Genomic DNA, 57671 nt, shown 5'->3' on the forward strand with positions numbered 1-57671 from the left:
GACAAGAAAATGCCACAAAAAATTTGCGGCATTTTCATTGACGTAATCTTTTTTCAACACAGTGAGAAAAAGAACTGGCGATTGCCAGTTCTTTTTCTAATCAAGTAGGTGTTCGATTCTTTATTATTATTGTAATACCTGTTGCTTTAAGTAAAATAGTCCTCCATTAATTATTTCCACAAAAATCTTCGGCTCATATTGTTCTTTTAATGCTTCTTTTTCAAGAAAATAGGACTCGGGTTTTTCTTCTTGTTCTTCATAGAAATGGTCAAGCAATGCCAAGTCTTCCCTCCACCTGTCTCTTGCTAGGTTCGCCCACTCGTCTGATTCTGCATTTAACTCTTCTAATAAATAGTTTTGAATTCTTCCAATCCCACTTTTTGGCTTGATAATTGGAGCTAAAGTAAAACTGAAATCTGGTATTTTTGGAGTTAGCGACTTTTTCAGCAACTTATCATGAAAAGATTCATGAATGCTTCCATTAATCAAATTTAAGCCAATAGAACGGATCGAATCCTTTCTGCGATCACATTGATGAGATATTTTAATATTAAGACCGAGCCACGGGTGAAGGGCAGTTTGTTGTACTTCGTGACTAGCTCTTTCTTCATACAGTCGTATGTAGCCTGCTAAATTTTTTGTCGATTGGGATATTTGATGCAAACGGGGAGAGCCAAAGTGTATTTGTTCTCCTTTTATATCCTCAGGTGCTTTATCGCTATCTGTAATCAGCGATAATCTCATAGGGTTTGGAACTCCTCCAGTTTTTTCAAGGTAATGCCAGTAGAATGGTCTATTCATTAATTCTTTATCTAATTCAACCGTCAGCTGAACGTTTATATAACCATCACTAGAAGCTACAAGTTCACAGCCGTTTGCAGTAAAATAACGCTTAAGAAATTGATGTATTTCGTGTTGCTGCACGAGCTTGTTCCTCCTTTATGTTTTCCGCAAATTGAATCATAGATGTTAGATTTTCCATTTTTATTTTCATTTCTGCCTCTGTTTTAGAATTACCGACGATATCAACCATATGATCTTCCAAATCATTAAATTCGAGGCGAGTAAGGATTTCATCTAACTGACCAATGACTCTTTCAAACAAATTTATTTTTTCATAGAGAAGCTTTAAAACATGCTCTTCTACAGTGTTTTTTGTAGCAAAGTTATAAATATGTACGTCTTCAGTTTGTCCTAAACGATGAACACGTCCTATTCTTTGCTCAAGTCTCATCGGGTTCCACGGCAAGTCAAAATTAATAACGTGATGGCAAAACTGTAGGTTAATCCCTTCCCCACCGGCTTCTGTAGCGATTAATACCTTTGCATGATTTTTAAATAGTTCCCTCATCCAATCCTTTTTTCCACGTTTAAATCCACCACGAAATGGTACAGAAGTTATCCCGTGCTGCTTTAAAAACCATTGTAAATATAACTGTGTTGCTCGGTATTCCGTAAATATAATGACTTTATCATCAATCGAGCGGATTAATTCCAAGGCTTTTTCCGCTTTAGAATTTTTTCTAACATTCTCTACTTTTTTCATTAAAGAAGCGACGGTGTCTTGAAAAGTTTGAGATGGGTCTTCTTTTTTCTTTAGCATATTCTTAAGAGTGAAGAATACCGCTTCTCGGCTACTGCAAGCTTCCCGCTGTAGTGTAAGTAAAGAAAATGAGCTTGATACCCAATGGTCATATTTTCCCTTTAACGATTGGATGCTTTCATAAAGTTCTTTTTCCTCTTCGCTAAAATCAATTAATACCGTTTTGACATGACGCTTTGTCCATTCAATTCCTGTGTCTCCTCTACGATTACGTATCATTACTTTATTAATTAAATCACGTAAATGCTCATCTTCTTGTATAGAGCGGTCACCTTTTTTGAATCGCTCTGTAAAGCCGGACTCATTCCCGAGATGTCCAGGTTTTAAAAGTGATACTAAGTGAAAGATCTCCTCCACTTTGTTCTGAATAGGAGTAGCCGTCAGAAGTAAACAAAACTTTTTCTTTAAGTTTTGAATGAATTCATAGTTTTTTGTTTTATGATTTTTAAGTTTGTGAGCCTCGTCTATAATGACAAGGTCATAGTTTTGTTCATATACCTTTTCTCTGTGAGGACTTCTTTTAGCCGTGTCAATACTCGATACAACTACATCACATTGATCCCATACATAGCTTTTCTTCTGAGCTACTGCTGGAATGAAGAATTTGCTATTTAACTCATGGGCCCATTGAGAAACAAGCGAAGCAGGTACGAGAATTAATACCTTTTTAACGAGCCCGCGAATCATATATTCTTTTAAAATAAGGCCTGCTTCAATTGTTTTTCCTAGTCCTACCTCATCGGCAAGTATCGCTTTTCCATTCATTGTCTCTACAACTTGCCTTGCTGCTTCGAGTTGATGAGGAAGTGGTGTGACATTTGCTAAATGTTTTGGTGCTTGAAGTCCTTCAAAGTTCGGAATTGCGGTATGTTGTTCAAATTCAACTGCTAGTTTGTAAAGCTCCCAATTTCCCCAGGGACCATCGTTCTCTATTCGGGAATTTAATTCTTCTCCCCAGTCGTTATCAAACAAAACCTCCACATTCATACAAAAACATCTCCTTAATTATATAAAAATGATTGCCCAATTATTAGGTTTAATGGTAGGATGAAAATAGCTTTTAAAAGGTTTTGAAAGTTTCTAAAATCCGAACATTCATGGGTAGCATTTTCTGTATATTTCTAGTATAACCAATTGTTTCAAGGAATATTGGCGAATGATAGCAAGGGGAGAGACTGTATACACAGCGCCGAAGGAGCAAGCATAAGTACATGTGAATCTCTCAGGCAAAAAGACTCTTGCAGGACGCGGCTCTGGAGAGCGTTTCCATTGATGGAAACCACCAAAGAGGACAACCGTTATCGGTAAACTTTCAGGTGCAAGGACAGAGAAATCTCTTTTTTAAAAAAGGGATTTCTCTGTCCTTTTTTCATGAGCTAAACAAGGAAAATGCTTCACAATAGGAAGATAAGGGGGAAGTACTGTGTCAGAATTGAAAAGAACACCTTTATTTGATGTTTACAAAGAATATGGTGGAAAAACAATTGACTTTGGCGGCTGGGAGCTACCTGTTCAATTTTCAAGTATAAAAGAAGAACATGAAGCTGTCAGAACAAAAGCTGGTCTATTTGATGTTTCGCATATGGGAGAAATTGAGGTTAAAGGGGAGGATAGTTTACCCTACCTGCAAAAAATGTTAACAAATGATATTTCTAAGCTTAAAAACGGTGTGGCACAGTATACTGCGATGTGCTATGAAAACGGAGGTACAGTTGACGATCTTTTAGTTTATAAAATAAAAGAAAATGATTATCTACTTGTTATTAATGCTGCTAATATTGATAAAGACTTTCAGTGGTTAAAAGATCATGTGGAAGAAAATGTTACAGTAAATAATATTTCCGTACATATGGCTCAACTAGCACTTCAAGGACCTTTAGCAGAAAAAACGCTTCAAAAGCTTGCGGGAGATCAACGTTTAAACGAAATTGGATTTTTTAAATTTCAAACTGATGTAATGTTACATGGTAAAAAAGTGCTTGTATCAAGAACAGGTTATACAGGTGAAGATGGATTTGAAATATATTGCGATAGTAATGACGCGGCATCAATATGGCATGCCATATTAGAGGCGGGAAAAGAAGATGGTGTCGTTCCAGTAGGACTAGGTGCTCGTGATACCCTTCGTTTCGAAGCAAATCTTGCTCTCTATGGTCAAGAGCTTTCACCGGAGATTACACCGATTGAAGCCGGAATTGGATTTGCTGTAAAAGTGGATAAAGACACACCTTTCATTGGCCAAGACGTGTTGAAAAAACAAAAGCAAGAAGGAGCACCTCGTAAACTTGTAGGAATTGAGATGATTGATAGAGGAATACCTCGTCACGGCTATAAAGTGTTTAAAGGTGAAACGGAAGTTGGAGTAGTAACGACAGGAACGCAATCACCTACATTAAAAAAGAATATCGGGCTTGCTTTAGTAAATTCCGAATATAAAAGTCTTGATACAGAGCTTACTGTAGAAATTCGTGGCAAGAAAGTAAAAGCAAAAATTGTACCGACACCATTTTATAAAAGACCAAAGAACTAGGGGGAGGAATGACGGTCATGAAGCATCGTTATTTACCAATGACAGAACAAGATCAGAGAGAAATGCTTGAAGCAATCGGAGTAAAGGATGTTTCCGAACTTTTTGAAGATATTCCGGAGAGTGTGCGATTTAAAGGGGAATACAATATAAAAAAAGCAAAGCCAGAAACAGCATTAGTTAGTGAACTTGCTTCTCTAGCTGCTAAGAATGCCGATTTGAGAAGTAATCCATCATTTATTGGTGCAGGAGTATACGATCACTATATGCCTATTATTGTTGATCATGTTCTGTCTCGCTCGGAATTTTATACAGCTTATACACCATACCAGCCAGAAATTTCACAAGGTGAGCTACAGGCAATTTTTGAGTTCCAAACGATGATTTGTGAACTAACAGGTATGGAGATTGCTAACTCTTCCATGTATGACGGAGGGACAGCATTAGCAGAAGCAGCGATGTTAAGTGCAGGTCAGACGAAAAAAAAGAAAGTATTAGTTTCAAGTACTGTTCACCCTGAATCTATTGATGTTTTAAGAACATATGCAAATGGACAGTACATTGATGTAGTGGAGATCCCTCATAAAGCAGGGGTAACAGATATAGAAGCGATGAAAGAACTTATGTCTGATGAGATTGCTGCTGTTATTGTTCAGTATCCAAACTTTTTTGGAAGAATTGAACCATTAAAAGAAATGGAAGAGATTGTCCATAGTCAAAAAGCTATGTTCGTTGTGTCTTCCAATCCGTTGGCATTAGGTGCACTTACACCTCCTGGAAAATTTGGGGCGGATATTGTCATCGGTGACGCTCAAGTGTTTGGAATCCCAACAGCATTTGGTGGTCCGCATTGTGGATATTTCGCTGTTAATAAAAAATTAATGAGAAAAGTACCTGGACGTCTTGTCGGCCAAACGACAGATGAAGAAGGTAGAAGAGGGTTTGTTTTGACTCTTCAAGCTCGTGAACAACATATTCGTCGTGACAAAGCCACATCTAATATTTGTTCTAACCAGGCTTTAAATGCTTTAGCTGCTTCTGTAGCAATGACAGCGCTTGGAAAAAAAGGTGTAAAAGAAATGGCTGTTCAAAATATCCAAAAAGCAAATTACGCTAAAAATAAATTGAAAGAAAAAGGATTTACTCTTCGATTTGAAGGTCCTTCTTTCAACGAATTTGTTATCAAGCTGGATAAGCCAGTTGAAGAAGTAAATAAAAATCTTCTGCAAAAAGGAATTATCGGCGGATATGATTTAGGATTAAAAGACAGAACGTTAGAAAATCATATGCTTGTTGCGGTAACAGAACTTCGTACAAAAGAAGAAATTGATACATTTGTACAAGAATTGGGGGATAACCATGAATAAACAAGATCAACCTCTTATTTTTGAACTTTCTAGAGAAGACCGTATCGGATACAGTCTTCCAGAAATGGATATACCAGAAGTAGAGCTTTCTGATTTGATTCCTAATGAGTATTTACGAGAAGAAGAACCGGAACTGCCAGAAGTTTCTGAGCTTGACATTATGCGTCATTATACAGCACTATCTAAACGTAATCATGGTGTTGATTCAGGGTTTTATCCACTTGGTTCTTGTACAATGAAGTACAATCCTAAAGTAAATGAAAATGTTGCAAGATTAAATGGGTTTGCCCATATCCATCCCCTTCAACATACAGATGGTGTTCAAGGTTCTCTTGAATTAATGTATGATTTGCAGGAACACTTAAGAGAAATTACGGGTATGGATGAAGTGACTCTCCAACCAGCTGCTGGTGCCCATGGTGAGTGGACGGGCTTAATGATGATTCGTGCTTACCACGAGAAAAATGGTGATACGAAAAGAACGAAGGTAATTGTACCTGATTCTGCTCACGGTACGAACCCAGCATCTGCAACAGTCGCTGGCTTTGAAACGATAACAGTAAAATCAGATGAAAACGGTCTAGTTGATCTAGAAGATCTGAAGCGAGTTGTCGGAGAAGATACAGCAGCACTAATGCTGACTAATCCGAATACACTAGGATTATTTGAAGAAAATATTTTAGAAATGGCTGAAATTATTCATAGTGCAGGTGGTAAATTGTACTATGATGGTGCAAATTTAAATGCCGTTCTTTCAAAAGCACGCCCAGGAGATATGGGCTTTGATGTTGTTCACTTGAATCTTCATAAAACATTCACCGGTCCTCACGGAGGTGGCGGACCTGGAAGTGGTCCAGTCGGTGTAACAGAAGATCTTATACCATTCTTGCCGAAGCCTTTGCTGGTTAAGAACGGTGATAAATTTGAATGGGATTACAATCGCCCAGAATCTATCGGTAGGGTAAAACCATATTACGGAAACTTTGGTATTAATGTACGTGCATACACGTATATCCGCACAATGGGTCCAGATGGCTTGAAAGCAGTTACGGAAAATGCTGTATTGAATGCTAATTACATGATGCGACGTTTGGCACCATATTTTGAACTTCCGTATGATCGTCACTGTAAACATGAATTTGTTATAAGTGGAAAACGCCAGAAAAAACTTGGTGTGCGTACGTTAGATATAGCGAAGCGTCTGTTAGACTTTGGCTATCACCCACCAACTATTTACTTCCCGTTAAATGTAGAGGAAGGTATGATGATTGAGCCGACAGAAACCGAATCTAAAGAGACATTAGATTCTTTCATTGATGCAATGATTCAAATAGCAGGTGAAGTAGAAAATTCTCCTGAGATAGTTCAAGAAGCTCCTCATACAACTGTATTAAAGCGTCTAGATGAAACAACTGCGGCAAGAAAGCCTATTTTACGGTATAAAAAAGAAGCAGTTGCGACGCATTAAAACATGAAAAATGCCATTATAGGGTTTATACTCTGTAATGGCATTTTTTTCGTGAAAATAAAATATATAAAAGGCTAACCTTTATATTGCATGCAAAGGTCAGCCTTTTTGTTACTTTTTCTTCGTTTTAATTTTTCCTGTCCACTTTTTAAACCCGCCCTGAAGTTGGTGTAAATCACGGTACCCGTTACGGCGAAGCATTTGGGCTGCACGCCCGCTTCTTAACCCACTTTGGCAATATAGGTATACGGGTTGATCTTGGCGAATTTCTTTCTTTCTCATTTTTAATTGAGAAAGTGGAATGTTTCTTGCCCCTAAAATATGTCCGTTATCGAACTCGTTTGCTTCGCGAACGTCAATAAGCTGTGCTTTACGATATCCTGCACGGAATTCTTCCTCGTTCAATGTATTAACAATTCTTTTTTGATAGAAGAACGTAATAAGGGAATAAATGATAACTGCGCCAATTATGACTAGTAGAATATATAACCCTTCCATAATCAAAGCTCCTTTCTTCAATGCACTACATTCTATTATATTCGTGAAACAGGTTAGAATCAAAAGAAAAATGAATTTGGATTATTTATCAATCGCTTTTTCTTTGTTTTTTGTTCCTGATTTGATAGACTAGTAACGGATTATATAGGAAAACCGCCTATAGTAAAAGCAACTCCATCTAAAATGATATTGAATACATAAAAAGAGGGTATGCAGTATGAAAAAAGAAGTTTGGCGTTTTATCGATTCAGGAAGTTGTTCTCCATCTTTCAATATGGCATTGGATGAAGCATTGCTGGATTGGCATAGTGAAGGGAAAATCCCCCCAACTATTAGGTTCTATGGCTGGAGCCCGGCAACTCTTTCTGTTGGTTATTTTCAAAAAGTTGAAAAGGAAATAAATTTAGATGAAGTGAAAAAACAAGGACTTGGTTTTGTCAGAAGACCGACTGGGGGTAGAGGTGTTCTACATGATCAGGAACTGACCTACAGTGTTATTGTATCGGAAGAACATCCGGATATGCCGAAAACAGTAACGGAAGCGTATCGTGTCATTTCAGAAGGCATTTTAAAAGGATTCCAAAGTCTAGGGCTTGAAGCATATTTTGCTATCCCGAGAACGGATGAGGAAAGAAATAGTTTGAAGAACCCTCGATCATCTGTTTGTTTTGATGCACCAAGCTGGTATGAACTTGTTGTGGAAGGAAGAAAAGTAGCTGGTAGTGCTCAAACTAGACAAAAAGGTGTTATTCTCCAACATGGTTCGATTCTCTTAGACTTAGATGAAGATAAATTATTTAGCTTATTTAAATATCCTTCGGAAAGAGTGAAGGAAAGAATGCAAAGAGCTTTCAAAAATAAAGCAGTTGCGATTAATGAAATTAGTCCCCAAAAAATAACAATGGACATGGCTCGCGTGGCATTTAAAAAAGGGTTTGAGGATGGACTTCAGGTTGAACTAGAACCATATGAGCTGACACAGGAAGAGACACAATATGTAGAAGAAATTGCGAAAAGAAGGTATGAAAGTGACGAATGGAATTTTAAAAGATAATGAATTTTTTCGGGAGAAAAGCGATATCATGTCGCTTTTTTCTTGATTTATTAGGATTCAAGATAATTTATATTTAAGCAACCTTTAAAAAAGTAGATATCGGTGAATTATTCCTAGCTTTTCTATTAATATCTTAATTTTGCTTTAAAATCTAGCTTATTTAACGTTTGACAAAGTCAATTACATTTGACTGATAACACAATATATGGTGTGTGGTTTAAAAAACCAAACACCATATATTGTGTTTTAATAGTTGCTTTATTATCGTTCCTATGATAACGTAAATTGTGACAAACTATGAGACTAGACAAATAGAAATATTGAAACAAGGAGTTGTCGTTATGACTGTTGCGTCGAAACAAACTTTAACATTGGATAAGGAACGGTTAAACAAAGATATTAACTTGTTCCCACAAGTACATCCTATTACATCAGATATGAGCCTTACACACAAAGGGGTATCGCGTCTTGTGATGATTGACCGTTATTCTTTTAAAGACACAGAAAAAGTTACTCTCTCAGAGGGTGATTTTGTTGTGTTGACAGTCAAAGAAGACCCTAAGTTTCCTGCTCGTGGATTAGGGTACATCACGAAAATTGATTGGGAAAACAAAAAAGCGGATGTGTGGATTGAGGATGAGTACAGAAGCACGATTGATAAGCCAGAAGAGATGGAAACGGGAATTGTTACAAGAACACTTGATGTTATTGAAAAACCGTTAGAAGTTTTCTATGAGCAGATCGCAAAACGCAACGCAACAGGTTTAAGCCAAGTCGAAAAAACAGAAGAAAAAAGAAAAGAATGGTTTGAAAAGTTTTATCATGAATTGGTCAACTTGAACTTTGTTCCGGCTGGACGTGTTCTTTATGGAGCAGGGGCTGAAACGGAAGTAACATATTTTAATTGTTATGTTATGCCTTTCATTCAAGACTCAAGAGAAGGTATTTCCGAACACCGTAAACAAGTGATGGAAATAATGAGTCGTGGAGGCGGGGTAGGTACGAACGGATCGACGTTACGACCAAGAAATACGCTTGCTAGAGGTGTAAATGGTAAATCATCAGGATCTGTATCATGGCTTGATGATGTTGCGAAATTGACTCATTTGGTTGAGCAAGGTGGGTCCCGTTAATACCATGGCGGGATTAAAATCTCGTGAATTGCTGGAACACCCTTAGAGCCTTATTAACCACAACGTGACTAGCAATGGTGGGCGTGATGGTTTAAAAATAATAAGGATTGGGCAATCAGCAGCGAAGCTTCTTTAGAAATAAAGAGGAACGTTCAACGACTATTGAAACTTCCTAAAGTTTCCATATGGTGAAAGCCTCAAATTCAAAATTGGAGGAGTGAAAACCTAATGGAAGCAAAGGAAGGAGTAAACCATAGTAAGCGGCAACGTGGTTATGGGGCACGAGACAAAGAAGAGTATATTAAATCGATAATTGAACTCCATAATAAAGGTTACAGTCAAGTAGATATAGCAAAAATATTAAAAATCAGTCGTGGAACCATTAAACGTTGGAATGATGAACTGAATTTTATTGAGTCGAGAAAACCTGGAGAAGCTGGAAAACTAAAATCTAAAATTTATAGTTACAATGAAAATTATTTTGAGAAAATAAAAACTCCAAATCAGTCATATATAGTTGGTTACATTCTTGGTGACGGAACTATTCTTGATCGTAAAAAATCAAAAAGATTAGTACTTGTTACTGCTGAACAAGATAAGCAATTAATATATGACATAGCAAAAGAATTAAATATGCTTGACGCAATTAAGTTCAGGAAAAAGAATGTTGATAATGAGCAAAATAAAGTTGCCTTAGCCATTAATTCAACAAAAATGTGTAATGACCTAATATCCCTGGGGATTAAACCGAGAAAGACACAAAAAGAAAAATGGATTAATTTTGATAATGAAAAACTTCAATGGTCGTTTCTAAGAGGATTTTTCGACGCTGATGGTCATATACGGGTATATCAAAGGAATGGTTACCAAAAAGCCCGGTTAGGATTTACGGGAAGCTCAGAGATGTTATTATCAGTTCTTCACTTTTTCCAATTGAATGGTTTCGCAAAAAATGTTAACAAAATTACTAAAAAGCAAGGATGCTTTGATCTGCATCTAAGTAGTATTGTGGAATTAAAATTGATTTTTAATGAACTTTATAAATATGGAGATTTAAAGTTAAATCGTAAATATAATAAATTTTCTTCTTTGATGATATAGTCTGATCTTGTATGAAAGTGCAAGAGTGGGGCAGAAATGACCTCACCCCTCTAAAAAAGAGGAGTAACAATTGGCGTGGAGCTCAGATGATTATGTTAGCGGATTGGCACCCTGACATTATTGAATTCATCATTTCAAAAATGCAAAATCCAAGAATCCTTCGTTATCTATTAGAAAATACAGAAGATGAACAAATTAAAAAAGCTGCAGAAGATAAATTGAAATTCACTCCTCTTACAGAACAAGAAATTGCAATGTATCAAGGAATTATTAACTATAAGCAAATTCCAGGTTACGGTGGTTTTGATGAGAAAATTATCAAAAACGCAGAAGAAAAGTTACGAACAGGCGGTACTTACAGTGTTCACAATTCCGAGTTCTTAACAGGAGCGAACATTTCTGTTTGTTTGACTAGTGACTTTATGGAAGCAGTGGAAAATGATGAAGAGTATGCTTTACGTTTCCCTGATGTAGAAAGCTATAATGAAGAACAAATGAAATTCTACAACGAAGAATGGCACAATATCGGTGATGTCCGCGAATGGGAGAAGATGGGCAACAAAGTTAGAACGTACCGTAAACTACGTGCCAAAGAATTGTGGAATCTTATTAATGTGTGTGCAACTTATTCAGCAGAACCAGGAATTTTCTTCATCGACAACGCAAATGATATGACAAATGCAAAAGCATATGGTCAAAAAGTAGTTGCGACAAATCCATGTGGTAGAGTAGCATAGTTTGCCTCATGTAAAAAACTGCGGAATTAAGCGGGAACTCTGAGATGAGAACCCGAACCGAAGGCTTGAAAGAAAAAACAAGTCAGGGGCAGAGCATAGGTGGTGAACCTGCAATATGCAGAATATAATCCACCCAAGAGGCCGCAGCGATGGACTAAGCTAGTAAATAATTAGAGTCCGTTGAAAAGATATGCCGAGCTTACAGGAATAAAAACTGTAAGAACTAGAGGATAAAAAGCCTTTAGGATAACAAAAACTGGAACAGCCACTCGCGCCATATTCTGTGTGTAATTTGGCAGCTGTAAATCTAGCACAATTTGCTGATAAAGATAACAAAACAGTAGACTTTGAAAAATTGAAGCGTACGGTTGAAGTCGGAGTACGAATGCAAGATAACGTTATTGACGCAACACCATATTTCTTAGAAGAAAACAAAAAGCAAGCCCTCGGCGAACGACGTGTTGGTCTTGGTGTAATGGGACTTGCGGACCTACTCATTTATTGTGAAAAAGAGTACGGATCTGCCGAAGCAAATAAGCTTGTAGATGAAGTGTTTGAAGTAATCGCAACAACTGCTTACCGCGCTTCTGTTGAACTTGCAAAAGAAAAGGGAAGTTTCCCATTCTTAACGGGTGAGACACAAGAAGAAACAAACCGTTTACGACAAGCGTTCATTGAAACAGGATATATGAAAAAAATGCCGCAAGATGTGAGAGATGCTATTGTAGAAGATGGTATTCGTAACTCTCATCTACTGACTGTTGCTCCTACAGGAAGCACTGGGACCATGGTTGGCGTTTCAACCGGTTTAGAACCATACTTCTCCTTCACTTATTATCGTAGTGGACGTTTAGGGAAGTTTATCGAAGTGAAGGCAGATATCGTTCAGGAATATTTAGAGAGAAATCCTGAAGCAAGTGGAGATAATTTACCTGAATGGTTTGTATCTTCGATGAGTCTTGCTCCAGAAGCACATGCAGACGTACAATGTGTTATCCAAAATTGGATTGATAGCTCTATTTCTAAAACGGTAAACGCACCGCGTGGGTACACTGTAGAGCAAGTACAACATGTGTATGAGCGTTTATATAAAGGTGGAGCGAAAGGAGGTACGGTATACGTCGATGGAAGCCGTGACTCCCAAGTTCTAACATTAAAAGCGGAAGAAAACAGTTTTGATGAAGAAGAAACAAAACAAGAAATTCCAACTTCGGAGAAACCGGTTGTACTTGTAGATACAATTCAAGAAGTGCGTGCTACAAACGTAACTATCGGATCGGAAGTAGGAAACACTTGTCCTGTTTGCCGCAAAGGAACAGTGAAAGATATGGGTGGCTGTAATACTTGTACAAATTGTGGTGCACAGTTAAAATGCGGTTTGTAAAAGTGAAATAAAGTTACTAATTATTTTTTTACTTTATAAGAAAGTATAATTATATAAGACTTTTAAGAAGCTGGGGGCTCTACCTCAGCTTCTTTTTTAATGTTAAGGAAATTATAAAATACTCGCATGCGTATAACTAAAAATTTAAGTGGTTTGTCTAGTTTCAGCGGCTAACTCACTGTAAAAAAGATAATTCCCTTCTAAAGGCAAAAAGCACCCTTTAGGGGAAATCCCTATTTTCTTTGTGAATTGAGTAAGCCACTTCCGCTTTTGTTCATATTTGTTTTTCCCTTTCTTTTTTACCTACACACTCATCATCGAAAAAATTAGACTAGCCTTGAAAAACGGGAATATCGATTTTTATTCTAAAATCCTTCTTTGTGAATTAATAATGTAGTATACAATAATGAAGGAGTGGAGCCTATGGACATCGATGGTGTTTTTTCAGGTGGAGGAGTAAAAGGGCTCGCTTTAATTGGTGCTTACCAAGCAATAGAGGAAAAGGGATTAAAATTTAAGAGGCTTGCAGGAACAAGTGTAGGAGCTATTGTTGCAGCTTTAGTTGCGGCCGGGTATACAAGCAAGGAATTATTGAACATTATGGAAGAACTTGACTTAGATAGTATGTTAGACAAACCTTCTTTTTTAGACTCGCTTCCAGTTATTAAATGGCTTCGAGTTTATTGGAGGATGGGAATATATAAAGGGGATACACTTGAAAAGTGGGTAGCGACAAAATTAAAAGCAAGAGGCATTTATACTTTTGCGGATCTTCCTGAAAATTCTTTGCGTGTTATCGCTTCCGATTTATCGAATGGAAGATTGTTAGTGTTGCCGGATGATCTAGGGAAATACGGGATTGCTAAAGAAACTTTTCCTGTTGCAAGAGCTATTAGAATGAGTTCGAGCCTTCCTTATTTCTTTGAGCCTATTAAATTAAAATCATTAGAAGGGATTAGCGTAATAGTTGATGGGGGGGTTTTAAGTAATTTTCCAATGTGGCTTTTTGACAGGGAGAATATAAAAAAAGTCAGACCAGTCATCGGTATAAAATTAAGTCATAAAGGAATTGACAGACCGAAAAATAAAATAAAAAATGCAATAAATCTTTATGATGCACTTTTTCATACAATGAAAGATGCACACGACTCAAGGTATATTTCTAGAAAACATGAAAAAAATGTGATTTTTATTCCGACAGAAGGAAATTTGACAACAGAGTTTGAAATAGATGAAAAAGAAAAAGCTGCACTTATTTTATATGGAAAGCAACAAGCGGAAAAGTTTTTAATAAAATGGACTTATTAAAAAAATAATCGAGCTTAAAAAGAAGCTCGATTATTTTTTTTATTCTTTTTGCCTTCAATAACGGTTAGGTTAGCATTGGATTTTCTTCGAATCGGCCGCTTTTTGGCATGGTTAGCACTTTGTGTTGATTTCGTTACTTTTTTCTTAAATCTCTTTTTAGACTGTTTTGCTGCTTTTTGAAACGCCTTTTGTTCTTTATTTTTCGTCGGTTTTCCGCTAAGCCATTTACGGTAGATAAAGTAAATAATACCTATCGCAGCAGCCATAATGAAAATTTGACGTAATAAAGATAAAGGATTGCCGATAAGAACGGACCCTAAACCAATGATAGCTAACACAATTAAAGAGAGTACAAAAATGTTACGAGCCTTCATCAAAGCCACCTCCATACAAAACGAAATGAACAAAAATCGAACTAGCTTATAATAATAGTTTAGACTATTTACTCGTTTTTTAATCGTCATTCTGCTTTACTTTTCCATTTTATTAATTTATGGAATGAAGCAATTACTACTTTTACTTGATTGTCTTTAGAGTCTTTAGTTATAACCAGACTCGGAGGTAGAGACTTCTAGATTAGTTTAATTTAAGTATGTGGGCTTCCTGCTTCTATTTATAGCTACTCATATTTTTAAAAATAAGTTACTATCTATTTTACTAAAAACCCATCAAAATCACTAGGGGGTTCACTAATTTAATCCTTCTAATTAAAATATTTCCATTTTAGTCAGTTGCCTTTTGCCAGTCACTAGAGTATCAAGTTCTGAAAGTTAGAGGCTTGTGGTTTTTTTGATAGGCTGTTTTCGTAAAATTTGTTGCTTTTTAACGAAAAACTAAGTTTAGTCAACGGACTTAATTCATAAGTAAAAACAACAATCTGTGAGAAAAGAGCCTTTCGGTAAAACAGTTTGTCCGGGGTGTTTAAGGCAGACTGCACTTTTCTTCGCGAGCTGAATGAGCCGCTTGCACTTTTCTTGTAATTTGTGCAAGTGTTTGTAGGATTTGGACATACTACGAATGGAGGTGTTTGAAAATGGCAGAAGACAAGCAAAAAGAGCAAGGGAAATCCGACCCTCAATTAGAACAAAACCAATCTGAAAAACCATTATCCTTCCTAACTACTGTAGTGATTACCGGCTTTATTGGTGGTGTGCTTTGGAGTGGAATAGCATATATTTGTTATTTGTTTTCTTTTACCAAAATTGAACCTAATATCATCTTTGAACCATGGGCTGTAGGTAATTGGAAAGAAAAGTGGATAGGAATTTTACTTTCAATAGTTGCCTATGGAATCGTTTCTATTGGAGTAGCATTAGTGTACTATGTACTCTTAAGAAAATTAAAATCAATGTGGGTTGGGGTTGGGTATGGTATTGCATTATTTCTAGTTGTTTTTCTTATCCTTACACCATTGTTTCCGACTATTAAATCAATTACTTCTATTGATATTCACACACTTATTACAACTGCTTGTATTTATATTTTATATGGCGTCTTTATTGGCTATTCCATATCATATGAAGAGAATGAATTAAGACATCAGGAAGAAAAGGAAAAAACTAGTGGGGTAAATCAGTAACAAGATGTGTATTTTCAGATAATTTCCTAGTTAACCGTAATCTGTTATGTTAGAATGTTCATGTTGAACATTCTATTTTTTTAGGTGATTACATATGAAAAAAATAATGCTACTAAACGGTCCAAATTTGAACCGGTTAGGTAAAAGAGAACCGGAAGTTTATGGACAAACTACTCTTGATGAACTTGAGAAATCAATGGAAAGAGTGGCTGGAACTCAAGGATACGATCTTCTAACCTTGCAATCGAATATTGAAGGAGAGATCATTGATTTCCTTCATCGTGCAGAAGATGAAGGGGTAAGTGGGGTTATTCTAAATCCCGGAGCCTACACTCATTACAGTTATGGAATACGGGATGCAATAGCTTCTATTTCCGTACCAGTTATTGAAGTTCATATTTCCAATATCCATAAGCGCGAGCAGTTTCGACACCAATCAGTTACAGCACCAGAAACAATTGGTCAAATTGTCGGGTTGGGATTATACGGATATGAATTGGCATTACTTGCATTAGTAAATCAACTTAAGGGAGCGGAAAAGAAATGAAACTAGAAAAACTAAGAGAAAAGTTTTCAGAGAATGGAATTGACGGATTATTAATTACAAGTAGTTATAATCGTCGCTATGTGACAAATTTCACTGGTACTTCCGGTGTAGTACTTATCACGGAAGAAAAAGCGTTGTTTATAACCGATTTCCGCTACACAGAGCAAGCGGCAACGCAAGCGGTAGGTTTTGAAATTGTAGAACACAAAGGGCCAATTCACGAAGAGGTAGCAACACAAGTAAAAAAACTTGGGGTTAAAAACTTGGGCTTTGAAAAAGACTATATGACATACTCTTCTTTTGAGAGTTATCGTGAAAAAGTCGCTGCAGAATTAATTCCTGTATCAGGGTTAGTGGAAAAGTTACGCTTGATAAAGACACCGCAAGAGATTAAGATATTAAAGGATGCAGCGGATATTGCTGATGCTGCTTTTAAACACATATTAGATTTTATAAAACCGGGTGTAACAGAGTTAGAGGTTTCAAATGAGTTAGAATTCTTTATGCGTAAAGCAGGTGCAACATCTTCTTCTTTTGATATCATTGTTGCTTCAGGCGGGCGCTCTGCACTCCCACACGGGGTTGCTAGTGACAAGGTTATTGAAACTGGAGATTTTGTTACATTAGATTTTGGAGCTTATTATAAAGGCTACGCTTCTGACATGACTCGTACTGTATCGGTAGGGGAGCCAAATGATAAACTAAAAGAAATCTACAATGTTGTTTTAGAGTCTCAGCTACTTGCGATGGAGAAAATCAAACCTGGAATGACTGGTAAAGAAGCAGATGCAATTTCTCGAGATTACATAACAGAGAAGGGGTACGGAGATTACTTCGGTCACTCTTTAGGACATGGAATCGGGTTGGAAGTCCATGAAGGACCTGGCTTATCTTTCCGTTCAGATGTTGTATTAGAGCCGGGAATGGTTGTTACTGTTGAACCTGGTATTTACTTGCAGGGAGTCGGAGGGGTAAGAATCGAAGATGATACGATTATTACAGAAGACTCAAATGAAACAATTATACACTCACCAAAAGATCTAATTATTCTTTAATATGTTTACTAACAGGAGGAAATACAATGATTTCAGTAAATGACTTTCGTACAGGATTGACAATTGAAGTGGATAACGGAATTTGGCGCGTTATGGACTTTCAACATGTTAAACCCGGGAAAGGAGCTGCATTTGTACGTTCGAAGCTTCGTAACTTACGTACGGGTGCTGTTCAAGAAAAAACTTTCCGTGCTGGAGAGAAAGTTGCCAAAGCACAAATCGATAATCGAAAAATGCAATATTTATATGCTAACGGTGACATGCATGTTTTCATGGATAACCAAAGTTATGAACAAATTGAATTAGCTGCTTCAGCAATTGAGTACGAATTGAAGTTTCTAAAAGAAAATATGGAAGTTTCAATTATGATGTATCAAGGAGAAACTCTTGGGGTTGAACTTCCAAATACGGTAGACCTCGTTGTGACAGAAACAGAGCCTGGGATTAAAGGAGACACAGCATCAGGTGGATCTAAACCAGCGACAGTGGAAACGGGTCTTGTTGTTAATGTTCCTTTCTTTGTAAATGAAGGAGATAAACTTGTCATTAATACTTCTGATGGTTCATATGTTTCTCGTGCTTAATAAGTAAATATTATTTTTTTAAAAGACTAAGTTTAGGGTTGTTCTCCCTAAACTTAGTCTTTTTTAGGTTGTTTTCAACAACAGTTGAAAGTATAGAGTGGATTGAAGTGAAGGCACTTGAATCCTGTGGGATACAGAGGAAAAGTCGAGACCCTGCAGACGCTAGCTCCAACAGCTAGCTCGCTATGAAAAAGATAAAATTTCCAAAAGGCAAAGGAAGCCTTTCAAACAAAGCAATATAGTCAGATCTGTACATAAACTGAAAACTAAATAAATGATGAAACATACTTATTCTCTACAGTCATAATCTTTCCGTACTAGAATACATTTTAATATTGGGAGGCTTGTACGAAGGAGGTTGAATGATGAAAAAAATTTTAGCTATGTTACCAACTACTATATCTGAACAAATCTTTAAACTCCCTCCAGATGTTTTAGAACAGGTAGAAGAAATACGTGTCCGGACCAATCGCGTGTTGGAAGTGACGGCAAGGGGGAAACCGTATTTTCTTCGCTATATTGTGACACGTGAAGATAGCGACCAGTTGATAAACAAATTGTCAGGACACTCGTTTTATACATTAGAAGAGGAATTAAAAAGGGGTTATATCACTATTGAGGGTGGTCATCGAATAGGGTTGGCAGGTAAGGTCATTCTTGAAGGTGGAAATGTAAAAGGAATCCGTCATTTATCCTCTTTTAATATACGTATTGCCAAAGAGAAAACGGGTATTGCCCTTCCGTTGATTCCATATGTCTATAAGAAGAAGTGGTTGCATACGATGATTATAGGTTCGCCGCAAACAGGAAAAACGACACTGCTACGAGACCTAGCAAGACTTATTTCCACAGGAATTCCTGAACAGAATATCCCTCCACTTAAAGTAGGGATTGTAGATGAACGTTCTGAGATTGCAGGGTGTGTCCATGGGGTTCCACAGCTACAATTTGGTCCACGAGTAGATGTGCTTGATGCCTGTCCAAAAGCAGAAGGAATGATGATGCTCATTCGGTCTATGAGTCCTGATGTACTAATCGTCGATGAAATAGGCCGTAAAGAGGATGGTCAAGCCATTTTAGAAGCGGTAAATGCAGGTATTACGTTAATAATGACTACTCATGGAGCAAGCTTTGAGGAAATACGAAAAAGACCAATCCTTAAGGACATTATGTCACTTAATTCCATCAATCGCTTCGTAGAATTAAAAAGAGGGGATAGCCCAGGGGAAATTCACAATATTTTAGGTGAGAATGGACAATCTCTTTTGAGTAAAGTGAGTGTGACGTAAATGATCAAAATCGTCGGGGCTATTTTTATTTTGTTATCGACTTCATGGGCGGGTTTTGAAGCAGCTAAATATTTAACAGAACGTCCTAGGCAGCTGAGGTTATTAAAGGTAGCTTTACAATCCTTAGAAGCAGAAATAACTTATAGCCACACACCTCTGCATGAGGCAACAAGAAAAATATCTAAGCAATTACAAAAGCCTGTCTCATGGTTTTTTGAAAACTTTTCTAAGAAATTAACGGAGCAAGAAATATCAGTGAAGAAAGCCTGGGAAGACAGCTTAAATGATATTTGGAAGCTTACTGCATTTAAAAAGGGAGAATATGAAATTCTTAAACAATTTGGTGAAAACCTAGGTAAATATGATTTACTGACACAGCAGAAACATATTTTACTCGCATTAAAACATTTGGAAAGAGAAGAAGCCGAAGCGATTGAAAAACAAAAGAAGTATGAAAAAATGACGAAAAGTTTGGGGTTTTTATCCGGACTTCTTCTCATCATTTTACTGCTTTAGTAAACCAGGAGGGAAAATACATGGGTATCGACGTAGATATCATTTTTAAAATAGCTGGAGTGGGAATTGTAGTCGCCTTTCTCCATACTATACTTGACCAAGTAGGGAAAAAAGAATACGCACAGTGGGTGACTTTATTCGGTTTTATTTACATTTTGTTCATGGTTGCATCCATTGTAGATGATCTTTTTCAAAAGATTAAATCGGTCTTTTTATTTCAAGGATAGGGGGAGTCAACGATTGAAATTATCCAGATTGTTGGAATTGCCCTTGTTTCGACCTTCCTGGCACTAATTGTAAAAGAACAAAAGCCTAATTTTGCCTTTTTACTTGTTGTTTTTGTTGGTTGTTCTATCTTTCTTTTTTTAATTGACCAAATACAGTCCATTATTGAAATGATTGAGAGACTTGCTGCCAATGCAAATGTAAACCTAGTGTATGTAGAAACAATATTAAAAATAATTGGAATTGCTTATATTGCTGAATTTGCTGCTCATATTACGAGAGATGCCGGTCAAGGAGCGATAGCAGCGAAAGTGGAGCTTGCCGGTAAAATATTAATTTTGGCGATGGCTGTACCGATCATCACAGTAATTATCGAAACAATCATCACTATGATACCAAACGGGTAGAGGGATAAGGTTGAAGAGGTGAAAGAATGCAGCAAAAAATCATAGTTCTTATTACAGTCTTTGTACTATTTTTTTTAGGAACCTCTTACGGACAAGCAGAAGAAGATGAAACACCTCCTGCAGAAGATCTCCAGCAACAAGTTATTGATGAACAAATTGAAAACATAGGTTTAGAGGAATTGAAAGATTTTTGGAATAACATTACAGATGACTATGGAGGTTTTTTGCCGGAAAGTCAAAAAGGCAGTTTAGTAGATTTTATTAAAGGGGACAAGCAGTTTTCCTTTAAAGCATGGTTTACCGGTTTATTTCATTTTGCTTTTCAGGAATTAGTTATGAACGGAAAGCTTTTAGGAACATTAATTATGCTGACGATTTTCAGCATGATTCTGCAATCGCTTCAAAACTCATTTGAAAATGGGAATGTAAGTAAAGTTGCATACAGTATTATTTTCATGGTTCTTATCATCATCGCCTTAAATAGCTTTCATATTGCCATTGATTATACAAAGGATGCAATATCAACCATGATACATTTCATCATCGCTCTAATTCCGTTATTACTCGCATTGATTGCCGCATCTGGGGGATTTGTTTCCGCTGCATTTTTTCATCCTGTCATCATTTTCCTTATGAATACGAGCGGGTTACTAATCCAAAACATTGTACTTCCATTATTATTTCTTTCTGTTTTATTGAGCATCGTTAGCACACTGTCACCGCATTATAAAGTCACACAGTTAGCAGGACTTTTAAGAAGCTGGAGTATTGGTTTGTTGGGAGTGTTTATGACTGTTTTCCTTGGGGTTATTTCCGTTCAAGGTGCTACGGCAGCAGTTACGGATGGCATAACAATTCGAACAGCAAAATTTATCACAGGTAATTTTGTTCCTGTCATCGGAAGAATGTTTACAGATGCAACCGATACAGTAATAAGTGCCAGTGTCCTTTTGAAAAATACAGTTGGTATTGCTGGTGTGGCAATTGTTTTGTTAATTGCTGCTTTTCCTGCAATAAAGATCCTTGTAATGGCTTTTGTTTATAAACTTGCCGCGGCACTACTTCAACCGTTAGGAGGAGGACCTGTTATAACCTGTCTCGATGTTATCGCAAAAAGCATGATCTATGTATTTGCGGCGTTAGCGATTGTTTCGTTCATGTTTTTTTTAAGTATTACAGTTATGATTGCTGCTGGGAATATAACCATGATGATTCGCTAGTTTGTTAAACGTCATACTATTTGTCTTATTAGCAGGATAAGGAGGAGAAAAGTGGCATTTTTAACGGAATGGATTACTAATATTATTGTGTTTGTTCTGCTAGCGACCGTCATTGATATGCTCCTTCCTAGTTCTAGCATGAAGAAATATACAAAAATTGTAACGGGACTGCTCCTTATTACTATCATCCTCACTCCGTTATTAAAACTATTGTCTAGTGATTTTGATGATGTAGTGAATGAAATGACTTTATCAAGTGATTCTACGAATAATTCGGTAGAAAATTTAATAGAAATAAAGAAAAAAGAAATACAAGCCTCACAACGTGCATATATTTTAGAACAGATGGGTGTCCAAATGAAACAAGAGGTAGAAAAGGAGATGATGGAGAAACACGGAAAACAAGTGGTGACAGTTAGTTTAGAAGCAGAAGACGAAAACTTAGAAAATTTACCGGAAAGTATTTCAAAAGTAACAGTAGTGCTAGCAGAACCGCAAGAAGAAGGAGCCGTTGAGACGGTGAAAAGAGTTGACATCAATACAAGAGATGGAGCAAAGAAAGACAAACCGGACCATGAAACATCCCAACTAGCCTCCGCGCTCGCTGAAATATGGAATCTACCAAAAGACCAAATAGTCGTTATTGTTCAAGGAGGGATGGGAGAGGGAAATGAGCTCTAAAAAAAATCCTTTTCAAGCGTTAAAGCAATGGATTTCAAAAGATAATGAACATCCGCCGCAAAAAGAGAAAAAAGGGGGGAAATATCAATATCTTTTTATCATTCTTCTTGTCGGAATCGCTTTTATGCTGATCAGTGACCTTTGGAAAAGTGATGAAGGAGCAACGACAGAGGTATCCAATTCGGATAGCTCGCTGAACGAGGAAGAGGTTCCTGCATTTGGGACAAGAGAAAAGAAACAAAACAAGTCCATGAAAGATTACGAGGGTTACTATGAAAATCAACTAAAAGAAGCACTCGAACAGATTGTTGGTGTAGATGAAGTCAGTGTTGTTGTAAATGTGGATTCCAGTGAGGAAAAAATTTATGAAAAAAATGAATCTTCCCAAAAGCAGCACACGAGTGAAACAGATCAAGAGGGTGGAAAAAGGTCCATTGAAGAAAGCTCCAAAGAAGAACAGATAGTTATTATTCAAGATGGGGAAAAGGAAGTCCCTATTATTTCTGAAACAAAAAAGCCTAAAGTCAGCGGTGTCCTTGTTGTTGCTGGAGGTGCCGATAATATACAAATTAAAAAATGGATTATTGAAGCTGTAACAAGGGTGTTAGATGTTCCGAGTCATCGTGTTGCAGTAATGCCTAAAAAACAATAAGGGGGAAACGATACATGTTACTAAAAAAACAAACGGTATGGTTATTGACAATGCTAAGTCTTGTAATTGTTCTTTCTGTTTACTACATTACTTCACCAACTCAACAGGTTAATGACATGGCGTCACAAGAAGAAGGGAAGAAACAAACGGAAAATCAACAAGAAGATAATAAACAAACAAGTGCAAACGGTGAAATGGAAGTTGTTACAGAAGCGGCTGGAGACGAAGCGTTTGATGCAATGCGAATTGAAATGCAAAATCAACGTGATGCACTTCATGAAGAGTTGACAGCAAAAGTCGGAAATGCTGATTTGTCTGCTGATGAAAAAAGTGCAGCATATGAGCAGATGGAAGTATTGAGAGAACTTGCTACAACGGAATCTGTACTTGAAACAATGATTAAAACAATGGGTTATGAAGATGCTCTAGTCAGAGCCGATGGAGATAAAGTAAATATAACAGTAAAAGCTGACGAACATTCAGCTACAGCTGCAAACGAGATTATTCGTTTAGTGACAAGTGAAATTGGACAATTAAAACCAGTAGCAGTACAATTTCAGGCATCAAACTAAATCGCTTTTTAAAGAAGAGCAATTCCATCTGATTGGGGTTGCTCTTTCTGTTCGTTAGGAATGGTGAAATATTCATATATGGATAACTGTTCTACCGGAATAATTTAGCGTCTACCTTTATGAGATGTTTTTGTAATATAGCTAAGGGAAAAAAGATAACCCTCCTCTATTTTTGCGAAAAAGGCTACTCCCCCTAAGCGAAATGCTTCACTTTTGTTCTGGCAACTAACAATATTGCGTTTAGGTATTTTACTTTTTTTCAAAAAAGTCTAAAATATACTTAAGGGAGTTATAATTGTTTTACTTTGACTCACAAGAAGCGAGTAGTATTGTTCTATTGCATAAATGCTTCTATATCTAGAGTAATCGGATTGTGTTAAGTCACTTTCAGTAATTGTACAAGTGATATTCCAATCAAACAGATAGGAGAATCACCACGATGAAGCAAGTTTTACTTTATCGTTATTCTCTGTGTAGAGAAACTGTGAGTAGTTTACTCTCCGGTTGGCAGGAAACTGTTATTGAATTTTGACAAGGTCTTATCGTATGATATTAGTAGTTAGTGCTAAATTTATCTTTTCTAAGGGGAGTGTCGTTCGTGTTAAAAATTCAAGAGATTCGTGAAATAATAAAATTAGTAGATCAATCTACAATTGATGAATTTTCATTTGAGCATGAGGGCTCAAAAGTAGAACTAAAGAAATTTAAACAACCTTCTACAGAATCGGCTGTAGCTGTTCAAACAATTGAACCGTTAAAGCAGGCTGCACCAGCACCACAGGCAATACAGCAAGCACCAGCACAGGCACCGGTGCAGGAACCTACACCAGCAGAAGCACCAGCACCAGCAGCTTCCGAAACACAAGAAGATGCAAATTTACATAAAGTTACATCACCTATGGTGGGAACATTCTATCAATCTCCTTCACCAGAAGCAGGACCATACGTGAAAGTTGGTTCGAAAATTGAGGAAGATTCAGTAATTTGTATTGTTGAAGCAATGAAACTGTTTAATGAGATTGAAGCTGAGGTAAAAGGGGAAATAGTTGAAATTCTAGTAAAAGACGGTCAGTTAGTTGAATATGGACAACCGTTATTCTTGGTAAAGCCTGAATAAGGAGCGATTATTTTATGATAAAGAAGCTTTTAATAGCCAACAGAGGAGAAATAGCAGTTCGTATTATTCGTGCTTGCCGTGAGTTAGGTGTAGAAAGTGTTGCTGTTTATTCTGAAGCTGATAAAGAGGCGTTGCATGTACAACTAGCGGATGAAGCATATTGCATAGGTCCAACAGCCTCAAAAGACAGTTATTTGAATTTCACTAATATAATTAGTGTTGCAAAGCTGACAGACTGTGATGCAATCCATCCTGGTTACGGTTTTTTAGCGGAAAATGCAGATTTTGCGGAGCTTTGCCGAGAATGTAATATTACGTTTGTCGGTCCTACACCAGAAGCAATTTCCAAGATGGGAACAAAAGATGTTGCACGTGAGACAATGAGGGAAGCCGGGGTTCCCATTGTTCCAGGATCCCAAGGAATTATAAAGGATGCAGAAGAAGCAGTCGCACTAGCGGAAAAAATTGAATATCCTGTAATCATCAAGGCAACTGCTGGCGGTGGCGGTAAAGGTATTCGAGTAGCTAAAACGGAAGAAGAATTGATCAAAGGAGTAAACATTACCCAACAGGAAGCGATGACGGCGTTTGGAAATCCAGGTGTTTATATAGAAAAATTCATTGAAGACTTCAGACACGTGGAGATTCAAGTTATGGCTGATACGTTTGGTAATACTATTCATCTTGGGGAGAGGGATTGCACAATTCAACGAAGACTTCAGAAACTTATCGAGGAAACACCTTCCCCTGCTTTAACAGAAGAGATTCGGGAAAAAATGGGGGAAGCTGCAGTAAAAGCTGCAAAAGCTGTTGCCTATACAGGGGCTGGAACGGTAGAATTTATTTATGACTATATAAATCAAAAGTTTTATTTTATGGAAATGAATACACGTATTCAAGTAGAACATCCTGTAACGGAACAAGTAACTGGTGTGGATTTGGTCAAAGAGCAAATTCGGGTTGCTTCAGGATTAGAGCTTTCCTTAACTCAAGAGGAAGTCACATTCACAGGCTGGTCAATGGAATGTCGTATTAATGCGGAGAACCCAGAAAAGAATTTCATGCCTTCAGCTGGAAGAATTGAAATGTATCTTCCTCCTGGTGGCCTTGGAATTCGTGTAGATTCTGCTGCGTATCCTGGTTATATGATACCGCCGTATTATGACTCTATGATTGCCAAAGTAATAACATATGGTGCAACGAGGGAAGAAGTTATTTCTAGAATGAAACGTGCCCTAAGTGAATTTGTTATTGAAGGGGTACATACTACGATTCCCTTCCATTTAAGATTATTAGAACACGAAACTTTTGTAGGCGGAGAGTTTAATACAAAATTTTTAGAGAAATATGAAGTAATGAAATCCTAGTTTGAATTTTAGGAGGTGCCTTAATTGGCAGAAAATCAAAATCTTTTACAGATGTCCCATGGAAATGATGGCCTTGGTAAAATTGAAATAGCACCTGAGGTAATAGAAGTTATAGCGGGAATTGCTGCTTCTGAGGTGGAAGGCGTATCACAAATGCGTGGAAACTTTGCAACTGGTGTAGTAGAGCGACTAGGAAAGAAAAATCACGGCAAAGGCGTTAAGGTAGAATTAGCAGAAGAAGGCATTATTATTGATATCTATTGCGTCATGCAATTTGGTATTTCGATTCCAAATGTTGCACAAAAAATTCAAGACAATATTCGTCAAGCACTTCTAGATATGACAGCACTTGAAGCAGATGAAGTAAATGTTCATATTGTTGGTGTCCAATTTGAAAATATGAAAGTGGAACCAGAAATTGATGATGAGTAAGTAATGACTATTATGAATTCTTCCTTTGAAGGGCAGACTTGTTGACAGGTCTGCCTTTTTTGGTGTGTCTAGTTGCAGGCGTTAACCCCATAGGGTTGGTTGTTAAGCTGCTTTTACTTTTTGTTTCAGTTAAAGAAAAGTCACTTATTTTAAAGTTTCAAGGAATAACGTGCGAAATAGTAGCTATTTATGCTATTATCAAAGATATGAAAAATTTTGTGATAAAAGCGGGTAGAATCACTATGATACTGCTTTAAGACTAATGGAGGAATTATTAGGCTATGAAAAGAAGAACAGCTCGTGAAAAAGCATTACAAGCCCTGTTTCAAATAGATATGACGGAATTAGAACCAAAAGAAGCACTTGAAAATATTTTGGAAGAAAATGAAAACATGGATGACTACTTGGAAATGCTCGTATTAGGGGTTGCGCAGCACCAAGAGAGAGTTGATACAGCTATTCGAGAGAATCTTGAAAAGTGGTCATTTGAACGATTAGCAAAAGTGGACCGCAACATTTTGCGATTAGCAACGTATGAACTACTATTTGTAGACAGTGTTCCAGATAAAGTTGTAATAAACGAGGCGATTGAGGTAGCTAAACGGTTTGGCGACGATCAGTCAGGTAAGTTTATTAATAGTGTATTGTCTAAAGTTAGTCATTCTCCAAACTGATTGGAGCGAGTGAGATGTCACTTTCATCAGAGGCTTACTACTTGTTGAATTTTGACTAATAGCAGTTACTGAAGGGACAAAGTCCAAAAAAAGAAAAGAATTCTTTTTGGGATTTGGTCCCTTACCTATTTTTGGGAGAATATTTTACGTTTTGCCCCGCACTAACGGGCGGTAAAACTTCCGCTGATTGAAGTTTCCCTTTATCTATTATCTTCTCGCACTCAATTCAAATTTTAAGGAGCCAATGTAATGGAAATTGAACAAAATCGTTATTTAACAGTTCAGGCCCTAACAAAGTACATAAAACGAAAATTTGATCGAGATCCCCATTTATCAAGTATTTATTTGAAAGGGGAAATCTCAAATTTTAAGCAGCATTCAAGCGGCCACATGTATTTCACGATTAAAGATGATCGAGCTCGTATACTTGCTGTTATGTTTTCTTCTGCTAATCATGTATTGAAATTTAAACCGGAAAATGGAATGCAAGTGCTTGTAAGAGGAGATGTTTCTGTCTATGAGGCAGGCGGTCAATATCAAATATATGTGAAAGAAATGCAGCCTGATGGGATTGGAGAATTATACTTAGCATATGAACAATTGAAAGAGAAATTAGAGAAATTAGGCTATTTTCAACGCGAGAGAAAAAGGCCATTGCCTCGCTATCCAAAAAGAATAGCCGTTGTAACGTCTCCTACAGGTGCAGCAATCAGGGACATTATTACAACCATTAAAAGAAGATACCCTCTTGCTGAAATTCTTATTTTCTCGGCGCTTGTACAGGGAGAAAATGCTGCAAAGTCTATTGCAAATTCGATAAGACAAGCTAATCAATATGATAATATTGATGTTATGATTATTGGAAGGGGCGGTGGATCTATTGAAGAATTGTGGGCCTTTAATGAAGAGATAGTAGCACAAGCAATATATTCATCAGCAGTTCCAGTAATTTCGGCTGTTGGTCACGAAACTGACTTTACAATTGCAGACTTTGTAGCAGATTTGCGGGCACCAACCCCGACAGCAGCAGGAGAATTAGCAGTTCCTCATATAGAAGACTTAGTAGAAAGAATTATGAACAGTAAGCTTCATTTAATAAAGAGCTTTAAAGCAAAGTTGAACACAGAAAAAACAAGGCTTAATAGTATTATGAGATCCTATGCTTTGAAAAATCCTCGTACCTTATATGAGCAAAAAATGGAGCATATCGATCGCCTTACTGAACGGTTGCAAAGAAGTGCAGACTACAAACTAGAGCGGACTAACTATGAATTAGAACATGTCCATTCTCGTCTTCTGCGTTTACATCCATCTAGTATTATCGTACAGCAAAATGATCGTGTTAAAAACTTGAAAATGCAGATTGAGAAACAATATAAAAATCTATTAAGAGAAAAACAGCAAACCTTTAGTGGGATGGTTTCTACTTTGGAGGCTTTAAGTCCACTGAAAATAATGGATAGGGGATATAGTCTTGCATATGAACAATCGGGGGAATTGATTAAATCTACAAAACAAATCAATATCGGAGACGATATGATTGTTCATTTATCGGATGGGAAAGTATATTGTCAAGTTGAAACAATTGAGGAGAGTGGGAAAAATGACAAAGGAAAATAAGGAACAGGAAATTTCTTTTGAAAAGGCAATGGAACAGCTTGAAGAAATAGTTGAAAAGTTGGAAGAAGGAGAAGTTCCTCTGGAAAAAGCAATAAAATATTACCAAAAAGGGATGGAACTCACCAAATATTGTCATGATACACTACAAAAGGCGGAAAAGCAGCTTACCAAAATAATTACTGATGAGGGAGAGCAACCCTTTGATGTTGGGGAGGCAAAATGAAAGTGAAAAACCTCCAAAAGCTCGATACATTCAGAGAACAACATAGCAAACTCGTTGAGTCGGAAATGACTAATGCTATTCAAAAAATAAAATCTCCAGCGATGTTGAAAGAGGCAATGATATACTCCGTACAGGCTGGAGGAAAAAGAATTAGACCAATATTATTGCTAGCTACGATTGAGGCTTTTGGGAAGGATCCTAAAGCTGGTGTGAGTTCGGCATGTGCTGTAGAGATGATACATACATATTCGTTAATTCATGATGATTTGCCGGCAATGGACGATGATGATTTAAGAAGGGGAAGGCCGACAAATCATAAAGTTTACGGTGAAGCAATGGCAATTCTTGCTGGAGATGCTCTTTTAACCTATAGCTTTCAACTCATTTCTCAAGATCCGAAGCTCGAAGCGGATAAAAAAATTAAATTAATTCAATTACTTAGTACATCATCTGGTCCAGAAGGTATGGTAGGTGGTCAAGTAGCTGATATGAAAGGTGAGAATAGTACCCTGTCATTAGAGGAACTGGAATATATACACCTTCATAAGACAGGCGAACTATTGTCTTTCAGTGTAATTGCAGGTGCTATTATCGTGGGTGCTTCACAACATGATATCAGAAAGCTAAAAGATTTTGCTTATCATATTGGCCTTTGCTTTCAAATTCAAGATGATATCCTTGATTTAGAGGGAAATGAACAATTACTAGGAAAACCAGTCGGTAGTGACGTTTCAAGACATAAAAGCACATACCCTAGTTTGTTAACTATTGAAGGTGCAAAGAAAAAGCTTGCTTACCATTACGACAATGCCCTTACCGTATTACATGAGGTTGACTGTAACCCCGCTTTACTCGAGCAAATTGCCGAATTAATTGTAAAAAGAGATCACTAAGCTCTCATTATTTGAGAAATTATACACGTATGTGGTATAATAAATTTACAACTCATATGGATGGTGCAGTATTCTAGTCAACCCTCCGGTCCTGAAGGTGGGCCTAAAAATCCACTAAAGGGCACATCGATGAAGTTCCTTGTTTTGGCTTGAGGCGCCCAGCCTTGGGTCATAGCTGGGAGTAAGGTATAAGGGCGATCCACAATGGCATGTGGGCGATGACCCTTTAACCGCGGAGGCTCTGTTTCTCTAGTGCTCGCTTAATGCGTGTACAAAAAGAGCAGAGTATAGACCTGCGATTGTGATTATATCACTAGCAGCGTAGCCTGCCTTGAGTGAGGTGTGAGGGGATTATGGTTACAAAGTACACATCAGTTGGCCATTGATATGTGCTTTTTCGCCCATATGAAATCCACCTTGCAAAAGAGGCTAAGGATCTGGGAAAGGGTTGTTGAGGAAATCTCCTAGACTGTTCTATTGGACATATAGAGAGGATTATAGTGCGGACTAAGTGGTAATCCAGTCTAGCTACTGGTGACATAGCTAAGTCAAGTTTAAAGGGAAACCGCCGGTATGGCAACATCCGGTACTTGGCTGGGAAAACCTACTGGACCTAAGCTGCAATTTTAACTCTTTATATGACCATCCAACTACATATAAATATAACGACACTTTAACACAAAAGAAACGGTGTGTATAAATAATAATGAAAGAAACAATGAAAAACTCAATAAAATGGAGTCTCAGCATTGCCGTTATCACGTTTGTGTTAGCGGCTATTTTTTCAGTGTCTTCAAATATGGTGTTAAATGGTTTAGGATGGTATGCAGGTTTATTAGTAGTACTTGCTATCGTATTAATCGGGATATTTTTTGACATGCTTGGAATAGCTGCGACTGCTGCAGATGAAACACCATTTCACGCAATGGCTGCCAAGAAGGTGTACGGGGCGCGCTATTCCATAAAAATAGTAAGAAATGCAGACCGATTTGCAAGCTTTTGTAATGATGTTATCGGTGATATTTCTGGAATAATTAGTGGGACTGCCTCGGCAATTGTTTTAGTTCAACTCACCCTAACTTTCAAACTTGAAGGTGGCTCTATATTAGAATACAGTGTAAGCATAATATTAACGAGTATTATTGCAGCACTTACAGTAGGTGGAAAAGCATTAGGAAAGACATTTGCTATTCATTTTTCACGTGATATTATCTTTCAAGTCGGCAAAGTGCTTCAATTTTTTGAGGATAAATTTCACATCGTTATAATTAAAGATAAAAAAGATAAGAAAAAAAAGATGGATAAAAAGACAAGAACAAATAATATTTAGCAATGAAAGTGAGTGGACCCTATGGATCTATTATCAATTAATGAGCCCTCGTTTCTTAAAACGATGTCCAATAAGCAATTGGAAGAGCTTAGTCAGGAGATTCGTCAATTTTTAATAAATACGCTCTCCGAAACGGGTGGTCATATTGGTCCTAATCTAGGTGTAGTAGAGCTTACAGTCGCTCTTCATAAATGTTTTGATAGTCCTAAAGATAAAATACTATGGGATGTAGGGCATCAATCTTATGTCCATAAAATCTTAACAGGTAGAGCGGGACAATTTGATAGTTTAAGACAATATCAAGGGCTGTGCGGATTCCCAAAAAGAAATGAGAGTGAACATGATTGCTGGGAAACAGGGCATAGTTCTACTTCACTTTCTGCTGCAATGGGGATGGCAATTGCCCGGGATGTTAAAAAGGAAGATTCGTTTGTTGTTCCTGTAATTGGTGACGGTGCTCTGACAGGTGGAATGGCTTTAGAAGCTTTAAATCATATTGGAGCAGAACAAAAGGATATGATTGTCGTCTTAAATGACAATGAAATGTCTATTGCTCCGAATGTAGGAGCACTACATAATGTTCTTGGTAGGTTAAGAACAGATGGAAAGTATAATTGGGTAAAAGATGAACTCGAATATATATTAAAACGAATTCCTGCAGTGGGGGGACGTTTGGCTAGTACAGCAGAGAGGGTTAAAGACAGTCTGAAATATTTATTTGTTTCTGGTATGTTCTTCGAAGAGCTTGGGTTTACGTATCTTGGCCCTATTGATGGTCATGATTTTGATGATCTCTTTGAAAACCTGCAGTATGCGAAAAAAACAAAGGGACCCGTTTTACTGCACGTGATTACCAAAAAAGGTAAAGGGTTTCAACCAGCAGAATCTGATAAAAAAGGAACATGGCACGGAACAGGACCATATAAAATTGATACAGGGGATTTGATTAAACCTGTGGATGCCCCACCTTCATGGAGTGGGCTTGTTAGTGGCACGGTTCAAAAAATAGCAAGAGAAGATGAGCGGATTGTCGCTATCACCCCTGCTATGCCAGTAGGTTCCAAATTATTAGGATTCGCAGAGGAATTTCCAGACCGGATGTTTGATGTAGGGATTGCCGAGCAACACGCGACAACGGTTGCAGCAGGATTGGCAACACAAAATATGAAACCATTCCTTGCAATTTACTCTACATTTCTACAACGAGCGTATGATCAAGTCGTTCATGATATTTGTAGACAAAATTTAAATGTCTTTATTGGGATTGACCGAGCTGGACTTGTAGGTGCTGACGGAGAAACCCATCAGGGAGTATTTGATATTGCTTTTTTACGACATTTACCAAACATGGTTATTATGATGCCTAAAGATGAAAATGAAGGACAACACCTTGTAAATACAGCACTACTGTATAATGATGGTCCTATTGCTTTAAGGTATCCAAGAGGCAATGGTTATGGTGTAACAATGGACAGTGAATTAAAGCAAATTCCAATCGGAAGCTGGGAAGTTCTTAAACAAGGAACAGATGCTGCCATTTTAACATTCGGTACAACAATACCGATGGCAATGGAAGCGGCAGAAGGGCTAGAAAAAAAGGGTGTTTCCGTAAAAGTCGTTAATGCTCGTTTCATTAAACCATTGGATGAAGAGATGATGCATAATATTTTTAAAGCAGATATTCCTGTATTGACAATAGAAGAGGCGGTTCTTCAAGGTGGATTTGGCAGTGCTGTTTTAGAATTTGCACAGGAAAAAGGGTATCAGCATAGCAGAATTGATCGCATGGGTATACCTGATAAATTTATTGAACATGGAAGTGTGACGGAGCTCCTAAAGGAAATCGGTATGACAAAAGAAAATGTTATGGACAGAATTCTTACTATTACACCAAAAAAACAAAAAAGGGCTTAATGTATAATGAAAGTAAAAAAACAACGGATAGATGTACTTCTTGTTGAAAGAGGTCTTATTGAAACTAGAGAAAAGGCAAAACGAGCAATAATGGCAGGACTGGTCTTCTCGAATGAAGTGAGATTAGATAAACCCGGCGATAAAGTGAGTGTAGATATTCCTTTAACCGTTAAAGGTAATGTTCTTCCTTATGTAAGCCGCGGAGGATTAAAATTGGAAAAGGCATTAAAAGTATTTGATATACATGTTGACGGTAAGGTAATGATTGATATTGGCTCGTCTACTGGTGGTTTTACGGATTGTGCACTTCAAAACGGAGCCAAAATGTCTTATGCACTAGATGTGGGATATAATCAACTAGCGTGGAAACTTCGTCAAGATGACCGGGTTATCGTAATGGAGCGAACCAATTTTCGCTATGTAAAGCCTGCTGACCTTTCAGGAGAGATGCCAAGCTTTGCATCAATAGATGTATCATTTATTTCTTTATCGCTAATATTGCCAGTATTAAAGACGTTGTTAGTACCTGATAGCGATGTGATAGCGCTAATTAAGCCTCAATTTGAAGCTGGTAGAGAACAGGTTGGAAAAAAAGGAATTGTTCGCGATAAGGGTGTGCATGAACAAGTAATTGACAAAATTATTTCGCTTGGTGTACAGGAAGGTTATGATGTAAAGGGCTTATCGTATTCACCGATTACTGGTGGAGAAGGAAATATAGAATTTCTTATTCATCTACATTGGGAAGGCAGTAAAGAAAAAGGAACAAACATGCTAGAGTATGAAGCAAACACTGTTGTTGCAGAAGCTCATAAGCAATTAAAAACTGACTCATAGCAAAGTATTGAAGCTATTCTTTTTGTGTAAAACATAAGAGTAGCTTTTTTGTTCTGGGGCAGAGACTGTCACATTTCAATTATTGATTTCTATGGACTAGAGTTTGAGGGTATTTCTCTAAAAGTCTGCTTAATGCCCTAGTCAAAGCCGTTTTAAAAGGTTGTATAGACAATGATAGATGTGGTAACAACCGTTTTATTATTGTACTGAAGTGAAAAATAAGCTACTATTAGCGTATAGGTATACATTCCAATTTACACTTTCATGGAGCTGGAAAAATAGTAAGATAGCTTGCTTAAGGTTTCTTTCAGGGTTATTCTTAAAACATGTGGGTAGTTTGAAAGAGAATAAATATACAGTTTTGAAACAAAAGTTAGAGGTGTTCGTTCTATGTTGAACAAAGGTCAAAGACATATTAAAATACGTGAAATAATAACAAACCGTGACATCGAGACACAAGATGAACTGGTAGAAGGACTTAAGAATGCCGGATTTAATGTTACGCAAGCTACGGTTTCTCGTGATATTAAAGAGCTTCATTTAGTTAAAGTCCCATTAATGGATGGGAGATATAAGTATAGTCTCCCAGCGGATCAACGCTTTAACCCGTTACAAAAACTAAAAAGAACATTAACAGATGCATTTGTAAAAATAGACATTGCTGGGCATATGCTTGTTATGAAGACATTGCCAGGGAATGCAAATGCAATAGGTGCATTAATTGATAACCTAGATTGGGAAGAAATATTAGGTACGCTTTGTGGTGATGATACATGTCTTATTATTTGTAGGACGGAAAATGAAACTAAAATTGTTACACAACGATTCTTAGATATGTTGTAAATGTAATTATTTGAGGTGATCTATTCTTGTTACAAGAATTATCAATAAAAAACTTCGCTATCATTGATGAATTATCACTTTCATTAGATGAGGGCTTGTCTGTATTAACTGGAGAAACAGGTGCAGGTAAGTCAATTATTATAGATGCTATTCATTTGTTAGTCGGCGGGAGAGGATCTGCTGAATTTGTTCGTTATGGTGAAAAAAAGGCGGAGATAGAAGGGTTATTTACACTTGAAAATGACAAACATCCCTGCTATGTAAAATTAAATGATTTTGGTATCGAAATAGAAGAAGGTATGGTCGTATTAAGAAGAGATATTTCTAGTTCGGGAAAAAGTGTTTGCAGGATAAATGGAAAACTTGTAACAATTGCGATAATGCGGGAAATTGGTTCTACTCTTATTGATATACATGGTCAACATGAGCATCAAGAATTGATGAATGAAAATTTACATTTAACACTGCTTGATCAATTCGGTGGTCAGAATGTAGTAAAAGCAATCAAAAGCTACCAAGAAATATTTAATGAGTATGAATCCGTTTCTAAAAAGTTGAAAAGGATAAACGAAAACGAACAAGAAATGGCCCATCGGTTAGATTTAATACAATTTCAATATAATGAAATTGAAAATGCACAATTAAAAATTGGTGAAGATGAAGAACTTCTAGAAGAAAAACGAAAGCTAACGAATTTTGAACGATTATTTGATTCATTGCAAACAGCTTACAGTAGTATCCAAGGGGAAAGAAAAGGTCTTGATTGGACAGGCCTGGCAATGAGCCATCTAGAAACCGCCGCAGATCTTGATGATAAATATCAAGCAACATTGGAATCTGTGTCTAATGCATTTTATTTATTAGAGGATGCTGTCCATCATGTGAGAAATGACCTAGATCAACTAGAATTTGAACCGGATCGTCTAGATATGATTGAAAGCCGTTTAAATGAAATAAACGGATTGAAAAGAAAGTACGGTGCAACAATAGAAGATATACTTGCATACTATTCCAAAATTGAAGAAGAAATAGAAACAATAACAAATCGAGATAGTCATATCTATGACCTTAAAACACGACTTCAGTCCCTTGAGGAAGATTTATATGTAGAAGCGCAAGGTTTAACAGAAATTAGGCAAAAGACTGGAAAAAAACTTACACAAAGTATTCATGAGCAATTAAAAGAGCTGTACATGGATAAAACTACTTTTGAAGTACGTTTTATCGAGAAGGCTAACCAAGAAAAGACTGGAAACAGATACAAAAAAGATGGTGCTGATACCGTTGAATTTTTCATTTCCACAAATCCTGGTGAACCTCTAAAGCCACTTTCTAAAGTGGCTTCAGGTGGTGAGCTTTCTAGAATCATGCTTGCACTAAAAACAATATTCTCCAAACACCAGGGGATTACTTCAATCATTTTTGACGAGGTAGATACTGGTGTTAGTGGACGAGTTGCTCAATCTATTGCGGAAAAAATTTACCAGGTCGCGGTGCATTCACAAGTGATGTGTATCTCTCACCTTCCGCAAGTAGCTGCAATGGCAGATTGTCACTTATTTATTTCAAAAACTTCTCAAAAAGGTAGAACAAGTACCTCGGTGGAACGACTCAAGGAGAAGGAGAAAATAAAAGAAATAAGCCGTATGATTTCTGGCGTGGAAATAACGGATTTAACAAAAGAACATGCAAAAGAACTATTGCAATTAGCAAGCTCAATTAAAAATACTTGAAAAGCTATCCAAATTGGGTAGCTTTTTTTCTTGATTCCCAGTTATAAATGTGCCGTTTGAAGGCAAGATTAAAATTGTAGCCAAAAGTAAGTGTGTGGATTAGAAGCGAGGAGAGTGAATGTATGAATTCAGAATGGCTGAGAAGAATTATTGGTGGAATTCTCCTTGTTTCGCTTTGTACTATTGGTTTTTACAAGCCGGTTCAACAATATGTAAATTTGCCAAAGCATGTGAAAATGATGGAAGGGGAAGAAGTGAATCTTCCAAAGGCAACTTCTGTTATGGCTATGTCTACAGCTAAGAATAGTAATGTTTCATTGAATGATAAAGAAGGACGTCTTTCCATCAAAGGAAATAATATTGGAAAAGATGAAGTGGTATTTGAATTAGCAGGATTACCTATAAAAGAGGTTGATGTTGAAGTATTAAAAGATTTTAAAGTAATACCAGGTGGTCAATCAATAGGGGTAAAATTAAATACAGTAGGTGTTCTTGTTGTCGGTCATCACCTTGTGAAAACGGATTCAGGGAAAGTTTCTCCTGGTGAAAAGGCTGGAATTCAAGTTGGAGATATGATTACAAAAATTAATGGGAAAACAGTGGAAGATATGTCAGATGTAGCGCCTTATGTACAGAAGGCAGGGGAAAAAGGGAACAGTCTTGACGTAGAATTGAAACGAGAAAAGGAAACGATAAAAACTAAGCTAACTCCTGTAAAAGAAAAAGATGAAAGTTCCTATAAATTAGGACTATATATCCGTGATTCGGCAGCAGGAATTGGCACGATGACATTTTATGATCCTAAATCAAAAAAATATGGAGCATTAGGTCATGTTATTTCCGATATGGATACAAAAAAACCAATTGTGGTAGAAGATGGACAAATTGTCCGATCAGAGGTGACATCAATTGAAAAGGGCAGTGATGGAAAACCTGGTGAAAAGCTTGCCCGTTTCTCTTCTGAAAGAGATGTGATTGGAAATATAACTAGAAATAGTCCATTTGGGATATTTGGGAAATTGAATCATTCTTTAAAAAATGAAATGATGGATAAAGAAATGCCGATTGCGTTATCGCATCAAGTAAAAGAAGGACCTGCTCAAATTTTAACTGTTGTTGATGGGGCAAAGGTAGATTTATACGATATAGAAATAGTCAGCACAATACCACAAAAATTTCCTGCAACAAAGGGTATCGTTTTGAAGGTGACAGATCCAGAGCTTTTAGATAAAACTGGAGGGATTGTTCAAGGAATGAGTGGGAGTCCAATAATTCAAAATGGAAAAGTAGTTGGTGCTGTTACTCATGTTTTTGTAAATGATTCAACATCAGGATACGGTGTTCACATTGAATGGATGCTAAACGAAGCTGGAATTAATATTTATAAACAAGACCATAAAAGAGCAGGATGATAGTCAGGATCAACCTAATGAAGAAAATAACTTCAGAGGTTGATCCTTTTTTGGAGAGTGTAAAGATTATTCGACAAAACTAAATAAAAATATCGAAGGTGGTCGAATAATCAAGTATAATTAAGAAAATAAAAGATTTTCAAGCTTTTTTAAGATTTTCTTAAAAAATTAAAGGAATTTAGGTTGCGTTGTCGAAAAAGTTATTTAGAATAAAAATATAGAACAATTAGGATTGAGGAGGAAACCTGTAGTGAAATCAATCAAAGTTTGTGTTGTTGATGATAATCGTGAATTAACTTCTCTATTAGAGGAATATATTTCTTCACAAAATGATATGGAAGTGGTTGGAATTGCACATAATGGTCAAGAATGTCTAGAGTTACTAAATGAAGTAGAACCCGACGTCCTTGTTTTGGATATTATTATGCCACATTTAGATGGCCTTGCTGTTCTAGAACGCCTTCGCGAAAAAACCTCTACACCAAATGTAATTATGCTAACAGCTTTCGGTCAAGAGGATGTAACAAAGAAAGCTGTAGATTTAGGTGCATCTTACTTTATTTTAAAACCTTTCGATATGGAGAATTTAGTGAGCAATATCCGCCAACTGAGTGGAAGATCAAATGCAATTATTAAAAAACCTTCTTCATCCAGATTGACTTCAGAAAGCAAACCGAAAAACCTAGATGCTAATATTACAAGCATTATCCATGAAATTGGTGTTCCTGCTCATATTAAAGGCTATTTATACTTACGTGAGGCCATTTCAATGGTATATAACGATATTGAACTATTGGGCTCCATTACAAAAGTTCTTTACCCGGATATTGCTAAGAAGTTTAATACAACTGCTTCCCGTGTAGAACGAGCGATTCGACATGCGATAGAAGTTGCATGGAGCAGAGGGAATATTGATTCAATTTCATCCTTATTTGGTTACACAGTCAGCATGAGTAAAGCAAAACCAACCAATTCAGAATTTATCGCGATGGTTGCGGATAAATTACGTTTAGAGCATAAAGCCTCCTGAGAGGGGAAGGACACAGACGTATCAAGGGATTGAGTAATTAGGAAATTTATTACACACTGACACAAGTGATGTATAAACTTCTTTTTTAATCACTTTTATTGCTATAAATTTCCTCACTAACATCAATTAAAATTTAACACCTTCATTTATTGGATTTGAGTTCATCGAATCTTATAAGTGGAGGTGTTTTTGCGTTTTGACGGAAATCGAACTACAAATTGACTCATTTATGCTCTATTGTGACTCGAAACATTTGTCGAAGAAAACATTATCTAGCTATGAGCAGACAATCAAACTCTTTGCTAATTTCTTACACGATGAATTCAATATACAGGATGCAGTAAAGGTTAAATCTGCTCATATCCGTCATTACATCAAATATTTACGTGAAAGAGGTAAATATTCGGTAGTTGTAAAAGAATCGAGTAAATCAATGAATAATCCACAAAATAGAAACGACTATAACAAGACAATTTCTGATACAACGGTTGCAAATTATCTTAGAAATATTAAGGTATTCTTTAACTTTCTCCATCAAGAAAGGGAAATCAAAGTAAATCCAGTTGAAAATATTTCTAATATCAAGCCACAGAGAAAAAAGAAGAGTTTACTATCCCCTGAAGATATTAAGAAAGTGCTAAATACTTTCGATATAACTAAATTTCATTCTTATCGATCATGGGTGCAGACAAGACTAATTTTAGATACAGGTATCAGAGCGACTGAATGCGTAAATTTACGACCAGAAAATATCGACTTTAAAAATAAAGCTATTCTCATTGAAAATCCTAAGAACAATCAAGAAAGATACGTCTACTTTGGATTTAAGATGTTAAATGATTTGAAAAGATGGATGCAATACAGGGATAGATATTCGGATAGTCCTTACCTGTTTCCGACAATTAGAGGGACAAAGTTAGATATTAGGAACTTTGAACGGACATTGAAAGAAGCTGGAAAGAAAGTTGGCATCGATATTCACCCACACCAGCTACGCAATAATTTCGCTAAGTATTATCTAGTTGAGGGTAATGGAGACTTTGCCACGTTAAGCAGGTTATTAGGTCACAGCTCTGTAGAGGTTACGATGAAGGCTTATCTCGACTTTACGGATCAAGAAGTAATGAAGAAGTATCAGAAACATTCACCATTAAACAATCTAGACATCTAGGAGGCTCTGTAACGTGGATAAACACCAAAAGGTACTAGAAGACATAATTAACTATTGCAGCCGAATTATCGCATTAGAAGACCGTCCAGATGACGGTATGATTGAGGTTGCCGAAAAGGTATTGAAGATAATCAATAAATCAAGCGAATAAAAGGAAATTTGAACAAAAAAAAGACAAGTTGTTCCAGCAACCTGTCTCAAAGCAAAGTTCTATTTTGGTAAACTAAATAGGGATAGTCCCTGCTTTCATTCTATAAAAAAATTTAAAGGAATGCAAGTTGTATTTAGTATTGTCTTTTTCAGGTACTATCCAGTCGAGGTTGCCGATAAATCGACTATAAATATCCATCGTCAGGTATTGATCCAGCCGATGCAAATAAATGGGGATAGTGTACAATAAGCGTTTTCCTATTTACGCTTGTGCATGAATGGTGAAAGCCACCAATTTAAACGCTGATCGTTAGGAAGGGTAGTGCGTAGATATACGCAGTAGGACAATTCACAAGTACCAATTCGGGAAACTGCTAGGGCTATCTGTTGCAGTAGAATTGTTTAAGGAGAAAATTCTTATCGACAAATAGGATTCATACTAAAACGGAAACCTCAGTCCGATAGACCATGAAGTCGCCTATCTATATTTGATTGTATTATTTTTTATACCTTCAAATATAGGTAGTCAACTTTTCGCCTAGCCGTTGTCCTCGACACTCATCCCATGAAGCCAAAACCATAAAAACCTTGTCAAGCAAAAACACTCAAATAGTTGAAAAAATATTAATAAGGATTCATAGTTAGGGTGTTGGAGGACATAGCCTCGGAGCGAGCAGCGGTTAATCTTGTAATAATGCCATAAGGGAGGAATAATGATGGAGAAACAGTATATCGAATTTATCTTACAGAATGAGGATCACGTGCAACAAATTGAGAGGTTAAGTAAATTATGGGAAGAACATCTCGACTGTGTATTTGAGGGGATTGAAACAACTACTGATGGCGTATTTGTTCCAGACAGTGAGTTCCATAAGCCAGTATACATTGAGGAGGAGATTAAGAGGTTAGTAGAAGATAATTACTACTTTGACCATGAATGTGATCCTTACTATGTTATTGAGGATGGTTACAATCAAATGTTAGGTATGGGACATCCTAGTCTTTTTATAGATAGTGTCCAACATGAGAAAAAAAGAAGACATACAAGGAAGAGACATCCTAAGAAATCATGGGAGAAGTTGAAAGCACTAGGATTAGAGGAGTGAGGCAATGAGTAATCATTGTCTTTTTTTGTATTAATCAATAAAAAGAAGGCAACGACTACTCGCCACCTTCCTTAACTTCAACATGGAATAATTCTTCAATCGTGATCCCTAATGCTCGACTAATAGCTATCAAATGTTCATCTTTGTGTTGAGCGTTTTTATCAAATCGTGAGATAGCTGATTGAGGGATTTTAGCCATTTCAGCTAGTTTTGTTTGTCTTATGTCTCTTTCTTTTAATATTTCGCCTAATCGTGGCTTAACCTTATACAATACATGTTCATTTGTCATGAGAAGCACCTCCAATAACTATTATGCAATAAGCAATAAACAAATTCAAATAAATTTTTAATTTATAATTGACTATTCACTATTGCATAATGTAAAATGAAGTCAAGGTTAAGTTATGGAGGTGAAACACATGTTAATTTTTACACTAGGTATTATTTCGATTGGAGTCGCTTTTCTTGGTGGAATTGCAATCGGTCTTAGTCGATCTGGGCAATTGGATTAATCTAAAAGGAGGCAATCTAAATGGATAATAAATTAGAACTAAACGAAATCACAGATAAGAATCAAGCACTCATCGAAGTAAAAAAATACTTCAAAGGCAACAAGCGATTTATCAACTATTGCGAAATCATTCTTGCTTCCACTTTCATAGGTGATGAGCCTATCTCAATATCGTTGAAAAAAGACGGAGACAACTGGAATTGGGAGAAGATATTAGGATTCACTCTTAGTTATAAAGAGGGTTTCAAGATGATCCATTATCGCAGAGGAAATAAAAAATATTCAAAGGATTCTGTCGCACCACACCTTGAAGGTAACACGACTTCTGATATCCACGAATTTTCAATCACAAATTATGTGGATGGGAAAAGTGAGAGCTATACAATTCAAGCCTAAAATAGTGTAATAAAACAATCCAATTTTTCAAATTTCAAGAATTGGCACGTTTCAAATTAAAAAGTTTTAGAAATACATCAAAATAACTATTATTCTACAATAATCGACAATAAAAGCTATAAAATGACGTTGTATTTATAGGTAAATGGTTGTAAATTAAAAGCACAGCTAGTGCTTACATAAAAGGGGAGAGATAATAATAATGACAACACTAATCACAGCAAACAATCCAGCAATCGTAGCACTAGGAGATATTAAGTATAGCTTGAAGCCAATCTCATGCAACATCACTGAAGTTGTTAACGAACCATTAAGCAGGGAAAGGAAACAACTTATCCATACCAAGTCTAGAGATGCTATGTTAGTGGATATTGTAGATTACGAGGATGATATTCAAGCAGACGTTGAGAATGATTTATTCTTCTACACGGAAACTGTTCTAATGGAAGTTGAAGCAGATAATGAGGATCAGGCATTTACAGCAGCAGAAATGAAGATTAATGAGTTGAACTTCAATGAGAGATATTTAATGTTAGAAGATTTCAATAAGAATTGCTATCTTTTCGCCATCATTGAAGTGGGAATCAATTGGAAAGAAGCAGAGGAGTTAAGCATATAAACTAAAAAAGGAATATTATTCAGAAGCTGGCTACCAACCTTGTGCTTTTGAATAATATTCCTTAGATTTATTTTATCATAAAAAAGTTGTAAATTTCCCTTTGTGGTTTCACTAAATAGGGATAGAATAGAAACGCAAAAAAAAGTTCTCGATTTCTTTTGCGAAATTAAAATAACTCAGTAAAATATAATAATGTAAGGGATAAAAAGTGTGAACGAACAAATGTTCACGTGATATAATATAGAGATGTAGATAAAAAAGTTATTAGAAATGACAAATAAGACTATTTTAATAGTCTGGATTTTTTGTATTTTTTTTACTAAAGATTTATTTAGGTGAACTTGCACATTGAAAACTGAATATACTATCAATCTTCCATTAACTTACAGGATAACCTTGAGAGAAGGATCTTCTTTACAGGTTATGAATACAGTTTACAACGATTTTGGGAATTTGGCAAGGGAAAATGTGTAATAAATTCACTACTTAGTGAACTTTTAAAGGGGGGTGAGAATAATGACAAAGTCAAATAAAGAGACAAGAAAAAAACGTTCTATAATCATAAGGAAGAATAAAGAAGTTGAAGAGAAATTCCGTAAAGAATTATTAGAGAAGTTTCCTGATGAACTACTTATCAGGTTGTGGGAACAAATAAATAAACATTATTAGTTGATAAATAAGAATCCCCCTATCTTGTTCTAAAGGGGGGTTCCTCAGATAAAATACGACTTTTAATGGGAATTGAAAGGAGGTGAGATTATTGAGAACAGATAATTATAACTGCTTTAGTTATTATCAAAAGGAATTTCTAGTTGCAAATGGATTAACTCCTTTAAGGGAAATGGTACATAGTAAGACTGGTAAGACGTTTTGGATATTTAGCAGAAGTGAAGAAAAGCTTTCTGAGTTATTGGTTAAGTGGACAAATAATAGAAAATAAAAACACTTATAGAATGGGGAATACACTTATGGAAAACAATAAAAAGAAGAAATTATTCGTGAAAGTACCTACTAATATAGTAAGAAATGAGGATGTATTTTTATCAAATGATGAGTTTGTGATGTACGCTCGTCTTTGCTTTCAGTATTTTAGAAACTTTCAGGAGAAGGAAATTCAACTTGATCACAAAAAGTTAATGCAATTCTTGAAGATTTCGGACACAAGAACATTTAAAAATAGATTGAAAAAATTATATAAGTTGGAGCTTATTGAAAATGAAATAAATAAACTTCCGACAAGAGGAGAACTTACAATCACCTTCAATGACAAGGTGTATGGTGATGATAAGATGTTTACCAAATTATCAGCAGAAATATTTACATACTTTAAGAATGAGCAGATTGATGAATATGCTTTTAGACAAGTCTTTTATTATAAGAGTCACATCAACAAAGATGATAAGGATATAAACAGGGACAGGAGTTTTTGCTTTGTGGGGTACGACACGCTAGTTGATAGATTGAAAGTGTCCAAGACTAAGATTAAGGAAGCAAATGAGAAGTTGTCAAAGTTGAAATTAATCAAGATTAAAAAACATAAATTGGAAACTAATGATGAGTATGACGAGAATGATGAACTGGTTTTTACTCGTTATAACAACCATTATTACGTACATAATTCACTGTTCTAAAAACGTTGATTTAAAGCCATTTTCACCTAAGTACTCTCAATGCAGAGGTGAGTATTCAAAATGCAGAGGTGACAAACGAGAATGCAGAGGTGGAAGTTGGAAATGCAAAGTTGGTGTACTCCTATTGCTGGCAATGGCGGTACAGTATATAGAAAGCAAGTAAAGATAGAATATACAGTAATAAGATACAGTAATTAAGATACATAGTAAGATACAGTATTTACAATTCGCAAACAAGTTGCTCATTGGGCAGATTAATTTGTACATAGTGTTAGGTTAATTTTACATAATTGTTAATCAAATTTATATCATACACAAACATCCGGATCACACATATTAGGTGGTCAATTTTTATATGCTTAATTCGGTAAAATTACGAACGTTAAAGTTTAAATATATAATATCATTCGGTTTTTAACTACTATTATAATCAAGGGAGAGATTTTAATTATGGAAAAAGTAAATAATTCAGTATATATTCAATCAGTTGAAGGTGCAGACTTATATTCACATATGGTACGAGGTAGTGAAGTTAACGGTGAGTATGTTGGTATGATTCCTTATTCTTTGGAGTTAATTAGACTCAAAAAAGAAGGATTAAATGTTACAACTGTTAAGCATAGTGAGAGAAAGATCACTGATGATTTAATCAATGTTAAATTCAATCAAAAGGTTATGTCAGGTGAACAACTTATAGGTAAATTAGAGGATAAAGTTGAAGAATTAGACGATGGCAACTATAAAGGTAAACTTAATGAATTCATTAAAGTTATTGAATCCGAAAAAGATATGGATAAATGGCAAGAAGTTAAAAATGATGAATTAAGACATAAATTATATAAAAATGGTTTTACTATTACAGATGTTAATGAAGAGACGGGGGAAATCCTTTCACAAGAGCATTATGTTATATACAAACGCTCTAGCTCGAAGTCCAGAAAAGGCGAGGTACTAGCAATCAAGGAAAGTTTACATAAGGAAATGATTAAATGGTCACGCATGGGATTAGATTTAAAAGAAAATATGGAGATTGATTTGGCTTCATTGCTTGCTTATGAATCATTAGTCGGTTCAAGTCTGGAAAAAACGATTAAAATTAATCCTAAACATATCCTTATAGTTGATGATGTTGAAAGTAAATTTAAGAGGGTAGCAAATGTTGTTAAGTCTAAAGGTGAATACTTAGATAGTGTTGTTGAGGAAACGGAAATTATTAACTCATTATTTGATGGGGAATCACTTTTACAATCTGATTACTTTAATGAAGATCAATCCATGATGTTGTTACGTAACCACATGTTTAAGAGTGCAGCTTTTAATTGTGATATTAGAAAATACCTTCAAGACTACGCAAAGGATAATAATATTAACTTCAATACTTGGAAAATACCTAATATGTTTGGTGAAGATATTCTTGCTAAGAATGTACACTTGATTATTACACCTTCAAGCCTTAAAGCATTGAAATTTAGCCATATATTTGAAGGTGAGCATAAAGAAAAGCAAATGTTCAACTATTGGAAAGGGGTTGTTAAAGCAGATAAGAATGTATTTGGTGTTTGTAAACATGAGAAGAAATCTAAACGAGGGGAAGATGAAGAAGGGAATGTTCTCCAGCAGACCTCTTATCAAATGATTAATAGTTTGAAAATGTATAAGTCTAATATTTCTGCCCTTGCACAGTATGAATTAGACTACATCGAAAAATTGAAAACTGATGATAATTCTTTCATTAAATATCTTGAAGGAAATGCTACCAACATAAACAGTTTCATGATGTTTGTTGAATTGTACAAGCAAAATAATGAAATTGTAAACACTAAGATATTTAGAGATTTCAGGACGAAGGAAATAAATAAGTATGTTACCCATGTTAAGAAAGGCAAACTTCGATTACATGGCGACTACTGTGTCATGCTTGGGAACGGTTTGGAGTTTCTAAAACATGCTATTGGTCAATTTGATGTAAATGATTTAGAATCATTATCTCTTAAAGAAAATGAGATATATACAACATTGTTTGATTTTGATAAAAAGTTGATAGGGTTTAGAAACCCACATACATCACCTTCAAATGTGCTAGTTGCTAAGAATACATACGTTGAGGACATTGAGGAATACTTTAATCTCACAGATAATATTGTTTGTGTAAATGCGGTGAAATTTGAAATACAAGATATTTTATCAGGTGCAGACTACGACTCCGATACAGTCTTGTTATTCGACTCACCTAAACTGACGGAGTTAGGAGAACGGTGTTTCCGTAAATATCCAGTATGTAAGAATGAGGTGCAAGGGAAGAAATTGGACTACAAATTAAACAAAGAAGATATGTGTAAAATTGACTGTGCTTTAAGTTTAAGTCAAAAGTATATTGGACGTGTAGTTAATTTGGGTCAAGAAGCTATGTCATACTACTGGGATCAATGGAATAGCGGGAAAAAGGAAAAAGACTTGACTGGTCTTATGAAAAAAACAAGTGTCATGACTATTCTAAGTGGGATTGCTATAGATATGAGTAAAAAATTCTTTGATATAGATATGGATAAAGAGATTAGAAATGTTGAGCGATATATTAAGCCGTTTGCAAGATCAATCGAGAAAACTGTAATTAAAGTTGATAAGAAAACTAACAAAGAAATTGAAGTAATTAAGACAGTAGTAGCTAAACCTTTATTCTGGAAGTATATTAGTCAAAGTGGGACTATCAAGAATAGAGTGACTGCGTATGATACACCTATGGATTATTTATATAAAGTAATGAAGACAAAGAAAGCATCTAGTATTGAATACGTTCAGTTCACTGAATTGTTAGTTAGGAAGGATAAATCAAAAGGGGATAGAAAGCAAGAAGGTAAGATTTTAACTTATGTTGAAAAAATGAACGATAAGATTAAAGAGGTATATGCTAATTATTCTGATGATGAAGAAAAGAATATTGCTATTGATAATTTGATAAAGTATTACAGTTTCAGAATGAATAAATTAAACGTAAAAGAAGAAACAATGTACGATTTGTTGGTTAAGATGATTGAAAATAAAAGTAAATGTGCAATCAAACTTATGAACATCTTATATTCAACTCAAAGAGAAACGTTCTTAAAATCTTTCAAAAAATCGTAAAAATTCCACAAACCCCCACACAAAACAGTCTGTGAACCTTGATATATAAGGGTTTATGGGTTGTTGTGGTTATCTCCTAGTGATAAGAGAGTTACAGTGCAAAGGATATCCAGTTTTGTTGCCGTAGGAAAACCTCTAGGGTGAGTAATACTAACTTTCTTATCATTTTTTCTTTTTGTTAAAATTAATTAAACGATTCCGTAATCATATTTTATCATAATTACAGGAAAAGTAAACAATTTTAATAAAAATTTTTCCTATGGTTATATTAGTTTATTTTAATTTTGTAGCGAAGGCACTAGTCACGAGGGGCTGGTGCTTATTTTCTTTTAAGTCTGCAACAAGATAATTATTCGATTTTGAGTCTGCTTCTCCCCAGCTTATCGGATAGTTGTCTTATTGGAGGCTTAAAAGCCATGTCGGGATGACACGCACTCCATTAACAAATTAAAGGGAGATGTTGATTAATGAGTTACGGAGATAACGCAATCACAAAAGAATTACCGAAAATTGAAGAAGTGAAGGACTTATTACCACTAAAAGGATACAGTCAGTATTTGGTGAGTCCAAGTTTAGGGAAGGTTTACAACAAGATGTCAGGCAAGTGGCTTTTATCTAATAACCCAAAAGGTGTAGGAGACAAAGGATATCTGCTTACAAAACTAAAACATGACGATGGTAAATCAGTACCTCTATACGAACATGAATGCGTATATGCCAGCATGTGGGGTGATGAACCTAAAAGCTGGAGGAAATATGGAGAGAAACTTGAAATTGATCACATTGATGGAAATGTGAAAAACAACTGTATCGAAAATCTGATTTTGGGCACATCATCTGATAATAAAAAGAATCGTAGTTATGATGTTGAAAAGAACTATTTGACACTTGAGAATGCACAAATTGTTAGGGAAGAATTTAGTATATGGGAAGGTAGTAAGTTGGCTTTCTATGAGGCTATGAGTAAGCGTTTTCATGTGACTATGCGTACTATACAAAATTGCGTACTTGGTGTGACTTATCGGGTTGATGCAGATGAAGGATAAAGGGTTAATATACATAGTGGAAAATGGCGTGGTTACTGTTATTGATAAAATTACATACCCGATTGCATTGATCATCTAGTCACCTCAGAGTATTTTTGTTAATTATATCATAAAATTTGTTTTGAATTGGTTAGCTGATATTCTGGGCTAACAACTTAGTTCAAATAAATGTTAAGCAGAAATTCATTACATAGATTGATTTATGGTATAATTAGTTATATAATCACTAATTAACCTCATTTTTATCTCCAATAAGTTTAATCAGAATATATTATAGAAAGGGGAGATATTTATGACTATGAGACAATTTGCTGATCATGTGATTGCAGTGTCTAACAAATCTGCAAATGGGATATCTAATTTACAACTTCAAAAAGTTATGTATTTTGCACTAGGTGACTACATTAAAGAATATGGCATAGATAGTACTGTTAGGGAAATATACACAGAACCATTCCAAGCATGGACTTATGGACCTGTAGTTGAATCGGAATACCATAGATACAAGAAGTATGGAAGGTTTTCAATAATGGACAAAGGAACATACAATGATCAGTATGAGATATTTAACGACTATATTGTTAAATATTTGGGACATTCAGTAAATGATCTTGTAGAAGAAAGTCATTCACATAGCACTTGGTATAAAAACAGACAATCTATACTACTTCAAAAAAATGTAGAATATAGGATTCAGGATTTAGAAAATGACTTCGTTAATTGAGCAAAGAAAGGTTCAAGGAAACAGGTTAATTAAGGTATTATATCAGTTTTTTGGCACTGACGTAGCAGATGTAGAAGAGAAAACCAATGAAGTTCTAATAAGTGAAATAATATCTTTACTAGAAGAATTTGATAAAGATGCTCTTCCTTATGCTGCAGTTACAGTATTTGTTTACAGCATTAATATTAAGGAGTTCCCATATTTCATTTCCGAGTTAGAGAGGGAATTATTTAAAGTTGTGGAAGAAAAAGATGAAGTTTTTATTAAGTGTGTTAAATTATTGGAACATCTTGAATTAGCACAGCAACAAAAAGACTCACTGTTTGAGCAACAACGTATAGAAATTGAGAAAATCAGCAACCTTCAAGAGGAGTTGTCAAAAAAGACAGAAAAAGTTGAAGAGTTATCCAAGCAAGTTACAGATCTAATTGAGAAAAATAGAAAACTTGAACAGTCTAATAAGAAAATGGAAGAGTCCAATAAGGGTATGATTACTAATTTCATTTCAATTCTTGGTATATTTGCAGCTATACTCATGGGTGCTTTTGGAGCTATTCAAGGATTTACAAGTCTTTTCCAGTATGCAAATGACATTCCTCTAGGTAAAGCTTTAATTTTAAGTGCTGTAGGGGGATCCTCTGTTCTTTTAATATTATTCTTACTCTTAAATGCAATATCTAAATTAACAGGGAGACCTCTTTCTAATTCAGAAATTGAATCTGACCCTTTTATGAAGAAGCACCCAACTCTCATTGTTGTATTCGGATTGATGATACTTATAGCATTATGTGGTGCAGCGCTAGAGTTAAGCAAAATTGAATTAAGAGCTTCTAAGTCTGGTTGGTGGTGGGTTGCTCCAATAATATGGATTATTTATTTTGTAGGTGTTGTACATAGTAAAAGTTTAGTTTGGAAAAAGAAATGAATTTTTTAGGCTCATCATTTATTTGGTGAGTCTTTTTGGTGTTGAAGAGGGAGCTGAATTAAAAATCAGCCTCAAAAGAGAGACTGACTGACTGTAAGTAATTAATAGGAAGCAGATTTAAAAGATCCGGCTTTTTCAACGATACTTTGATCTATTAGAGATTCTAACTCATCAACTGAATTATCTTCTAAATACTTAGCCAGAGCATAATACTTGGCAAAAAGCTCTTCAATTTCTTTTCCTGAAGACAATCCAAAATTTCTTTTGTGTAAATTAACTAGTTCAATAGCTACATCAAATTTATTACGTTGAATTGGATTAGGGTCTACCTTTACTGTATCAGCCATATTTTCACCCCCTTTAATTATAATTGTAACATTATCCCTATTAATATAGCAAAATATTACATAATTAGAAGGGATATTACACTCTTTGTCGAATGAGTAGAGGTAAGATAAATTTATTTGATGGGGAGTTGGGATTATTGAGTATTAGTCAAAAAGATTACTTTATTACTGTGAAGGATAATGAATATTTTCAAGTATTAGCTATTGTGACTCGCTTATTGGATAAAGCTAAGAGTGAAAATAATTACCCTGTATGGGGTGAAACTCTTGAGAAGTTAAAAAGTGAGCTAGAAGAAAATCATGGGGAAAGCATTACTCCTTGGCAATATAACATGATTATTACTATTCTACTTGATTATGTTCCAGAAGAATTAAAAAATACAGATGTAATACTTAAATAATATATAAGTGAAGGCAGTCCAAAACTGGGCTGTCTTTTTATTATGCGAAAAATTAGGGGAGAGATGAAGAATGAAACAAGAGCGACTAGATGTTTTAGAAAGAGTGTACAACGAAGCGATAGAGTTTAACTCAATGGATAGTGGAATAATTGTAGGATTAGATGAACTAGTTGAAAGTAACTTTGATATCCAATATTTAGAAAAGGCTGAATATATTGAAGTTAAGTTTGAAGGATTTAAAAGGGCATACATAACAATCACTGCAAAAGGTGTGGATGTTGTGGAGAGAATGCAAGAGAAAGAAGATGATGATGAATACATTACTTTAATTCATTTTGATGGTTACGAGGAACGAATGAAGATTTACTAATCTTGTTTAAAATAGGGGGAGATAAAAATGAAAGCATTTATTAAACATCTAATAAAAAATATAGGTTATATTGTATTGCTATTATTATACGCTTTTCTAGTGTCTTATGCGTTCGATACATCGACTGTAAGTGCCTTCATTATAGTTGGTATTGCTTATTTATTATCATCGGTTATCGGCATTGTGGAAGCTTTAAAGGATATTGATAAGGAATTGAAGATACATAAGCGTGAGTTGGAGCAGTTGAGATTTGAAATGAATTCGGAGGTTATTCGTAACAACTTGCATGAGATTAAGGTTAATCAAAAGAAAATTGATGAGTTGAGTAAGACTATTGATGAAACTATTTGACTACCCAATCGTATACACTCATAATGGAAGATATTTCTTGAAGGAGTGTTTATAATGAAAAAGTTAATTGGAGTAGGATTGTTATTATTATTATTGTTAGTAGGATGCTCGTCAGATACAGACGAGACAACTGACAAAGAATCTAATATATCCGATGAGCCAGCACAAGAAGAAAAGGATGTAGCAGAAAAGCCTAAAAGTGAATATCCTTTCCCATCAGATACTACGGAAATTGGTGAAGGAAAACTTAGTATACAAACGCCTAGTGGTGACTCAGCAGATGGCACTGTACCTGTGTTATTTGTATCAGATGATGTGATTATGGATTCTGTTGGGTATACTATCGAAAACTTTGATGGAGATAAAGAGGTATTTTTGTATGTGAATGAGATATTTGTTGACGCTAATCAAGGTGGATATATGTCACAATCTTCATTAGAGTTAGAAGACTGGTTACTAGATCCAGGTGAGTATGAAGTTGTTGCAGCACAATTCGAAGGTAATGATCCGAATAATAAAGTAGTTAGTCTATCAAAAGCTAAATACAAAGTAGAGCAAGGTAGTTAAATAAATATAATTGGAATGGAGCAACTGTAAATGGTTGCTCTTTTTTATTTGGGAGGAATAGTAAATGAGTTTTAAAAAGTTATACGAGGAATTGTTAGAGCATACAGGCTTAAATGAACAGGAGTTAAACTCTGTCAGTGTAGAAAGGCTGTTTGAATTGTATGAGTACCATTTGATAAAAGATAACAAGAAAACAAATATAGGTGAATACTCAATTACAGTTGATGTCGATACAGATAAGTTAGTTAGGAAGTTAGATGTTATTAGACAAGGTATTGAGTTTGTTGTTGATGAGCTTGAAGAGATTGATGCAGAAGATAATAAGTTTATTGATGATGTTTTGTGAGTGTAGGAATGATTTAAATGCCGAGTAAACCATTGAAGGAATGTGCTAAGGTAGGTTGCTATGCTCTTACTAAGGATAGATATTGTGATAAACATGAGATAGTTGCTGATGACAATAAGCGTGAGAATGATAAGGAATACAATGCTAGACGTGACGAAAAGTATACTACATTCTACAAGAGCAAAGAGTGGAGAACAGTTAGAAGTATTGTATTCAAAAGGGATTTAGGACTATGCCAAATACATTTGAAAGAACATAATCAATTAGTTAGTGGATCAATTGTCCATCATTTAGTTGAATTAAGAGATGGTCAAAAAGGATGGGAATTAAGAGTTGAACCATCTAATCTACAGACTGTATGCCAAGCTTGTCATAATAAAATTCATAGTAAATAGGGTAGGGGGTACTCAAGAATTTTTTGAAAAATTTCTATGGAACGGGGAGGCAACTCTCCTTGTAGAAATTTCGTTTAAAAATGGTAAATGGGGAAAATATGGAGCGGTTAACGCTTCTTTTTTTATTGCTCATTTTTAAGGAGGTGATCAGATGGGCAGAAATCCTAAGCCATTACAACTACATTTGTTAGATGGTAACAAGAATCGGTTAACAAAGAAAGAAATTCAGCAGCGTGAAGAATTAGAACAACAAATTACATTCAAGTCAGACAATATCAAACCCCCAACTTGGTTAAGTAAATTGGCTAAAACTCAATTTAGAAAAGTAGTGAAAGAGTTTGAAGGCAATGACTTATTAAAGAATGTTGATATTCACTCAATTGCTTTATTTTGTGATGCTTATGCAGATTATATAAAATGTTCCGAGTTAATTAAAGAACAAGGATTAATGATGGAACACACTAACAAAGCTGGAGAAACTAATTCTGTTCCCCATCCACTTCTGACTAAAAAGAAGCAATTATTTGAGCAGATGCAAAAGTTTATGAGTGAATTTGGTTTGTCTCCTGTTGCAAGAGCAAGGTTAACTATTCCTAATGATAAAGACGACACACCTAAAAGCAGAGAAGAAGAAATGTTTGGTGATGTATGATGCTTAGAGAATGGTTAATTGAATATTCAAATGATGTGTTATCTGGTGAAATAGTAGCATGTAAGAAGGAAAAACAAGCTTGTAGACGATTCCTAAAGGATTTAGATAAAGAAGGTACAGACAATTTTCCTTATGTATTTGATGAAGAGAAAGCAATGCGTTTCTTAAATTGGATGACTCTATTCAAACATACAAAAGGAGTATTAGCAGGTCAAAATATTGTACCTACACCAATTCAAATATTCATTTTCTCTAATATTTACGGTTGGATTCATCAGAAAACAGGATTAAGACGGTTTAAACGTGCATATTGGCAAGTGGGTAGGAAGTCAGCTAAATCACAATCATTAGCTTGTGTAAGCTCTTATGAATCTATGGCATTAGGTGAAAACATGTCAGAGGTTTATATAGGTGCTACAAAATCTGAGCAGAGTAAGATTGTATGGAATGAAATTAAAGCACAGGTTCAAGGTACTGATTTCTTCAAGAATAAATACAAGATAGCTTATGGAAAGATTGAGCATTTAAAAACTAATTCATTTATTACAGCGTTGTCTAAAGATGCTAACAAGTCTGGTGACGGATTTAACCCACAATGTGCTGTGATCGATGAATATCATGCCCATCAAACATCTGAAATATTAGATGTTTTACAATCTGGAATGGGTGCAAGACCACAACCTTTAACTATGATAATTACTACAGCAGGCTTTGAATTGAGCAATCCTTGTTATAGAGTGGAATATCCTTACGTTAGTAAAATAATTGATCCCGAAAGCTCCATTGAAAATGATGAGTATTTTGTAATGATTAATGAATTAGATGAAGGTGATGACATCAAGGATGAAAGGAATTGGGTTAAAGCAAATCCTATTCTTTGTTCTTACGATGAAGGTATTGCTTATTTAAGAGGAGAATTGAAAGCAGCATTAGATGTACCAGAAAAGATGAGAAACTTTCTAACTAAAAACATGAATATTTGGGTGAATCAACGTGACGGTGGTTACATGGATTTATCTAAATGGAATGCTTGTGGGATTGAGAAAAGGGATATTAAGTTACCTAACATTGAGGGTAAAGAAACTTATATTTCAATTGATTTATCGAAAAAAGAGGATTTAACTAGTGTGAGTTTCATTGTTCCACAAGAGAATGATGAATTTGTTGTATTAGGTCACTCTTTTATACCTGAAGCTAAATTTCACTCAAAATTAAAAACAGATAAAGTCCCTTATGATGTTTGGGAAAGACAAGGCTATCTATCTACAACAGATGGTGAAGTAGTTGATTATCGGTACATACAAAAATATATAACTGATTTTGTGAAAGAACATAATATCATAGTTAAAGAGGTTTGTTATGACAACTGGAATGCGTCTCAATTTGCTAATGAAATGATGGATGAAGGTTATCCAATGGTAGAGGTTATTCAAGGAATGAAAACACTCGCTCCACCCACTAAACATTTTAGAGAGATTGTATATCAAAAGAAAATAATTCATAACGACAATCCAGTAATAAATTGGGCTATTGGGAATGCGGTTGTTAGAATGGATCATAATGAAAATGAAATGTTAGATAAAAGAAAATCTCGTGATAGAATTGACCCGATTGCTTCAATTATAATCGGATTCTCTAGAGCAATGAACCATAATTATAACGGTGAAACTGATTTTTCAGAACTATATCAAGATGAGTTCCTTGATTCAATAGGATGGTGATAAATTGAAACAAATTAAAAACTTTATAGAAGACATTTTTATTATTCTAGGAGTGTTTCTTATCACATTAGCTACTTACCTATTAAGCTTTGTAGCATCTATCTATGTGTTAGGAATATTCCTTTTGTTGTTTGGTGTGTATTTTTCCCTTCATCCACCTTCAAACAAAAGTAAAAGGAGGTGAGTAAATGTTATTTAGACGAGCTGAGAAAAGGGATTATACTTTTACATTGGCGGATGAAGAAGCAGCAAAGATCTTAGGAATTGAGTTAGATGGTATTTCAGTAGATAAGGCAAAAGAAGCTACATTCTTTACTTGTTTGAGAATTTTATCAGATACAATTAGTAAACTTCCTTTAAAACTTCATCAAGAAACTGGCAATGGTACAAGGAAAGCAACAGACCATTATTTATATAACCTTTTGAAATTAAGACCAAATGAATACATGTCGTCATCCACCTTTTTTAAGGCTGTTGAATGGAATCGTTTATATTATGGACATTCAATTGTGTATATTGACACTATAAAAGCAGGTAGACATGCTGGTAGAGTCAAAGGTTTATATCCGTTAGACATGGATAAGGTTGAAATCTGGGTAGATGATAAAGGGGTTATTGATAGAAATAACGCTATTTGGTACATCTACAATACTTTACATGGTCAAATGAAACTGAAGCATGATGAGGTATTACATTTCTTTGGTATGACAAAGGATGGTATTCAAGGAATGGCAGTAAAGGATTACTTAAAAACCCTTGTTGAAAATGCTCAGGGTGGACAATCTTATGTCAATGAATACTTTAAAAATGGATTATTTGCGAAGGGGATTTTGCAATATACATCTCAAATTAATCCAGAAGATGAAGTGAGAATGAAAGAGCGTTTTCAAAGAATGGCATCAGGGGTGAAAAATTCAGGGTCAATATTACCCGTACCACTCGGATTCCAGTTCCAATCCATTAACTCTACAATGGCAGACAGTCAATTCTTGGAGTTAAATCAACTCAGTATGCAGCAAATTGCAGCGGCTTTTGGAGTGAAAATGCATCAAATTAATAGTTTAGATCGTGCTACACATAGTAATATAGCTGAACAACAGAAAGAGTTTTATGTTGATACACTTCAAAGCATTTTAGTTATGTACGAACAGGAACTTTCGTGGAAACTTTGTACAAAAAAAGAACGAAATGAAGGTTACTTTTGGCGATTTAATGTTGATAGTATACTGCGTAGTTCACCAAAAGAAAGAGCTGAATACCTAAAAATAATGGGTGAAAGTGGCTATATCAGTAGAAATGAAGGAAGAGAACAAGAAAATCTTCCAAGAGTGGATGATAAAAATGCCGATACACTTATTTTAAATGGTAATGCTATACCGATTGATATGGTTGGAGAGCAATACATAAAAGAAACATCTCCGAAAGGGGGTGAAGATAATGAGTAAACAAAAGGAAATTCGTAAAATTGATGTTGAAAGTATTGAAGTTAATTCAAATGAAGAAGAGAGTTTCTTAATTGAAGGTTATATTAATAAATTTAACACTCGCTCACAATTTATGGGATTCTTTGAACAAGTGGATAAGAATGCTTTCAATAGAACATTAGCAGATGGACATAATATTTTTGGATTGTACAACCATGATTCAAGTAAGATTCTGGGATCAACTAAAACAAATAGCCTACAATTATTTGTTGATGATATTGGGTTAAGGTTTAGTTTGAATATCAATCCTAATGTTAGTTATGCAAAAGATACATACGAGTTAGTGCGTTCAGGAGATGTAGAAGGTTGTAGTTTTGGATTCTACGTTACTGACGATGATTGGGATTACTTAGAAGATGGTACTGAACTAAGGGTAATTAAAGATTTAGAATTGATTGAAGTAACTATTACACCTTTTCCTGCTTATCTCACGAGTGAAGCGTCATGCCGAAGTTATGAAGAGTTTAAGCAAGAGGTTAAAGAACAGAAAAATAGAGAGTTAAAACAACGACAAATCGCAATAGAGCTTGAGCTTATATAAGCTCTTTTTTTATTGAAAAAATTTTATTAGAAAAGAGGAATTTTAGTATGAAGAAAATTGATGAAATGAAACAATCGCTTGAAGCGTTAAAAGGTGAAGCTCGTTCTTTGAATGAAGCAGGAAAAGTTGAAGATGCGGAAACAAAATTAGCAGAAGTTCGTT

The 57671-nt window shown here is 35.6% G+C and carries 61 protein-coding genes, 3 pseudogenes and 2 riboswitches (1 of these 66 running past the window's edge); of the genes and pseudogenes, 58 read left to right on the forward strand and 6 right to left on the reverse strand.

Annotated elements, in window-relative coordinates:
* Window positions 1–126: 126 nt before the first annotated feature.
* Window positions 127–924: a YqhG family protein gene (locus tag ACFSUL_RS10385; RefSeq protein ID WP_377935112.1), complete on the reverse strand. Its 798-nt coding sequence runs from the start codon at window positions 922–924 to the stop codon at window positions 127–129.
* Window positions 893–2590 (reverse strand): DEAD/DEAH box helicase, encoded by a 1698-nt coding sequence (locus ACFSUL_RS10390; RefSeq protein WP_377935114.1) that lies wholly within the window; start codon window positions 2588–2590, stop codon window positions 893–895. The genes ACFSUL_RS10385 and ACFSUL_RS10390 overlap by 32 nt, the downstream gene beginning before the upstream one ends.
* A 169-nt stretch (window positions 2591–2759) precedes the next feature.
* Window positions 2760–2851: riboswitch (glycine riboswitch) on the forward strand.
* A gap of 3 nt (window positions 2852–2854) precedes the next feature.
* Window positions 2855–2933, forward strand: a riboswitch (glycine riboswitch).
* A gap of 93 nt (window positions 2934–3026) precedes the next feature.
* On the opposite strand from ACFSUL_RS10390, the gene gcvT reads away from it, so the two are divergent.
* Genes gcvT through gcvPB form a run of 3 tightly spaced genes read left to right on the forward strand, consistent with a single transcriptional unit; the run spans window position 3027 to window position 6965 of the window.
* A complete protein-coding gene (gene gcvT, locus ACFSUL_RS10395) occupies window positions 3027–4133 on the forward strand; it encodes a glycine cleavage system aminomethyltransferase GcvT (RefSeq protein ID WP_377935116.1) in 1107 nt (368 codons plus the stop codon).
* Between the two features lie 17 nt (window positions 4134–4150).
* Window positions 4151–5497, forward strand: a complete 1347-nt coding sequence (gene gcvPA / locus ACFSUL_RS10400; RefSeq protein WP_377935118.1) for an aminomethyl-transferring glycine dehydrogenase subunit GcvPA — start codon at window positions 4151–4153, stop codon at window positions 5495–5497.
* Window positions 5490–6965: an aminomethyl-transferring glycine dehydrogenase subunit GcvPB gene (gcvPB, locus tag ACFSUL_RS10405; protein WP_377935120.1), complete on the forward strand. Its 1476-nt coding sequence runs from the start codon at window positions 5490–5492 to the stop codon at window positions 6963–6965. The genes gcvPA and gcvPB overlap by 8 nt, the downstream gene beginning before the upstream one ends.
* A gap of 111 nt (window positions 6966–7076) precedes the next feature.
* Here the strand turns inward: gcvPB and ACFSUL_RS10410 are convergent, their stop codons facing one another.
* Window positions 7077–7463 carry a rhodanese-like domain-containing protein gene (locus ACFSUL_RS10410; RefSeq protein ID WP_071411345.1) on the reverse strand — a complete coding sequence of 129 codons (387 nt, stop codon included), beginning with the start codon at window positions 7461–7463 and terminating at the stop codon, window positions 7077–7079.
* A gap of 217 nt (window positions 7464–7680) precedes the next feature.
* On the opposite strand from ACFSUL_RS10410, the gene ACFSUL_RS10415 reads away from it, so the two are divergent.
* From ACFSUL_RS10415 to ACFSUL_RS10440, 6 genes and pseudogenes are all read left to right on the forward strand, one after another.
* Entirely contained in the window at window positions 7681–8517 is an 837-nt protein-coding gene (locus ACFSUL_RS10415) for a lipoate--protein ligase family protein (RefSeq protein WP_377935123.1), read from the forward strand.
* 341 nt (window positions 8518–8858) lie between these two features.
* Window positions 8859–9647, forward strand: a pseudogene (locus ACFSUL_RS10420) (ribonucleotide reductase N-terminal alpha domain-containing protein); the annotation flags it as partial.
* A 231-nt stretch (window positions 9648–9878) separates the two neighbouring features.
* Window positions 9879–10751 (forward strand): LAGLIDADG family homing endonuclease, encoded by an 873-nt coding sequence (locus ACFSUL_RS10425; RefSeq protein WP_377935125.1) that lies wholly within the window; start codon window positions 9879–9881, stop codon window positions 10749–10751.
* Window positions 10752–10822: 71 nt separating this feature from the next.
* A pseudogene (locus ACFSUL_RS10430) lies at window positions 10823–11476 on the forward strand (vitamin B12-dependent ribonucleotide reductase); the annotation flags it as partial.
* A 271-nt stretch (window positions 11477–11747) separates the two neighbouring features.
* Window positions 11748–12872 (forward strand): annotated as a pseudogene (locus ACFSUL_RS10435) (vitamin B12-dependent ribonucleotide reductase); the annotation flags it as partial.
* 423 nt (window positions 12873–13295) lie between these two features.
* Window positions 13296–14180, forward strand: coding sequence for a patatin-like phospholipase family protein (locus ACFSUL_RS10440; RefSeq protein WP_377935127.1), 885 nt, complete (start codon window positions 13296–13298; stop codon window positions 14178–14180).
* A gap of 14 nt (window positions 14181–14194) precedes the next feature.
* Here the strand turns inward: ACFSUL_RS10440 and ACFSUL_RS10445 are convergent, their stop codons facing one another.
* A complete protein-coding gene (locus tag ACFSUL_RS10445; protein ID WP_377935128.1) occupies window positions 14195–14554 on the reverse strand; it encodes an SA1362 family protein in 360 nt (119 codons plus the stop codon).
* A gap of 659 nt (window positions 14555–15213) precedes the next feature.
* Between ACFSUL_RS10445 and ACFSUL_RS10450 the strand changes: the two genes are divergently transcribed.
* From ACFSUL_RS10450 to ACFSUL_RS10590, 29 genes are all read left to right on the forward strand, one after another.
* The gene (locus ACFSUL_RS10450; protein WP_377935130.1) at window positions 15214–15759 is read left to right on the forward strand and encodes a YqhR family membrane protein; all 546 of its coding nucleotides are present in this window, start codon (window positions 15214–15216) and stop codon (window positions 15757–15759) included.
* Window positions 15760–15853: 94 nt separating this feature from the next.
* On the forward strand, window positions 15854–16306 hold the full coding sequence (gene aroQ / locus ACFSUL_RS10455; protein WP_377935132.1) for a type II 3-dehydroquinate dehydratase: 453 nt from the start codon (window positions 15854–15856) through the stop codon (window positions 16304–16306).
* A complete protein-coding gene (locus tag ACFSUL_RS10460; protein ID WP_377935134.1) occupies window positions 16303–17361 on the forward strand; it encodes a M24 family metallopeptidase in 1059 nt (352 codons plus the stop codon). Before aroQ ends, ACFSUL_RS10460 begins: the two co-directional genes overlap by 4 nt.
* Window positions 17362–17387: 26 nt before the next feature.
* Window positions 17388–17945, forward strand: a complete 558-nt coding sequence (efp, locus tag ACFSUL_RS10465; protein WP_377935136.1) for an elongation factor P — start codon at window positions 17388–17390, stop codon at window positions 17943–17945.
* A 365-nt stretch (window positions 17946–18310) separates the two neighbouring features.
* Window positions 18311–19234 (forward strand): stage III sporulation protein AA, encoded by a 924-nt coding sequence (gene spoIIIAA / locus ACFSUL_RS10470; RefSeq protein ID WP_377935138.1) that lies wholly within the window; start codon window positions 18311–18313, stop codon window positions 19232–19234.
* Window positions 19235–19750: a stage III sporulation protein SpoIIIAB gene (spoIIIAB, locus tag ACFSUL_RS10475; protein ID WP_377935140.1), complete on the forward strand. Its 516-nt coding sequence runs from the start codon at window positions 19235–19237 to the stop codon at window positions 19748–19750.
* A gap of 20 nt (window positions 19751–19770) precedes the next feature.
* Entirely contained in the window at window positions 19771–19977 is a 207-nt protein-coding gene (spoIIIAC, locus tag ACFSUL_RS10480; protein WP_006838772.1) for a stage III sporulation protein AC, read from the forward strand.
* Between the two features lie 12 nt (window positions 19978–19989).
* Window positions 19990–20382, forward strand: coding sequence for a stage III sporulation protein AD (gene spoIIIAD, locus ACFSUL_RS10485; RefSeq protein WP_377935258.1), 393 nt, complete (start codon window positions 19990–19992; stop codon window positions 20380–20382).
* A 26-nt stretch (window positions 20383–20408) separates the two neighbouring features.
* A complete protein-coding gene (gene spoIIIAE / locus ACFSUL_RS10490; protein ID WP_377935143.1) occupies window positions 20409–21602 on the forward strand; it encodes a stage III sporulation protein AE in 1194 nt (397 codons plus the stop codon).
* A 51-nt stretch (window positions 21603–21653) separates the two neighbouring features.
* Window positions 21654–22283 (forward strand): stage III sporulation protein AF, encoded by a 630-nt coding sequence (gene spoIIIAF / locus ACFSUL_RS10495; protein WP_377935145.1) that lies wholly within the window; start codon window positions 21654–21656, stop codon window positions 22281–22283.
* Window positions 22273–22935 (forward strand): stage III sporulation protein AG, encoded by a 663-nt coding sequence (gene spoIIIAG, locus ACFSUL_RS10500; RefSeq protein WP_377935147.1) that lies wholly within the window; start codon window positions 22273–22275, stop codon window positions 22933–22935. Before spoIIIAF ends, spoIIIAG begins: the two co-directional genes overlap by 11 nt.
* 14 nt (window positions 22936–22949) lie before the next feature.
* On the forward strand, window positions 22950–23507 hold the full coding sequence (locus tag ACFSUL_RS10505; protein WP_377935149.1) for a SpoIIIAH-like family protein: 558 nt from the start codon (window positions 22950–22952) through the stop codon (window positions 23505–23507).
* A 598-nt stretch (window positions 23508–24105) separates the two neighbouring features.
* Window positions 24106–24624 (forward strand): acetyl-CoA carboxylase biotin carboxyl carrier protein, encoded by a 519-nt coding sequence (accB, locus tag ACFSUL_RS10510; RefSeq protein WP_377935151.1) that lies wholly within the window; start codon window positions 24106–24108, stop codon window positions 24622–24624.
* Between the two features lie 14 nt (window positions 24625–24638).
* The gene (gene accC / locus ACFSUL_RS10515; protein ID WP_377935154.1) at window positions 24639–25991 is read left to right on the forward strand and encodes an acetyl-CoA carboxylase biotin carboxylase subunit; all 1353 of its coding nucleotides are present in this window, start codon (window positions 24639–24641) and stop codon (window positions 25989–25991) included.
* A 24-nt stretch (window positions 25992–26015) separates the two neighbouring features.
* Complete coding sequence (locus ACFSUL_RS10520) at window positions 26016–26423, forward strand: Asp23/Gls24 family envelope stress response protein (protein ID WP_071411365.1); 408 nt, start codon at window positions 26016–26018, stop codon at window positions 26421–26423.
* Between the two features lie 281 nt (window positions 26424–26704).
* The gene (gene nusB / locus ACFSUL_RS10525) at window positions 26705–27097 is read left to right on the forward strand and encodes a transcription antitermination factor NusB (RefSeq protein ID WP_071411367.1); all 393 of its coding nucleotides are present in this window, start codon (window positions 26705–26707) and stop codon (window positions 27095–27097) included.
* Between the two features lie 255 nt (window positions 27098–27352).
* The gene (gene xseA / locus ACFSUL_RS10530) at window positions 27353–28717 is read left to right on the forward strand and encodes an exodeoxyribonuclease VII large subunit (RefSeq protein WP_071413851.1); all 1365 of its coding nucleotides are present in this window, start codon (window positions 27353–27355) and stop codon (window positions 28715–28717) included.
* Window positions 28701–28940, forward strand: a complete 240-nt coding sequence (xseB, locus tag ACFSUL_RS10535; protein ID WP_071411368.1) for an exodeoxyribonuclease VII small subunit — start codon at window positions 28701–28703, stop codon at window positions 28938–28940. The genes xseA and xseB overlap by 17 nt, the downstream gene beginning before the upstream one ends.
* Entirely contained in the window at window positions 28937–29833 is an 897-nt protein-coding gene (locus tag ACFSUL_RS10540) for a polyprenyl synthetase family protein (RefSeq protein WP_377935158.1), read from the forward strand. Before xseB ends, ACFSUL_RS10540 begins: the two co-directional genes overlap by 4 nt.
* Window positions 29834–30539: 706 nt before the next feature.
* Complete coding sequence (locus tag ACFSUL_RS10545) at window positions 30540–31163, forward strand: hypothetical protein (RefSeq protein WP_377935160.1); 624 nt, start codon at window positions 30540–30542, stop codon at window positions 31161–31163.
* A 21-nt stretch (window positions 31164–31184) separates the two neighbouring features.
* Entirely contained in the window at window positions 31185–33077 is a 1893-nt protein-coding gene (dxs, locus tag ACFSUL_RS10550; protein WP_377935162.1) for a 1-deoxy-D-xylulose-5-phosphate synthase, read from the forward strand.
* 6 nt (window positions 33078–33083) lie between these two features.
* Entirely contained in the window at window positions 33084–33914 is an 831-nt protein-coding gene (locus ACFSUL_RS10555; RefSeq protein ID WP_377935164.1) for a TlyA family RNA methyltransferase, read from the forward strand.
* A 393-nt stretch (window positions 33915–34307) separates the two neighbouring features.
* Window positions 34308–34757: a transcriptional regulator AhrC/ArgR gene (gene ahrC, locus ACFSUL_RS10560; protein ID WP_071413852.1), complete on the forward strand. Its 450-nt coding sequence runs from the start codon at window positions 34308–34310 to the stop codon at window positions 34755–34757.
* A 26-nt stretch (window positions 34758–34783) separates the two neighbouring features.
* On the forward strand, window positions 34784–36490 hold the full coding sequence (gene recN, locus ACFSUL_RS10565) for a DNA repair protein RecN (RefSeq protein WP_377935166.1): 1707 nt from the start codon (window positions 34784–34786) through the stop codon (window positions 36488–36490).
* A 122-nt stretch (window positions 36491–36612) separates the two neighbouring features.
* Window positions 36613–37902, forward strand: a complete 1290-nt coding sequence (spoIVB, locus tag ACFSUL_RS10570) for a SpoIVB peptidase (protein ID WP_377935168.1) — start codon at window positions 36613–36615, stop codon at window positions 37900–37902.
* 250 nt (window positions 37903–38152) lie between these two features.
* Window positions 38153–38932: a sporulation transcription factor Spo0A gene (gene spo0A / locus ACFSUL_RS10575; protein WP_377935170.1), complete on the forward strand. Its 780-nt coding sequence runs from the start codon at window positions 38153–38155 to the stop codon at window positions 38930–38932.
* Window positions 38933–39128: 196 nt separating this feature from the next.
* On the forward strand, window positions 39129–40103 hold the full coding sequence (locus ACFSUL_RS10580; protein ID WP_377935172.1) for a tyrosine-type recombinase/integrase: 975 nt from the start codon (window positions 39129–39131) through the stop codon (window positions 40101–40103).
* Between the two features lie 13 nt (window positions 40104–40116).
* Window positions 40117–40254, forward strand: coding sequence for a hypothetical protein (locus ACFSUL_RS10585; protein ID WP_377935174.1), 138 nt, complete (start codon window positions 40117–40119; stop codon window positions 40252–40254).
* 715 nt (window positions 40255–40969) lie between these two features.
* Window positions 40970–41359, forward strand: a complete 390-nt coding sequence (locus ACFSUL_RS10590) for a hypothetical protein (protein WP_377935176.1) — start codon at window positions 40970–40972, stop codon at window positions 41357–41359.
* Window positions 41360–41414: 55 nt separating this feature from the next.
* Here ACFSUL_RS10590 and ACFSUL_RS10595 read toward each other — a convergent pair whose 3' ends face one another.
* Window positions 41415–41648 carry a helix-turn-helix domain-containing protein gene (locus ACFSUL_RS10595; protein WP_377935178.1) on the reverse strand — a complete coding sequence of 78 codons (234 nt, stop codon included), beginning with the start codon at window positions 41646–41648 and terminating at the stop codon, window positions 41415–41417.
* Between the two features lie 243 nt (window positions 41649–41891).
* On the opposite strand from ACFSUL_RS10595, the gene ACFSUL_RS10600 reads away from it, so the two are divergent.
* From ACFSUL_RS10600 to ACFSUL_RS10640, 9 genes are all read left to right on the forward strand, one after another.
* On the forward strand, window positions 41892–42266 hold the full coding sequence (locus tag ACFSUL_RS10600; protein ID WP_377935180.1) for a hypothetical protein: 375 nt from the start codon (window positions 41892–41894) through the stop codon (window positions 42264–42266).
* Window positions 42267–42468: 202 nt separating this feature from the next.
* Window positions 42469–42885 carry a hypothetical protein gene (locus ACFSUL_RS10605; RefSeq protein WP_377935182.1) on the forward strand — a complete coding sequence of 139 codons (417 nt, stop codon included), beginning with the start codon at window positions 42469–42471 and terminating at the stop codon, window positions 42883–42885.
* A gap of 516 nt (window positions 42886–43401) precedes the next feature.
* The gene (locus ACFSUL_RS10610) at window positions 43402–43554 is read left to right on the forward strand and encodes a hypothetical protein (RefSeq protein ID WP_377935184.1); all 153 of its coding nucleotides are present in this window, start codon (window positions 43402–43404) and stop codon (window positions 43552–43554) included.
* A gap of 91 nt (window positions 43555–43645) precedes the next feature.
* Complete coding sequence (locus tag ACFSUL_RS10615) at window positions 43646–43825, forward strand: hypothetical protein (protein WP_377935186.1); 180 nt, start codon at window positions 43646–43648, stop codon at window positions 43823–43825.
* 58 nt (window positions 43826–43883) lie between these two features.
* Window positions 43884–44516 (forward strand): hypothetical protein, encoded by a 633-nt coding sequence (locus tag ACFSUL_RS10620; protein ID WP_377935188.1) that lies wholly within the window; start codon window positions 43884–43886, stop codon window positions 44514–44516.
* Window positions 44517–44966: 450 nt separating this feature from the next.
* A complete protein-coding gene (locus tag ACFSUL_RS10625; RefSeq protein WP_377935190.1) occupies window positions 44967–47639 on the forward strand; it encodes an RNA dependent RNA polymerase in 2673 nt (890 codons plus the stop codon).
* A 467-nt stretch (window positions 47640–48106) separates the two neighbouring features.
* On the forward strand, window positions 48107–48685 hold the full coding sequence (locus ACFSUL_RS10630; protein ID WP_377935192.1) for an HNH endonuclease: 579 nt from the start codon (window positions 48107–48109) through the stop codon (window positions 48683–48685).
* A gap of 292 nt (window positions 48686–48977) precedes the next feature.
* On the forward strand, window positions 48978–49409 hold the full coding sequence (locus ACFSUL_RS10635) for a Panacea domain-containing protein (protein ID WP_377935194.1): 432 nt from the start codon (window positions 48978–48980) through the stop codon (window positions 49407–49409).
* Window positions 49393–50334 carry a hypothetical protein gene (locus ACFSUL_RS10640; RefSeq protein ID WP_377935196.1) on the forward strand — a complete coding sequence of 314 codons (942 nt, stop codon included), beginning with the start codon at window positions 49393–49395 and terminating at the stop codon, window positions 50332–50334. The genes ACFSUL_RS10635 and ACFSUL_RS10640 overlap by 17 nt, the downstream gene beginning before the upstream one ends.
* Before the next feature lie 101 nt (window positions 50335–50435).
* Here the strand turns inward: ACFSUL_RS10640 and ACFSUL_RS10645 are convergent, their stop codons facing one another.
* The gene (locus tag ACFSUL_RS10645; RefSeq protein ID WP_377935198.1) at window positions 50436–50681 is read right to left on the reverse strand and encodes a hypothetical protein; all 246 of its coding nucleotides are present in this window, start codon (window positions 50679–50681) and stop codon (window positions 50436–50438) included.
* 137 nt (window positions 50682–50818) lie between these two features.
* Between ACFSUL_RS10645 and ACFSUL_RS10650 the strand changes: the two genes are divergently transcribed.
* The 11 genes from ACFSUL_RS10650 to ACFSUL_RS10700 form a co-directional block, all read left to right on the forward strand.
* Window positions 50819–51082: a hypothetical protein gene (locus ACFSUL_RS10650; RefSeq protein WP_377935200.1), complete on the forward strand. Its 264-nt coding sequence runs from the start codon at window positions 50819–50821 to the stop codon at window positions 51080–51082.
* Between the two features lie 70 nt (window positions 51083–51152).
* The gene (locus ACFSUL_RS10655) at window positions 51153–51452 is read left to right on the forward strand and encodes a hypothetical protein (protein ID WP_377935202.1); all 300 of its coding nucleotides are present in this window, start codon (window positions 51153–51155) and stop codon (window positions 51450–51452) included.
* A gap of 27 nt (window positions 51453–51479) precedes the next feature.
* Window positions 51480–51803 carry a hypothetical protein gene (locus ACFSUL_RS10660; RefSeq protein WP_377935204.1) on the forward strand — a complete coding sequence of 108 codons (324 nt, stop codon included), beginning with the start codon at window positions 51480–51482 and terminating at the stop codon, window positions 51801–51803.
* 54 nt (window positions 51804–51857) lie between these two features.
* Window positions 51858–52370 (forward strand): hypothetical protein, encoded by a 513-nt coding sequence (locus ACFSUL_RS10665; protein ID WP_377935206.1) that lies wholly within the window; start codon window positions 51858–51860, stop codon window positions 52368–52370.
* Window positions 52371–52434: 64 nt separating this feature from the next.
* Window positions 52435–52716, forward strand: a complete 282-nt coding sequence (locus ACFSUL_RS10670) for a hypothetical protein (protein ID WP_377935208.1) — start codon at window positions 52435–52437, stop codon at window positions 52714–52716.
* A gap of 17 nt (window positions 52717–52733) precedes the next feature.
* A complete protein-coding gene (locus ACFSUL_RS10675) occupies window positions 52734–53111 on the forward strand; it encodes an HNH endonuclease (protein ID WP_377935210.1) in 378 nt (125 codons plus the stop codon).
* Between the two features lie 151 nt (window positions 53112–53262).
* Entirely contained in the window at window positions 53263–53763 is a 501-nt protein-coding gene (locus tag ACFSUL_RS10680; RefSeq protein ID WP_377935212.1) for a phage terminase small subunit P27 family, read from the forward strand.
* Entirely contained in the window at window positions 53763–55484 is a 1722-nt protein-coding gene (locus ACFSUL_RS10685) for a terminase large subunit (protein ID WP_377935214.1), read from the forward strand. The genes ACFSUL_RS10680 and ACFSUL_RS10685 overlap by 1 nt, the downstream gene beginning before the upstream one ends.
* 188 nt (window positions 55485–55672) lie before the next feature.
* Complete coding sequence (locus tag ACFSUL_RS10690) at window positions 55673–56929, forward strand: phage portal protein (RefSeq protein ID WP_377935216.1); 1257 nt, start codon at window positions 55673–55675, stop codon at window positions 56927–56929.
* The gene (locus tag ACFSUL_RS10695; protein ID WP_377935218.1) at window positions 56922–57509 is read left to right on the forward strand and encodes an HK97 family phage prohead protease; all 588 of its coding nucleotides are present in this window, start codon (window positions 56922–56924) and stop codon (window positions 57507–57509) included. The genes ACFSUL_RS10690 and ACFSUL_RS10695 overlap by 8 nt, the downstream gene beginning before the upstream one ends.
* A 47-nt stretch (window positions 57510–57556) precedes the next feature.
* Window positions 57557–57671, forward strand: partial view of a phage major capsid protein gene (locus tag ACFSUL_RS10700; RefSeq protein ID WP_377935220.1) — the beginning only. Its footprint extends 1016 nt past the window's final position; only the first 115 of its 1131 coding nucleotides appear in the window; the start codon lies at window positions 57557–57559; its stop codon lies off the right edge, out of view.

Source organism: Bacillus seohaeanensis (genome assembly GCF_042684945.1).
In the GTDB taxonomy this organism is placed as follows: domain Bacteria; phylum Bacillota; class Bacilli; order Bacillales; family Bacillaceae_B; genus Rossellomorea; species Rossellomorea seohaeanensis.

Bases quoted from the DNA above. Each gene is read 5' to 3' on its own strand.
- ACFSUL_RS10440 (WP_377935127.1), top strand. From the start codon at position 13,296: ATGGACATCGATGGTGTTTTTTCAGGTGGAGGAGTAAAAGGGCTCGCT.
- nusB (WP_071411367.1), top strand. From the start codon at position 26,705: ATGAAAAGAAGAACAGCTCGTGAAAAAGCATTACAAGCCCTGTTTCAA.
- ACFSUL_RS10555 (WP_377935164.1), top strand. From the start codon at position 33,084: ATGAAAGTAAAAAAACAACGGATAGATGTACTTCTTGTTGAAAGAGGT.
- ACFSUL_RS10690 (WP_377935216.1), top strand. From the start codon at position 55,673: ATGTTATTTAGACGAGCTGAGAAAAGGGATTATACTTTTACATTGGCG.
- ACFSUL_RS10630 (WP_377935192.1), top strand. From the start codon at position 48,107: ATGAGTTACGGAGATAACGCAATCACAAAAGAATTACCGAAAATTGAA.
- ACFSUL_RS10675 (WP_377935210.1), top strand. From the start codon at position 52,734: ATGCCGAGTAAACCATTGAAGGAATGTGCTAAGGTAGGTTGCTATGCT.
- spoIIIAB (WP_377935140.1), top strand. From the start codon at position 19,235: ATGATCAAAATCGTCGGGGCTATTTTTATTTTGTTATCGACTTCATGG.
- ACFSUL_RS10670 (WP_377935208.1), top strand. From the start codon at position 52,435: ATGAGTTTTAAAAAGTTATACGAGGAATTGTTAGAGCATACAGGCTTA.
- ACFSUL_RS10415 (WP_377935123.1), top strand. From the start codon at position 7,681: ATGAAAAAAGAAGTTTGGCGTTTTATCGATTCAGGAAGTTGTTCTCCA.
- ACFSUL_RS10655 (WP_377935202.1), top strand. From the start codon at position 51,153: ATGAAACAAGAGCGACTAGATGTTTTAGAAAGAGTGTACAACGAAGCG.
- ACFSUL_RS10595 (WP_377935178.1), bottom strand. From the start codon at position 41,648: ATGACAAATGAACATGTATTGTATAAGGTTAAGCCACGATTAGGCGAA.
- ACFSUL_RS10640 (WP_377935196.1), top strand. From the start codon at position 49,393: ATGACTTCGTTAATTGAGCAAAGAAAGGTTCAAGGAAACAGGTTAATT.
- ACFSUL_RS10540 (WP_377935158.1), top strand. From the start codon at position 28,937: ATGAAAGTGAAAAACCTCCAAAAGCTCGATACATTCAGAGAACAACAT.
- ACFSUL_RS10590 (WP_377935176.1), top strand. From the start codon at position 40,970: ATGGAGAAACAGTATATCGAATTTATCTTACAGAATGAGGATCACGTG.
- ACFSUL_RS10505 (WP_377935149.1), top strand. From the start codon at position 22,950: ATGTTACTAAAAAAACAAACGGTATGGTTATTGACAATGCTAAGTCTT.
- xseB (WP_071411368.1), top strand. From the start codon at position 28,701: ATGACAAAGGAAAATAAGGAACAGGAAATTTCTTTTGAAAAGGCAATG.
- gcvPA (WP_377935118.1), top strand. From the start codon at position 4,151: ATGAAGCATCGTTATTTACCAATGACAGAACAAGATCAGAGAGAAATG.
- ACFSUL_RS10460 (WP_377935134.1), top strand. From the start codon at position 16,303: ATGAAACTAGAAAAACTAAGAGAAAAGTTTTCAGAGAATGGAATTGAC.
- spoIVB (WP_377935168.1), top strand. From the start codon at position 36,613: ATGAATTCAGAATGGCTGAGAAGAATTATTGGTGGAATTCTCCTTGTT.
- ACFSUL_RS10685 (WP_377935214.1), top strand. From the start codon at position 53,763: ATGCTTAGAGAATGGTTAATTGAATATTCAAATGATGTGTTATCTGGT.
- accC (WP_377935154.1), top strand. From the start codon at position 24,639: ATGATAAAGAAGCTTTTAATAGCCAACAGAGGAGAAATAGCAGTTCGT.
- ACFSUL_RS10625 (WP_377935190.1), top strand. From the start codon at position 44,967: ATGGAAAAAGTAAATAATTCAGTATATATTCAATCAGTTGAAGGTGCA.
- ACFSUL_RS10390 (WP_377935114.1), bottom strand. From the start codon at position 2,590: ATGAATGTGGAGGTTTTGTTTGATAACGACTGGGGAGAAGAATTAAAT.
- ACFSUL_RS10695 (WP_377935218.1), top strand. From the start codon at position 56,922: ATGAGTAAACAAAAGGAAATTCGTAAAATTGATGTTGAAAGTATTGAA.
- spoIIIAE (WP_377935143.1), top strand. From the start codon at position 20,409: ATGCAGCAAAAAATCATAGTTCTTATTACAGTCTTTGTACTATTTTTT.
- dxs (WP_377935162.1), top strand. From the start codon at position 31,185: ATGGATCTATTATCAATTAATGAGCCCTCGTTTCTTAAAACGATGTCC.
- ACFSUL_RS10660 (WP_377935204.1), top strand. From the start codon at position 51,480: ATGAAAGCATTTATTAAACATCTAATAAAAAATATAGGTTATATTGTA.
- gcvPB (WP_377935120.1), top strand. From the start codon at position 5,490: ATGAATAAACAAGATCAACCTCTTATTTTTGAACTTTCTAGAGAAGAC.
- spoIIIAA (WP_377935138.1), top strand. From the start codon at position 18,311: ATGAAAAAAATTTTAGCTATGTTACCAACTACTATATCTGAACAAATC.
- ACFSUL_RS10545 (WP_377935160.1), top strand. From the start codon at position 30,540: ATGAAAGAAACAATGAAAAACTCAATAAAATGGAGTCTCAGCATTGCC.
- spoIIIAG (WP_377935147.1), top strand. From the start codon at position 22,273: ATGAGCTCTAAAAAAAATCCTTTTCAAGCGTTAAAGCAATGGATTTCA.
- ACFSUL_RS10680 (WP_377935212.1), top strand. From the start codon at position 53,263: ATGGGCAGAAATCCTAAGCCATTACAACTACATTTGTTAGATGGTAAC.
- aroQ (WP_377935132.1), top strand. From the start codon at position 15,854: ATGAAAAAAATAATGCTACTAAACGGTCCAAATTTGAACCGGTTAGGT.
- ACFSUL_RS10450 (WP_377935130.1), top strand. From the start codon at position 15,214: ATGGCAGAAGACAAGCAAAAAGAGCAAGGGAAATCCGACCCTCAATTA.
- spoIIIAC (WP_006838772.1), top strand. From the start codon at position 19,771: ATGGGTATCGACGTAGATATCATTTTTAAAATAGCTGGAGTGGGAATT.
- ACFSUL_RS10635 (WP_377935194.1), top strand. From the start codon at position 48,978: ATGACTATGAGACAATTTGCTGATCATGTGATTGCAGTGTCTAACAAA.
- ACFSUL_RS10665 (WP_377935206.1), top strand. From the start codon at position 51,858: ATGAAAAAGTTAATTGGAGTAGGATTGTTATTATTATTATTGTTAGTA.
- ACFSUL_RS10425 (WP_377935125.1), top strand. From the start codon at position 9,879: ATGGAAGCAAAGGAAGGAGTAAACCATAGTAAGCGGCAACGTGGTTAT.
- ACFSUL_RS10605 (WP_377935182.1), top strand. From the start codon at position 42,469: ATGACAACACTAATCACAGCAAACAATCCAGCAATCGTAGCACTAGGA.
- ACFSUL_RS10645 (WP_377935198.1), bottom strand. From the start codon at position 50,681: ATGGCTGATACAGTAAAGGTAGACCCTAATCCAATTCAACGTAATAAA.
- ACFSUL_RS10600 (WP_377935180.1), top strand. From the start codon at position 41,892: ATGGATAATAAATTAGAACTAAACGAAATCACAGATAAGAATCAAGCA.
- ACFSUL_RS10445 (WP_377935128.1), bottom strand. From the start codon at position 14,554: ATGAAGGCTCGTAACATTTTTGTACTCTCTTTAATTGTGTTAGCTATC.
- ACFSUL_RS10610 (WP_377935184.1), top strand. From the start codon at position 43,402: ATGACAAAGTCAAATAAAGAGACAAGAAAAAAACGTTCTATAATCATA.
- efp (WP_377935136.1), top strand. From the start codon at position 17,388: ATGATTTCAGTAAATGACTTTCGTACAGGATTGACAATTGAAGTGGAT.
- ACFSUL_RS10410 (WP_071411345.1), bottom strand. From the start codon at position 7,463: ATGGAAGGGTTATATATTCTACTAGTCATAATTGGCGCAGTTATCATT.